We start from the raw sequence: 57671 nt of genomic DNA on the forward strand, positions 1-57671 counted from the left end.
CTGCCACCCGCATAGCTTGACGGACCGGCACCGAGCCGGCGATCACCAGGGCGGGCGCGTCACAACAGGGCGAAGGTTGTCTGATGCGGCACTAGGTCCGCGATCGTGGGCAGGCGGTGCGCTTCCCGCGTGAGGCTGGATTGGCCGACGGTCTACGGCCGCTTCCGGGAGTGGAGGGACGCTGCTGTCTTCACCGCACTGCTGGTAGGCGTGATCGCCGAGGCGCCCGCCAGGTGAAGACGGGCATGTCCCTGGTCAGCGTAGGCGCCACCACCACCCGCGCCACCACGACGCAGCCGGGATGCGTATGGGCAAGGCTCCTGTAGATGATCCCGTGACGCGCGTGTTCGTGCGGCTGGCACGGCGTCAGAATGCTCAGCAACAGGTCAGTGTGAGTCCTCAAACACCCGGCGACAGCTGACTGGACGTGCGAGTCCATGTAGTCTCCGGACAACGCCCTTGACCTGCACAGGCAGGCAGGGAGCAGACAAACCGGGAGTTTCTCCGTGTTTCGTACAGTATTCAAGTCCAAGATCCACCGAGCCACCGTCACCCAGGCCGACCTGCACTACGTGGGATCGGTGACCATCGACGCCGAGCTGCTCGACGCCGCCGATCTGCTGCCCGGTGAGCTCGTTCACATTGTCGACATCACCAACGGCGCCCGGCTGGAGACGTACGTCATCGAAGGCGAGCGCGGCTCCGGTGTCGTCGGGATCAACGGGGCCGCCGCCCATCTCGTCCACCCCGGCGACCTGGTGATCATCATCAGCTACGCTCAGGTGACCGACACCGAGGCGCGGACGCTGGAACCCAGGGTCGTGCACGTCGACCACGACAACCGGATCGTGGCCCTCGGCGCCGACCCGTCCGAGCCGGTGCCGGGCTCGGACCAGGAGCGCAGCCCGCAGGCCGTAACGGCCTGACCGACGGACGGATCACCAGGAGCGTGCCCATGACCGACATCGAGATCCGCGACGACCGGGCGGCGGGCCGCCTGGAGGCCGTCGCCGACGGCGAAGTCGTAGGTCACATCGAGTACTTCGTCCTCGAAGCCCCCGGGCGCGCTCTGGTCCCCGTCCACACGCTCGTGGAACCGGCCCACGAGGGGAAGGGCATCGCGGGCTCCCTGGCCCGTGAGCTGTACACCATCTCCGCACGCGAGGGCGTCCTGGTGGCCCCGCTGTGCTCCTACGTCGTGAAGTGGGCCGAACGCCATCCTGAAGAGGCCCCGGCCGCCGACCCCGAGCTGCTGGGCGCGGCGAAGAGGTGGCTGGCGGCGCATCCCGGGCGGTTCTGATGCTCGCCCTCCTCCACACCTCCCAGACGCACGTCCCCGTCTTCGACGCCCTCCGCGACGAGGACCATCCCGGTCTGGAACTACGGCACTTCGTCGACGAGGAGCTGCTGGAGCGCGCCGGCCGGGAGGGGCCGGAGGCGGTGACGGAGGATGTCCGGGCCATACTGGGCGAGGCCGTCGCCCAGGGCGCGCGGGCCGTGCTCTGCACCTGCTCGACCATCGGCGCGGTCGCCGAGTCGGCCGAGGTGGGAGTGCCGGTGCTGCGCGTCGACCGCCCGATGGCCGCCGCCGCGATCGCCGCGGGCCCGCGTGTCGTCGTCCTCGCCACGGTAGAGAGCACCTTCGGCCCGACGGTGGCCCTGGTGGAGGAGGAGGCCCGCCGTGCTGGGCGCGCGGTGATCGTCCGCACGGTGCTCGTCGAGGGCGCTTGGGAGCATTTCCAGGCGGGGGACGGCGAAGCCTACGCACGCCGGATCGCCGCCGCCGCCGACACGGTCACCGACGCCGACGCGATCATCCTGGCCCAGGCCTCGATGACCCCGGCCCAGCGACTGACGTCCACCACGGTGCCGGTGCTCTCCAGCCCGCGCCCCGGCCTGACCGCAGGGGCGGGGGCTGCGGACCAGGTCGGATGAGTCAGGTCAGGGGCGGTCCCGGCTCCGGGCTCGGAACCGGCTCAGGGCCAGGCGGGATCGGGGACGGGGCAGGCTCCGGGGGCGGCGGGCCCGGGTGGGGGAACGGGTCCGGCGGCGGAGTCGGGATGGGAGCCGGGGACGGTTCCGGAGGGGGGACCGGGTTCGGGTACGGCTCCGGGTGCTGAGGGTCCGGACCGGGCGTAGGCCCGGGCCGCATGGGGTCGGGAAGCGGATTCGTCATGACGTCCTCCGGCCAGTCGCGCGACATCGCCTCAGGACTATTACTACTCCACCACCTACCCGACACCGACGCGCCCCAAGGGGCACGGGGCCGTATCGACATGCGGCTCCGTCGTGTGGGCTCGACCAGCCACAGCCACAGCCACAGCCCACCCGCATCCGCCACACAACCGCACCACCCGAGCTATGAGGCGCGCCCCACCGGTCCCCGGAACACTACGCAGTTACCTCCGACCGGTCCCCACCCCACAACGTGTGGAACGCCCCGTCCCGGTCCACCCTCCGATACGTGTGCGCCCCGAAGAAGTCCCGCTGCCCCTGCGTGAGCGCCGCAGGCAACCGCTCCGCACGCAACGCGTCGTAGTACGCCAGCGCCGCCGCGAAGCCCGGCGTTGCCACGCCCTGACGCGTCGCCGCGACCAGCACCTCGCGCCAGTCGTCCTGCGCCGCCGCGATCTCCTGCGCGAACGTCTCGTCGGACAGCAGGCTCGGCAGGTCGGGCCGGGCGTCGTACGCGGCGCGGATCCGGTCCAGGAACGCCGCCCGGATGATGCAGCCCGCGCGCCAGATCGCGGCGATGGCGCCGTGGTCGATGTCCCAGCCGTACTCCTCGCCGCCCGCCGCGATCTCGTGGAAGCCCTGCGTGTACGACACGATCTTCGACGCGTACAGCGCCTGCTCCACCTTGTCCGCGAAGGCCGCCGCCTCCGCCTCGGACAGGGGAGTGGGCTTCGGGCCGACCAGCCCGCGGGATGCCTCCCGCAGTGCTGCGTGGCCGGACAGGGAACGGGCGAAGACCGCCTCCGCGATGCCCGACACCGGCACGCCCAGGTCGAGGGCGATCTGGACCGTCCAGCGGCCCGTGCCCTTCTGCTCCGCCTGGTCCACGACCACGTCCACGAACGGCTTGCCCGTCGCCGCGTCCACGTGGGACAGCACCTCGGCCGTGATCTCGATCAGGTAGGAGTCGAGACGGCCCGTGTTCCAGGTGCGGAAGATGTCGGCGATCTGCGTGGGGGAGTATCCGGCCACGTCCCGCAGCAGCTGGTACGCCTCGCCGATCAGCTGCATGTCGGCGTACTCGATGCCGTTGTGCACCATCTTCACGAAGTGCCCGGCACCGTCGGGACCGACGTGCGTCACGCACGGCGCCCCGTCCGTGGCCTTCGCGGAGATCTTCGCCAGCATGGGACCGAGGGAGTCGTACGACTCCTTCGAGCCGCCCGGCATGATGCTCGGCCCGTGCAGTGCGCCCTCCTCGCCGCCGGAGATGCCCGTGCCGACGAAGTGGATGCCCTGCTCACGCAGGTCCCGCTCGCGCCGCCGGGTGTCGGCGAAGTGCGCGTTGCCGCCGTCGATGATCATGTCGCCGGGCTCCAGGAGCGGGGCGAACTCCTGGATCACCGCGTCCGTCGGCTCACCGGCCTTGACCATGATGACCAGACGGCGAGGCCGTTCCAGCGCCGCCACGAACTCCTTGGCGGTCTCCGCCGGAATGAAGTCCCCCTCGTTCCCGAAGTCCTCCACCAGCGCGTGCGTCCGCGACGCCGTCCGGTTGTGCAGCGCGACCGTGTAGCCGTTGCGCGCGAAGTTCCGGGCGAGATTGCGGCCCATGACCGCGAGACCCGTGACGCCGATCTGGGCTGAAGTGCTCATTCGGTTGGCTCCTAAGGACTGAGGATCCTGAAATCAGTGGTGCCGGTCCTGCCCGCCAGTATTGCCCCCCGACCATCCTGACGTGCCGGTAGTCCGACCGCATGTCCGGGTTGTCCCCGGCCGCCGGAGGGCTCCGCAGGCACATACGCAAGGACAACCCCGTCCGCCTCAGCCGTAATCCAACTGGGGCGGAATCCGGGTCACTTGTCGGCCGACACGACCGATTGCCGTCTTGTCATGGCCAGTTCGCGGCACTTACTTTTGCCCCTCCTGACGCATGTCGAGGGGGCTTTCCATGGCCGTACGCGGCCGGCACCGCCGGTATCAGCCGAACAGGATCAACCGCGCCTCGCTCACCGTCACGGCGGGCGGCGCGGGCCTCGCGATCCCGCTGATCGGAGCCGGAACCGCCCACGCGGCCGACGCGGCCACCTGGAACAAGGTCGCCGCCTGCGAGTCGAGCGGCGACTGGAGCATCAACACCGGCAACGGCTATTACGGCGGGCTCCAGTTCACCCGGTCCACCTGGGAGGCCTACGGCGGCGCGAAGTACGCCCCGCGCGCGGATCTGGCCACCCGCGACCAGCAGATCGCGGTGGCGGAGAAAGTACTCGACGGCCAGGGGCCCGGCGCCTGGCCGGCGTGCTCGGTACAGGCGGGCCTCACCCGGGGCGGAGACGGCGGCGACAGTCCCGGCATCCGCACCGAGAGCACCGCGACCCGGCCCGCCAAGAGTTCTGTACGGGACGTACAGCCGCAGACCACGCCCCAGTCGCGGGCGGGCCGGGCGGAGATGTACACGGTCGTGCACGGCGACACGCTCTCCGGCATCGCCGAGGAGCGACACGTCCGGGGCGGCTGGCACCGGCTGTACTCGGCCAACCGCGCGACGATCGGCTCCGACCCCGACCTGATCCTGCCCGGCCAGCGGCTCGACCTGCGTGCCGGCTCCGCACCGGCGACCGACCGGCACACCACGTCCAAGCGGCCGACGAAGAAGGCGCCCTCAGAGAAGCGGGACACCAAGAAGGACACGAAGAAAGCCTCCTCCGCCGGCACCCACGCCTCCTCCGCCGGCGACCACACCCACTCCCTCGTCGCCCCCGTCAACGCATCCATGGGCACGCCGTACCACCAGGCGGGCGCCCACTGGTCGAAGGGTTACCACACGGGCGTCGACTTCCCCGTGCCCACCGGCACCTCCGTGAAGGCGGTCGGGGCCGGGCATGTCGTCGACGCCGGCTGGGGCGGCTCGTACGGCTACCAGGTCGTGATCCGGCACGCCGACGGCCGCTACACCCAGTACGCCCACCTCTCGGCGATCTCCGTGAAGGCCGGGCAGTCGGTCTCCACCGGTCAGCGGATCGGCCGCTCCGGGTCCACCGGAAACGCCACGGGCCCGCATCTGCACTTCGAGGTGCGGACGGGGCCCGGTTTCGGCACGGACGTCGACCCGGTCGCCTATCTCCGGGCCGGCGGGGTCAGGTTCTGACCCTCGAACGGTGCTGGTCGACGATCGGCAGCGGCACGTAGATTCCGGTGTAGAACGGCGAGTACGAGGCGGCGAGCGGGTACGTGTCCATGATCTCTCCTCCCCCTTCTCCTCCTTCTGCTCCGTCCTCCGATTCCACGGCGACCCGCTGCTGGGGGACGGAGACGAACGGGTCATCGGCGACAGCCGAGGCCGCCTCCAGCGCCGGGGCCGATCCGCTCTCGGGCAGCGGCTCCACGGTGGGCGCGGTGTGCTCGATCCGCTCCGTCGTCAGCAGAATCAGTCCGCCCGCCGCCACCACACCGCAGCTCAGGGCGAGCGCGGTACCGGTGCTGCCGTAGCGGAAGGTCTCGCCGAACATCGTGATGCCGACGGCTGCCGCCAGCACCGGGTTCACCACCGTCAGCGTGGCCAGCGGCGCGGCCAGACCGGCGCCGCGGTACGAGGCCTGCGACAGGAGCACACCGCCCACGGCGAAGACGCCGATCACGGCCAGGGACGGCAGGTCACCGGCGGAAACGCCGCCGGTCCAGTCGACGGCGACGGTCTTGGTGAACACCGACGACATGCCGAAGGCGATGCCGGACGCGGTGGCGAGCAGCATGCTGCGCACGGCCGGATGCCGGTGCGCCGCGCGGCCCGCGATCATCAGCGCCACGACGGCGCCACCGGTGACCAGCGCCACGCCCACGCGCTGGGCACCGGCGAGCGAGTGGCCGTCGGAGGCGCCGACCAGGGACAGCAGGCCCGCGAGGCCCACGGTCGCCATGATCGCGCCTCGCCAGGCCGTCGTGCCGGCCTTGCGGCCGACGAACAGGGCTGCCATGGGGAGTGCGAACACGATGGTCAGGGCACCCAGCGGCTGCACCAGACTGAGGGGGCCGTAGGCCAGCGCCGCCACGTGCAGCAGTCCGCCGAGACCGTTCAGAGCCACGGCCGCCCACCAGCTCGGCCGGCGCAGCGGCGCGTACTGCTCGTCGGGGGAGGTCACCGCGACCCGCTCCTGCACGATCGCCCCGCCCGCGTACGCGACGGCGGAGACGAACGACAGCACCACGGACAACGCGAGGGCATTCATGAGCTGCTCCTCTGCGTGAGGCGGGGGCGCTGGGCCCGTCGCGGCGTACGGTCGGCTTTCATAGCCAACACTCTGCCCTCCCGGGCTCTTCCCGTCGTCGTACCAGAGCAGGCAATGGGTCCTACTGCCGATGGAGTACGTCCATCGCCCCGTCATCCCCAGGGTGGGCGACACAGGGTGGAGTCCCGCTTGAGGGAGTCTCAAGAGTTTCTGGTACTACTCCCGATCGTGAACCTCGACCCGGATCTCGCCGCGCTCCGCCCGCTCGGTGGCTTCTTCGTCCTACGGACGACCGGAGCCCGGGGCGGACCGCCCGCCGGGCCGCTGCCGGCGTTCGCGGAAATCTACGAAAACCCCAAGTCGGATGTTTACCGAAAATCCATGACTTTCCGTATTGAGGTGGTTGGGGAGCGTCTCCGGGTGTCCGAGCCGCGGGTTGCCGCTTCCGTCGCCCAGCAGGCGCTCGCGGCCCGTCTGTGGTCGGTGGCCCTCGGCTGCGCCGCCCTCTATGGCCGCGTCCCCGACCTCGACCCCTGCCTGCTGCACTGGGACGCATCCGCCGTCGCCCCCGACGACCTGTGGCTGACGGAGGTCCGCCCGCGGCCCGGCGACGCGGCCACGCTCGCGGACACCGTCCTGCACACCCACCTCGAACCCCTGTGCGACACCTTGCACGCTCGATACGGCGTCGCGACCGGCCTGCTGTGGGGCAACGCGGGCTCGGCACTGGCCGGCGCCGCCCGCGAACTCGTCCGCTGGGCGCGCGGCAGCGGCCGTACCGACGTGGCGCACCGGGCCCGCTCCCTCACCGACGAGTTGTTCACCCACCCGCTGCTGAGCACCACCGGAACCTTCACCGGCACCGCCTTCCGGCGCCGCAGCTGCTGCCTCTACTACCGCGTCCCCGGCGGGGGAGTCTGCGGAGACTGTTGCTTCACACGGCTCCCACGCTCTTCCCCGCGCGCCCCGTGTGGGTGACCATGTGGGGACCGGCGCGAAGACCAGGGGGTAGCAGGTGCGAGTGGGACTGCTGAGCCGGGAGTACCCCCCGGACGTGTACGGCGGTGCGGGTGTCCATGTCGAGTTCCTCGCCCGGGAGTTGACGTCCCTCGTCGACCTCGAGGTGCACTGCTGGGGCGAGGGACGCGGGGTCGGCGTCGTGCGCCACCGCCCCTGGTCCGCTCTCGACTCCGCCAACGACGCGCTGCGCACCTTCTCCGTGGACCTCTCCATCGCCGCCGCCCTCGAAGGCCGCGAACTCGTCCACTCCCACACGTGGTACGCGGGCCTCGCCGGCCACCTCGCCAAGCTCCTGTACGGCGTCCCGCACGTGATGACCGCCCACTCGCTGGAGCCGCTGCGCCCCTGGAAGGCCGAGCAACTCGGCGGCGGATACGCCCTGTCCGGCTGGTCCGAGCGCACCGCGATCGAGGCCGCCGACGCGGTGATCGCCGTGTCCGGGGCCATGCGCGAGGACATCCTCGGCTGCTACCCGGCCCTCGACCCGGCCAGGGTCCACGTCGTGCACAACGGCATCGACACCACCCTCTACCGGCCGGACCCCGGCACCGACGTCCTCGACCGCCTCGGCGTGGACCCGGGCCGCCCCTACGTCCTGTTCGTCGGCCGCATCACCCGGCAGAAGGGCGTGCCCCATCTGCTGCGCGCCGTACGGGACATCGACCCGGCGGCCCAGGTCGTGCTGTGCGCCGGTGCCCCCGACACCGCCGAGATCGACCGGGAGTTTCGCGACCTGTTCCAGGAGCTCAGCCGGGTCCGCGAGGGCGTGCACTGGATCCCGCAGATGCTGCCGCGCCCGGACGTCATCCAACTCCTCACGCACGCCTCCGTGTTCGTCTGCCCGTCGGTGTACGAACCGCTCGGCATCGTCAACCTGGAGGCGATGGCCTGCGGCACGCCCGTGGTCGCCTCCCGCGTCGGCGGTATCCCCGAGGTCGTCGAGGACGGCGAGACGGGCCTGCTGGTCGCCCTGGACGACGACTTCGAGTCTTCCCTCGCGCGGGCGCTGGACTCCGTGCTGGGCGACCCGGCGGCGGCCCGGCTGATGGGCGAGGCCGGACGGGAGCGCGCGGTGGGCGAGTTCGGCTGGGACGCGGTCGGCCGTCGTACGGTCCGGCTGTACGAGGAGATCCTCAAGCAGGCTTAGCCCGTGCCGCACGGGGGCATCCATGGGGCACAACCAGGTTGAGGGGAGCGGCCATGCGTCGTGGTGGTCCTTCGGTTCTCGGCATCGTGCTGGCGGGCGGCGAGGGGAAGCGGCTGATGCCGCTGACCGCGGACCGGGCCAAGCCGGCGGTCACCTTCGGAGGCACGTACCGTCTCGTCGACTTCGTCCTCTCCAACCTCGTCAACGCCGACGTGCTGCGCATCTGCGTGCTGACGCAGTACAAGTCGCACTCGCTGGACCGGCACATCACCACCACCTGGCGGATGTCCAGCCTGCTCGGCAACTACATCACCCCGGTCCCGGCCCAGCAGCGGCTCGGCCCGCGCTGGTACCTGGGCAGCGCCGACGCGATCCTCCAGTCCCTCAATCTGATCTACGACGAACAGCCCGAGTACGTCGCGGTGTTCGGCGCCGACCACGTCTACCGCATGGACCCGCGGCAGATGCTCAACCAGCACATCGAGGGCGGCGCCGGCGTCACGGTCGCCGGGATACGCGTCCCGCGCACCGAGTCCTCCTCGTTCGGCGTCATCACCCCCGGCTCGGACGGGCAGACCGTCGAGCGCTTCCTGGAGAAGCCCGCGGACCCGCCGGGACTGGCGGACGCCCCGGAGTGCGTGTTCGCCTCCATGGGCAACTACATCTTCACCACCAAGGTCCTGATCGAGGCGCTCCAGCGGGACGCCGAGGACGAGTCCTCGGTGCACGACATGGGCGGCTCGATCCTGCCCCAGCTCACCGGCCGCGGCGAGGCCCAGCTGTACGACTTCAGCGACAACCACGTCCCTGGTGAGACCACCCGCGACCAGGGCTACTGGCGGGACGTGGGCACCCTCGACGCGTACTACGACGCCCATATGGACCTGATCGCCGAGCGGCCCGCGTTCAACCTCTACAACCGCAGCTGGCCCATCTACACGCACTCGTACCAGCTGTCGCCGGCCCGCTTCAACGCCGGCGGCATGGCGAGCGAGTCCATCATCAGCGCCGGCTGTCTGATCCGCGGCCAGGTCACGCGGTCCGTCCTGTCCCCGGGTGTCGTGGTCGATCCGGGAGCCGTCGTGCAGGGATCGGTGCTGCACGACAACGTCCACATCGGCCGGGGCGCGGTGGTGCGCGGCGCGGTCCTCGACAAGAACGTCGAGGTGCCGCCCGGCGCGACGATAGGCGTGAACCCGGAGCGGGACGCCGAGCTGTACACGGTCTCCAAGGGCGGGGTGATCGCGCTGGGGAAGGGCCAGTTGGTCTCCTGATCCGGCTGGTCTCCTGATCCCGCGCGCGACGCGAACCGCACGAACCCGCCGGTTACCGGGCTGCACGCCCTCCTGACCTCAGGATGCAGACACATACGTCGAGCTCCGGAGGTCATCCGAGATGAGATGGACCCGTCGTCCGCGGCTGTGCCTGGCCGGGGTACTCGCAGCAGCCACGCTGCTGGCCGCCCCGGCCGCACCGTCCGCCGAGCCGACCGACGGTCACCTCACCGACCTGGTCAACCCGTTCATCGGCACCCAGAACGAGGGCAACACCTTCCCCGGCGCGGCCGTGCCCTTCGGCATGGTGCAGTTCTCGCCGGACACCGGGCACAAGACCGGATACGACTACGCGCACAGCCGTATCCGCGGCTTCTCCCTGGTCCACCTCTCGGGCGTCGGCTGCCGGATCGGCGGCGACCTGCCCGTCCTGCCGACCACGGGCAAGGTCACGCAGACGGACAACGCACGGTACGCGGCCGCCTTCCGTCACGAGGACGAGCAGGCGAGCCCCGGCTACTACCGGGTGGGCCTGTCCTCCGGGATCGATGCCGAGCTGACGGCCACCGCGCGCACCGGCGTCCAGCGCTACACCTTTCCCGCCACCGACCGGGCCAACGTCCTGCTGAACGCGGCCCAGTCGCTGCACAAGGCGGTCAGCGGCAAGGCCGAGATCCTCGACGACCGGACCGTACGCACCGAGATCACCGGCCGCGGTTTCTGCCGCGACACACTGCCGTACACGGTGTACACGGTCACCCGCTTCGACCGGCCCTTCACCGCGTACGGCACCTGGGACGGCAAGACCGTCACCCCCGGTTCGCGGACCGGGCCCGGCGGCGCCTACGTCCGCTTCGACACCACCCACGATCGCACGGTCACCGCGACCACCGCCCTGTCGTACGTCGACGCGCGGGGCGCCGAGGTCAACCTGCGGGCGGAGGGCGGCCGTTCCTTCGACGCCGTCCGCGAGGCGGCCCGCCGGGCCTGGGAGGAGCGCCTCGACGACGTCCGCGTCCAAGGCGGAGACGCGAGCCTGCGCCGGACGTTCTACTCGTCGCTGTACCGCTCGTTCCTCGCGCCCAACGTCGGCAGCGACGCCGACGGCCGCTACACCGGCTGGGACCTGCGCGTCCATCACGCCGACGGCTTCACCTACTACCAGAACTGGTCCCTGTGGGACACCTACCGCACCCAGTGCCAGCTCCTCGCGCTGCTCGCGCCCCGCGAGGCCCGTGACATGGCGGTCTCGGTCGTCCGGGTCGGCGAGGAGGGCGGCTGGCTGCCCAAGTGGGGCTACGGCACGGTCGAGACGAACATCATGACCGGCGACCCGGTCACCCCGTTCCTCACCACCGCCTACCACAGCGGTCTGCTGAAGGGATACGAGGAGCGGGCGTACCGGGTGCTGCGCCAGAACGCCGACGGCGTCCCGCCGGCCGACGTGCCGATGGCGGGCCGGGAGGCCAACGCCGAGTACATCGCCCGGGGCTGGGCGCCCTACGTCAAGGGCCGCCGGCAGACCAAGCTCGGCGACTCCGACTACCACCAGGGCGGCTCGGTGACCCTGGAGTACGCCCTGTCCGACGCGATGCTCGCGCAGATGGCCCGCGCCCTCGGCCACACTGCGGACGCCGACCGGTACGCCGCCCGCTCCCGCAACTACCGCAACGTCTTCGACCGCTCGACCGGCTTCTTCCGCGCCCGGGACGCCGCCGGCGCCTTCACCGGACCGGCCGACCCCGCGCAGAGCGTGGGCTTCCACGAGGGCACGGCCTGGCAGTACCAGTGGCTCGTGCCGCAGGACCTGCCCGGCCTGGTCGACCTGATCGGCGGCGAACGGGCCGCCAACGACCGGCTCGACGCGTTCTTCGCCTACCACAAGCTGCTGGCCGACCCGGCAGGAACGGCGCGTCAGGCATGGATGCACGGCAACGCGTACGCGTACTACGACGCGGCCACGTACAACCCGCAGAACGAGCCCGACCTCATCGCCCCGTACACCTATCTGTCGACCGGTCAGCCCTGGAAGACCACCGACGTGGTGCACGCGGCGCTGACCCTGTTCACGGACTCGCCGACCGGCATGACCGGCAACGACGACATGGGCACGATGTCCGCCTGGAACGTCCTGTCGTCCATCGGGCTCTTCCCCGTCCAGCCCGGATACGGCACCTGGGGCCTGTCCACACCGGTCTTCGGCCGGGTCGACCTCACCCTGGACCCCGCTCACTGGCCGAGCGGCGGACTGACGGTCACTGCCCCGGGCACCTCGGCCGCCGACCGCTACGTCCAGTCGGCCCGCGCCGACGGAGTGCCGTACAACCGCACGTATCTGACGACCGGTGCGCTGCGCTCCCTGCGCTCGCTCGACTTCACGGTCGGCCCGCGCCCGTCGGAGTGGGGTACGTCACCCCAAGCGGCGCCACCGGTACTGAAGTGACCTCAGACGCCTCATGAGTCCCGCCCCTTGTCGGAGAGGCGGGACTTAATCTGGAGTTAACTGAGCGTAGCCTGATCGTACTTGACCGTAATCGCGTTGCACGGGTTGACTGTGCGCCTCACCCACCGCCGAAGCGAGGCAAGCCATTGACTTCTGACCTGCTCGCTCCCCTCGACCTGGCGTTCTGGCACATCGAGTCCGACCGGCACCCGATGCACCTAGGCGCGCTCGGTGTCTTCTCCGCGCACTCGCCCACCGCCGGTGCCCACGCCGCCGACCTCCTCGCCGCCCGCGCCGCCGCCGTACCGGGACTGCGCATGCGCATCCGCGACGTGTGGCAGCCGCTCGGCTCCCCGCTGTCGCTCCCGCTCGCCTTCGGCGGCGCCACCCGGGAACCCGACCCGGACTTCGACCCCATGAACCACGTACGGCTGCACGCGCCGACCGACGACTTCCAGGCCGTCGCCGGCCGGCTCATGGAGCGCCCCCTGGAGCGCGGCCGGCCGCCGTGGGAGGCGCATGTGCTGCCCGGCGAGGACGGCGTCTCCTTCGCCGTGCTGTTCAAGTTCCACCACGCGCTGGCAGACGGTCTGCGGGCCCTGAAGCTCGCCGCCGGCGTCCTGGACCCGGTAGACGTGCCCGAGCGCGGCCCGCGCCCCGTCGAACCGCCCCGCGGCCTCCTGCCCGACGTGCGCAAGCTGCCCGGACTGATCAGGGGCGCCCTGTCGGACGTCGGCCGGGCCCTCGACATCGGCGCCTCCGTCGCCCTGTCCACCCTGGGCGTCTCCTCCTCCTCGGCCCTGACCTCCGAGTCCAGCGGCACCCGCCGCACCGCCGGGGTCGTCCTCGACATCGACGACGTGCACAAGGTCCGCAAGGCCGTCGGCGGCACCGTCAACGACGTCCTCATCGCGGTCGTCGCGGGCGCCCTGCGCCGCTGGCTCGACGAGCGCGGCGACGGCAGCGAAGGCGTCGCACCCCGCGCCCTGATCCCCGTCTCCAGGCGCCGCCCGCGCACCGCCCACCCACAGGGCAACCGGCTCTCCGGCTACCTGATACGGCTTCCCGTCGGCGACCCCGACCCGCTGCGCCGCCTCGACGCGGTCCGTACGGCGATGGGCCGCAGAAAGGACGCCGGGCCCAACCGGGGCGCCGGTGCCGTCGCCCTGCTCGCGGACCATGTGCCCGCGCTCGGACACCGGCTCGGCGGACCGCTGGTGGGCCAGGCCGCCCGGCTCTGGTTCGACATCCTGGTCACCAGCGTGCCGCTGCCCGGCCTCGGGCTCAGGCTCGGCGGGCACCCGCTCGCCGAGGTCTACCCCTTCGCCCCGCTCGCGCCCGGTCAGTCCCTTGCGGTCGCCATCTCGACGTATCGCGGCAGGGTCCACTACGGCCTCGTCGCCGACGCACGGGCGGTGCCGGATCTCGACGTGCTCGCCCGCGCGGTGACCGACGAGGTGGAGACGTTGCTCACGGCCTGCGAGCCCTGAGCGCGTTCCTTGCACGGCCGTTCGCCTCCCGGGTGCCTCGGGGCCATCCGGGCGGTTTGGCGTGCGGCCCCGCGCTCCGTAAAATTCCCCGTTCGGACAGCGGGCGCGAGCGGCGCGCCCCGCGGGTGACCAGGGAAACGGCAGCGCGATGACGGTGACAGAGGACGGCCCCACGGCCATCGAAGAGGCGGTCGGCGAGTCGTACCGTCCCGGCATCGACCCCGAGCGCCTGGCCGTGTGCCTCGCCGTGCTCGAGGAACTGGACAAGATCGACGTGGACCACCCCGACGCGATCAAGGTGCGCCGGGCCACCTCGCACATCTACCGCACGGTCAAGCAGCGCCGCCGCCAGGAGCGCCGCGCCGCGAAGACCGCGCACGACAAGTCGGTCACCGAGGCCACCGCGACCGGCTCCGCGGAGCGCATCGACGACGAGACCGAGGGCATCCTGCCCTCCTCGGCGACCGACGAGGGCCAGATCGCGGGCATACTCCAGCGCCCGCGCTCCTGCTACATCTGCAAGCAGCGCTACGTCGAGGTCGACTACTTCTACCACCAGCTCTGCCAGAACTGCGCCGCCGAGAACCGGGCCCGCCGCGACGCCCGCGCCGACCTGACCGGCAAGCGCGCGCTGCTCACCGGCGGCCGCGCCAAGATCGGCATGTACATCGCGCTGCGGCTGCTGCGCGACGGCGCCCACACCACGATCACCACCCGCTTCCCGAACGACGCGATCCGCCGCTTCAAGGCCCAGCCCGACAGTGCCGACTGGATCCACCGGCTGAAGATCGTCGGCATCGACCTGCGCGACCCCGCCCAGGTCCTGGCCCTGGCCGACTCGGTCGCCGCCGAGGGCCCGCTCGACATCCTGATCAACAACGCGGCGCAGACCGTACGACGGTCTCCGCAGGCCTACAGCGAACTGGTCGCCGCCGAGTCGGCGCCCCTGCCCGCCGGTGAGCTGCCCGCCGCCGAGGTGATCGGCACCTTCGGCTCCGGCGCGGTCGCCGCGCTCCCGGTGGCCGGCGGCGGCGCGCTCACCGCGCAGGACGTCACCGACCTCGCGCTGGTCTCCGGCTCGGCGTCCCTGGAGCGGATCGCGGCCGGTACGGCGATCGACGCGGGCGGCCTCGTCCCCGACCTGCACGACACCAACAGCTGGATCCAGGCGGTGGAGGACGTCACGCCGGTCGAGCTGCTCGAGGTCCAGCTGTGCAACTCGACGGCGCCGTTCATCCTGATCAGCCGGCTGCGCACGGCGATGGCCGCTTCCCTGGCCCGCCGCACCTACATCGTCAACGTCTCCGCCATGGAGGGCGTCTTCAACCGGGGCTACAAGGGCGCAGGTCACCCGCACACCAATATGGCCAAGGCCGCCCTGAACATGCTCACGCGCACCAGCGCCCAGGAGATGTTCGAGAAGGACCGCATCCTGATGACGGCCGTCGACACCGGCTGGATCACCGACGAGCGCCCGCACCCCGACAAGGTCCGCCTCGCCGAGGCCGGCTTCCACGCCCCCCTCGACCTGGTCGACGGCGCCGCCCGCGTGTACGACCCGATCGTGCGCGGCGAGGAGGGCGAGGACCTGTACGGCGTGTTCATGAAGGACTACGCGCCCGGGAAGTGGTGACAGGGGCCGGCGGGCGGTAAATCGCTGGTCCGTCCGCCGGGCGCGCACCTACCGTGGGAGCCGAGCGCCGGTGCCCGGTGCGCAGGTCACGCGTTCTTCGTGGTTCGACTCCATACAGGTCCACCCTTGGGCCTGTCGCCCTCCGGGGGCATCCGCGTAGCCGACTCGACCTCGGGCACCCGGCGCAACCGCTCGTGCACCGCGTACGCCGCCGCGCCGGACGCGGCCCGCACCCGTGTCCCGCCGTCCACCAGCAGATCGGCGCCGGTCACCCACTCCGCCGCGTCGGAGGCCAGCCACAGCACGGCCCGTGCCACGTCCTCCGGCTCCCCGATCCGCCCGAGCGGCAGCCCTGCCGCCACTTCCTCCTCGTCCGGCTCCCAGACGAAGCGGGCCATCTCGGTGCGCACGAGTCCGGGGGAGACCGAGTTGACCCGCACCCCGGGCGCCAGTTCACCGGCGAGCTGCCGGGTGAGGTGGAGGAGGGCGGCCTTGCTGGTGCCGTACGCGCCGACGCCGGGCCCCACATGCGTGGCGCCCTCGGTGCAGACGTTGACCACCGAGCCGCCGTGCTCCCGCATCCAGGCCCGCCAGGCACACTGCACCAGCCGCAGCGGTGCCTCCACATTGACCGCGAACGCCTCCCGCCAGGCCTGCGGGTCGGCCTCCATCAGCGGTCCGTACGGCTGGTTCGTCGCCGCGTTGTTGACCACGACGTCGATCCGCCCGAACTCCCGGAGCACCAACTGGGTCACGTCGTGCGGATGACCGGGGTCGGCCACGCTCCCGGCCAGCCCGATGCCGCCGAGTTCCGCGGCCGTGCGCCGTACGTCGGCAGCGTCCCGCGCCGTGACGCACACCAGCGCTCCGGCCGCGGCGAGTGCCCGCGCGACGGCGAGCCCGATCCCGCGCGTGCCGCCCGTGACGACGGCTGCCCTGCCCGCGAGTGCATACGACGACGTCATCGCCGTACCGTCTCATGACGGACCGTCAGTCGACAGCCCCCAGGCGGGAGTTGCGTGCCGCCACCAGTTCCAGGACCGTGCGCCAGTCCTCCAGGACCCCGGCGTCGAAGCCGGTGAACCGGCCCTCCTCGGTCGCCTGGCGCAGCCGCAGGAGATCGTCGTCGGTCGCGGGTCCCCGGTGCCGTATCAGACGGTGGACGCGCTCGCCGAGCAGCGGCCGTACGGCCTCGGCCGCGTGCCGGGCGCGGTCGGCCTCGTCGCCGGGGCCCAGCAGCTCCCCGATGCCGCGCACCAGCCCGGCCACCTGGAGTTCCTTGTCGGCGGGACGGCTGCGGCGCAGCAGCGCGGCGGTGCGCAGCGCGTGCTCGTGGCCGCAGGTGTACAGCAGGTCCATCAGCTCCTCGACGCTGCGCAGCTCCATGCGTCAGTCCTCCCGCGAGACAGCCGTTGTCTTATGTCAGCAGATCATGGAGAGCTTGCGACTCGGCCAACGGGACTTGAATTGCGCAGCGCCGGGGCCCATGTGTTCGGCCATGTGGGCCAAATGGGTGCATCCAAACAGCGCATCAGGTAACAAACGGGTTCAGACTGGGGTTGATGAAGTACAGAGAGACTCGGGAAAGTTACCGCTTGTTTGCACTCCCGATCGAGCGGACCCCCGCTCATTTGGTTAATCTTGGGGGTGACGGACAGCTCTACGGGTCCCACCCACACCCACGGTCCGTCCCGGGGCTCGCCGGTGCACAACGGCTTGCTCTCGAGAGAACCGGCGCCACCGCGTCCGAACTGGCCTTCCATCCAGACCCGAGCGGGCGTCCGGCGCCGGACTGCAGGCTGTCCTGGTATGCCCCGTGGGTGACCCGACACATAAGGAGTGCGCGGTGACACCGGAGAAGACGAAGCGCGATCAGGCCCCCAAGGAACGCAAGGAGGGCGCGGGCCGCCGGCCCGGACAGCTCGGCAGCCTGGACGTGTGGGCCCGGTCCGCCCCGATCCGCCTAGCGGGCTACGAGGACGACCTCGCCGAACCCCATATCCTGCCCAGTGTGGACTGACCGGCCGGTCAGTCCCGTCGCGTTCGCCTGACGCATGGGCGTGCGAGACTCACGCCCATGCTGATCAGAGAAGCCGTGGCCGAGGACTGGACGCGGATCTGGCCTTTCTGGCATCGGATCGTCGCTGCCGCCGAGACCTACGCCTGGGACCCGGACACCTCCCGGGAAGCGGCCCGCGAGCTGTGGATGAGCCCGGCCAAGCGGGTCTACGTGGCCGAGGACGCCACCGGCGCGGTGGTCGGCTCCGCCTACCTCACCCCCAACTACGGGGGTCCCGCCGCGCACGTCGCGGGCGCGGGCTTCATGGTCGACCCCGACCAGAGCGGCCGCGGCATCGGCCGCGCCCTCGCCGAACACGTCCTCACCGAGGCGAGGGCCCAGGGCTACCGGGCGATGGTCTTCAACGCGGTGGTCGAGACCAATCCGGCGGTCACGCTCTGGCAATCGCTCGGCTTCACGATCCTCACGACGATCCCGGCCGCCTTCGACCATCCCCGGCACGGTCCGGTGGGGCTGCACGTCATGTACCGGGCGCTCGACCAGGGCTAGGGCCTGTTGCGAAAGTCCCGTCGTCCGTCCGAAGGGCGGGCCCGGCGGCGTCAGGTGCGTGCTCTCGGCGTGCCGGGTGCAGGCCTTCGTACTGGACGTACTTGGGTCTGTGCTCGGTGCGGCGAGAGTGCGTGCATGGCGTCGCCGGGCAGGCGGGACTTTCGCAACAGGCCCTAGCCGTCAGTCGAGCGGTGCCGCGCGCTGCCACGGGTGTAGCGACTCCAGCTGTTCCGCCAGGCTCAGCAGGGCCGATTCGGCACCCGGCCGAGCGGCGAGCTGTACGGCGCAGGGGGCGCCCGACGGGAGGGTGCCGAAGGGGACGGACATCGCCGGCCAGCCCGTGAGGTTCCAGGGCGGTGTCATGGGCGAGTAGTTCGTGTTCGCCAGGATGTTGCGCAGCCAGCCGCGCTCGTGCCAGGGGCCGGCCTTGGGAGAACGGCGGGCGAGGGCCGGGGTGAGCAGGATGTCGTGCTCGGTGAAGAAGAGGGTCAGGCGGGTCCGGAGCACGTCGCGCCGGCTTCCGGTGCGGACCGAGTGGAGGAATCGGCGGCCGATCGCCGCGTGCACCCGGGTCCGGCGGGTCAGCCGCGCCGAGTCCAGGCCCTCCGCGTCCATCGCCGTGCCCGCCGTCCAGTGCTTGAGCGAGGTGAGGCTCAGCGACAAGGGATACGGCGGTTCGGCGCGCCGCACCTCGTGACCGGCTCCGGCCAGCAGCCCGGCCGCCTCCCGGACCGCGGTCGTATACGGCTTGGTGACGGTGACCCCTGCGAGCGGACTGCGCAGCGACACCGCGATCCGCAGCGGGGCCGGCTCGTCCCGGCGGACGAGCTCCGTGTCCGCGAGGAGGGACAGCGCGAGCCGCAGATCCTCGACCGTGGTGGCCAGCACCCCGTTCTCGGCCATGCCGAACCAGTCGCCGTTGCCGATGCCCGCCGGCACCACCCCGTGGCCCGGCTTCAGCGTGACCAGCCCGCAGTTGGCGGCCGGAATGCGCAGCGAGCCCATGCCGTCGTTGCCGAGCGCGATCGGCACCAGGCCGGCCGCCACCGCCGCCGCGCTGCCGCCCGACGAACCGCCCGCCGTGCGCGAGGTGTCCCAGGGATTGCGGGCGGTGCCGTGGACGCCGTCCGTCGTACCGAAGACACACAGTTCGGGCACGTTCGTCAGCCCCACGACCACCGCGCCCGCCGCCCGCAGCCGGGCCACGGTGACATGGTCCTCGGTGGCGGGCGTGTCCGGCGTCGCGGCCGAGCCGCTCCGGTTCGCCTCACCGCGCACCGCCAGGTTGTCCTTGACGGCGAGGGGCACACCCGCGAGGGGGAGATCGGCCAGGTCCGCGCGCGCCGCCACCTCGTCGGCCTCCGCGAGCGCCGCCTCCGCGCGCACCGTGCGGAACGCGCCGATCCGGCCGTCGAGCCGCTCGATCCGGGCGAGGTGCTCGGCCACCACCTCCCGAGGTGTGGCCCGCTTCTCGCGTACGGCGGCGGCGATCTCGGCGGCGGTCCGACCGACCCAACTGGTCACGGGCGCTCCTAGGAGGGGACGGGGTGGTGCGGCGGGCGTGTACTCGCCGGTAGCTCAGGTGCGTAGGAGAACTGTGCCCCCTTCCACGCCCCGCGTCGAGAGGTCGCAGGCCGCTTGGACAATCGGTCCGCCGCTGTTGGACTTTTCACCGGGCGGCCGTCTCCGCCGCTCGCCCAACTGGCAGGTCATCCGACCTATGGCCCAACTCGCCTACTACAGAGCCATGTTGCCAGGCCCCGGCACGTCTGAGCGTCACCGACGACGGCCGGCTTGTCCAGTAACCGCCGGACCAGCGCACCCCGGCCGTCTGGCACCTCGCCGCCCAGTGACCCAGGGCGCCGCGGCTGAATTCAGCGGGGTCAGTCGGCCCGGGCCGCTCCCATGCTGTCCCGCTCGATCAGCCGCGGCACCGGCACCCGTACGGTCCGTGCGGGGCCGCCGTCCAGCAGGGCCAGGAGTTTGCGTGCCGCCGTCGAGCCGAACTCCAATCTGTCCCTCGACAGCGCCGACAGCCACGGTTTGACGATGCGGCACAGCGCCGAGTCCTCCCAGGCCACCACCGACAGGTCGGCCGGGACGGCGAGCCGAGTTCGGACGCGGCGGCCACGCCGGCCACGGCCATCACGTCGTTGTCATAGATCAGGGCGGTCGGGGGAGCGGCGCCCTGCAGCACCCGGCGCGTGACGGCCGCCGCCTCGCTGTGCGGGTACTCTTCGCCTGCCTCCAGCGGTACTTCTTCCGCGGCGTCGGCGAAGGCGCCGTCAAGGGCTGAATTCCCGGCACCCGCACGCGCACCCCACGTGCGCACTACAGAACCAGGAACTCCATGCCTTCTGCCGTGCGCTTCGGCGTCAACTACACCCCGAGCCACGGGTGGTTCCATCACTGGCTCGACTTCGACCTGGACTCCGTACGCGCCGACCTCGACTCGATCGCCGCACTGGGCCTCGACCACGTCCGGGTCTTCCCGCTGTGGCCGTACTTCCAGCCCAACCGCACCCTGATCCGCCCGCGTGCCGTCGAACAGCTCGTCGCACTCGCCGACGCGGCGGCAGAACGCGGTCTCGATGTCAACGTGGACGGCCTGCAGGGGCACTTGAGCAGCTTCGACTTCCTGCCCGCCTGGACGCAGACCTGGCACCGGCGCAACATCTTCGCCGACCCGGACGTCGTCGAGGGCGAGGCGACGTATCTGCGCACCCTCGCCGCCGCGCTCGCCGACCGGCCCAACTTCATCGGGATGACGGTCGGCAACGAGGTCAACCAGTTCGCCGCCGGACCCCACCCCGACCCCGACCGCATCACCCCCGACCAGGCCGAGGCGTGGCTCACCCGGCTGCTCGCCGCCTGCGCCGAGGGCGCCCCCGGACGGCTGCACCTGCACGCCTCGTACGACGCCGCCTGGTACCAGGACGACCAGCCCTTCACCCCCGAGCACTCGGCCCGCCTCGGTGACCTCACCGCCGTGCACTCCTGGGTCTTCAACGGCACCGCCCAGCGCCACGGCCGTAGCTCCGTGCCGAGCGAGCACCATGCCGCATACCTCGTCGAACTGAGCAAAGCCTGGGCCGGCGAACCCCACCGCCCGGTCTGGCTGCAAGAGGTCGGCGCCCCCGCACCCCTGATCCCGCCCGAGCACGCGGCCGCCTTCACCGAGGCGACCGTCACCCACGCCCTGGAGTGCCCCGACCTGTGGGGCATCACCTGGTGGTGCTCCCACGACGTCTCGCGCGACCTCGCTGACTTCCCCGAACTCGAATACGGTCTGGGCCTGTTGACCAACGACCGGCGCCCCAAGGATTTCGCGCGCGTGCTGGCGGACACCGCCCGCGCGCGCCATACGGCCCCCGCCACGCGCGGCACGGCCCTCGTCGTACCCGCCGACCCGGCCGTCCGCTTCCGCTGCGCCCCAGGCGGCCCCGTCTTCGACGCCTACTTCCGGCTCGTCGCCGACGGGGTCCGCCCTACGGCCGTCCTCGACACATGCGCGGACGATATGGAACACCTTGCCGCGCGCGGCATCACTGAAGTGGTCACTCCCGACCAGGTACTCCCCACCGTTCCTTTGGACTGAGCAGAGTGAAGCCTGATCAGCCGCACGCCCCGAACGACCCGGCTGCCGATCACGGCCGACACGGTTGTCGAGCTGACGCATCGGACCGACGCTGGGAGTGTGAACGTCGAGCTCGCTGTCGCCACCGCCGAGCCGAGCGGCGCCGGTGCGACACCGCCGTACACCTGTCTGCCCTTGAACTCGGTCAGCAGGAGGGGCCGTGCCGCTGTGAACGGCTGGCAGACCACGGCCGTACGGCTGACCGGGCTGTCCGGCACCGTCCACGCGATCGGCGTCCGGCTCACCGCCACCACCGGCCCCGTGCGCTGGGGGCTCGGCGGACCCGCCGTCCACGACGGCAGTACGACCACGGCCGCCCCCGGCAACGTACGGATCACCGCCGCCACCGGAGGCGACCTGCGCTTTGCTTGGGACGCCGCCGTCGGGGACGTGCGCCACCGCGAACTCCACCGCGTCCTGCCCGACGGAACCCGGCGCTTTTTGGGCGGCACCGCGCAGCGGGCGTACTTCGTCCCCGGTCTCCAGCCGGAGCAGGGCAAGCGGACCGCACGGTTCGAAGTGCGTGCCGTAGGGGAGCTCTACCTCGCGTCGGCCCCCATGACCGTCACGCACACCTGGTAACCACCCGCGACCCAGCAATGGAGCACCCCGCATGCATGACGACCGCAGCCTGGTCGAAGGCCGTCTCAAGCGAGTCCTCGACGAGCGGATCCGCCCCGCCGTTTACCCCGAGTCCGTGCCCCTGCAGGTCGCGGTGTGGCACGCGCCCGGCGAACCCGTTCCGGTCGAGGAGGGGCTCGCCGCCGAGCCCGAACCGATCGAGGTGGGAGCCCGATGGGGTGCTCCCTGGGGCACCAGCTGGTTCCGGGTCACCGGAACCGTCCCCGAGGCCTGGGCCGGGAAGACCGTCGAGGCGCTCCTCGACCTCGGCTTCGACGAGAACATGCCCGGCTTCCAGTGCGAGGGCCTGGTCTACCGGCCCGACGGCACCCCGGTGAAGGGCCTCAACCCGCGCAACCAATGGGTGCGGATCGGCGCACCCGTCGAGGGCGGCGAGGAGGTACGGCTGCACATCGAGGCCGCATCCAACCCCGTCATCCTCGGGTACCACCCCTTCGTGCCCACTCAGCTCGGTGACAAGGAGACCGCGGGCAGCGCACCCCAGTACACGCTGGCCCGCATGGACCTCGCCGTTCTCGACGAGACCGTGTGGCAGCTGGTGATCGACCTGGAGGTGCTCGGCGAGCTGATGGCCGAGCTGCCCGCGGACTCGCCGCGCCGCTGGGAGATCCTGCGCGCGGTGGACCGGGCGCTGGACGCGGTCGACCTGCAGGACGTCAACGGGACTGCGACGCGGGCCCGTTCTCAGCTCACCGAGGTCCTGGCCGCACCCGCCGTGCCCTCCGCGCATCGGATCAGCGCCGTCGGGCACGCGCACATCGACTCGGCGTGGCTGTGGCCGCTGCGCGAGACCGTGCGCAAGGTCGCCCGCACGACCTCCAACATGACCGCCCTCATCGAGGACGAGCCCGACTTCGTCTTCGCCATGTCCCAGGCCCAGCAGTGGGCGTGGGTGAAGGAGCACCGGCCCGAGGTGTGGGCGCGGGTGAAGAAGGCCGTGGCAGAGGGGCGGTTCGTGCCCGCCGGCGGCATGTGGGTCGAGTCGGACACCAACATGCCGGGCTCGGAGGCGATGGCCCGTCAGTTCGTGCACGGCAAGCGGTTCTTCCTCGACGAGTTCGGCATCGAGAACGAGGAGGCCTGGCTGCCGGACACCTTCGGCTTCGCTGCCGGACTCCCGCAGATCATCAAGGCGGCCGGCTCCAAGTGGCTGCTCACCCAGAAGATCTCCTGGTCCCGGACGAACAAGTTCCCGCACCACACCTTCCAGTGGGAAGGGATCGACGGCACCCGGATCTTCACGCACTTCCCGCCCGTCGACACCTACAACTGCTCCATGCGCGGCAGCGAACTGGCCCACGCCGCCCGCAACTTCAAGGACAAGGGCAACGCCCGCCGCTCCCTCGCCCCCTCCGGCTGGGGCGACGGGGGCGGTGGCACGACCAGGGAGATGATCGCCAAGGCGGCCCGGCTGCGAGACCTCGAAGGCTCCGCCACCGTCGTCTGGGAGACCCCGCAGAAGTTCTTCGAGAAGGCCGAGGCCGAATACACCCACCCGCCCGTCTGGGTGGGCGAGCTCTACCTCGAACTCCACCGCGCCACCCTCACCAGCCAGGCCAAGACCAAGCAGGGCAACCGCCGCAGCGAACACCTCCTGCGCGAGGCAGAACTGTGGGCGGCCACGGCTGCCGTGCGGACCGGATTCCCGTACCCCTACGAGGAGTTGGACCGCATCTGGAAGACGGTCCTGCTGCACCAGTTCCACGACATCCTGCCGGGCTCCTCCATCGCCTGGGTGCACCGCGAGGCACGGGCGACGTACGACCGGATCGCCGCCGAGCTGGAGGCGATCATCGACGCCGCCCAGCGGGCTCTGGCCGGCGAGGGCACGACCGAGCTGGTGTTCAACTCGGCCCCGCACGCCCGCGACGGCGTCGCCGCGGGCAGCGCCGGAACACCCGAGACGGTCGGCGAGACGTCACTCACGCCGCGCCCGGGTGGCGGACACGTCCTGGACAACGGCCTGCTGCGCATCCAGATCGACGCCGCCGGACTCGTCGTCTCGGCGTACGACATCGCCGCCGACCGCGAGACGATCGCCCCCGGCAAGGCCGCGAACCTGCTCCAACTCCACCCGGACTTCCCGAACATGTGGGACGCGTGGGACGTGGACGCCTTCTACCGCAACACGGTCATGGACCTCACCGACGCCGACGAGGTGACCCCCGGTGAGGACGGTGCGTCGGTGCGGATCGTACGGTCCTTCGGCGACTCCCGTGTCACCCAGGTGCTGTCGCTGACGCCGGGGGAGCGCCGGCTGGTCCTCGACACGGAGGTCGACTGGCACGAGACGGAGAAGTTCCTCAAGCTGGCCTTCCCACTCGACGTGCACGCCGAACGGTACGCGTCCGAGACCCAGTTCGGGCACTTCCACCGCCCCACGCACACCAACACCTCCTGGGAGGCCGCCAAGTTCGAGGCCTGCAACCACCGCTTCGTGCACGTGGCGGAGCCGGGCTTCGGCGTCGCCGTCGTCAACGACTCGACGTACGGGCACGACGTGACCCGTACCGTCCGCACCGACGGCGACCTCGGTACGACCACCACGGTTCGGGTGTCGCTGCTGCGCGCCCCGCGCTTCCCCGACCCCGAGACGGACCAGGGCATCCACCGCTTCCGGCACGCTCTCGTCCCCGGCGCGGACATCGGGGACGCGGTCCGGGAGGGCTGGCGGATCAACCTGCCGCCGCGTCGGCTGACCGGCGCCGACGAGGTCGCCCCGCTGGTGACGGTGGACCAGGACGCGGTCGTGGTCACAGCGGTGAAGCTGGCCGACGACGGCAGCGGTGACGTCGTCGTCCGCTTCCACGAAGCCCACGGCGGACGCACCCGCGCCACGCTGACGGCGGGCTTCGAGGTCGCGGACGTGACGGTGACCGACCTGCTGGAGCGCCCGCTGGAGCAGACGGCGGCGCCGGAGCGCGACGGCGGACGGATCAGGGTGCGGCTGCGGCCGTTCGAGCTCGTGACCTTGAGGCTGCGGAGGGCGTGATGCTGAGGCTGCGCCGGTGGGCGTAGCGACACACCGCGCCGAACGGTGGGTTCGGCAGCGAGGACGGGCCGCGGTTCCGGCAGGGACCGCGGCCCGCTTCGTCGCCGGCGTACGGTCGAGCGGTCGGCTATCCGCCGAGTTGCGCCCGCAGCCACTCCTCCACCTCGCCGACGTGCGCGGCTGCCGCCGCACGTGCCGCCTCCGGGTCGCGGGCAGCCAACGCGCGGTGGATGGCTGCGTGTTCGCGGCGGGTGCGGGTGAAGGCGCCCTCCTCCTGGTAGCCGCGCCAGACACGGGCGCGGAACGTGCGGGAGGACAGGCCCTCCAGGATGGCCGCCATGGTGTCGTTGCCCGCGGCTGCCGCGATCTCCCGGTGGAAGGCCAGATCGTGGGCGAGGATCTGCTCGGGGTCGTCCGTCGCGTTCATCGCCGTGAGGTGTTTCTCGACCTCGGCCAGCTGGTCCGGGGTGATCCGTGCGGCGGCCAGCGCGGTCGCCGTCGACTCCAGGACCCGGCGCACCTCGAGGAGTTCCACCAGGCGCGGGCCGCGTGACAGGTCGGCGACCACCCCGAAGGTCTCCAGCAGGTCGCCCGCCTCCAGTGCCGTGACGTAGATGCCGGATCCGTGCCGGGCCTCCAGCACCCCCATGACCGTCAGCGCGCGGATCGCCTCCCGCATCGAGCTGCGGGACATGCTCAGTTGGGCCGCGAGGTCGCGCTCGGTGGGCAGTCGCTGGCCCGGTTCGAGGCGGCCCTCGGCGATCATCGCCTTGATCCGCTCGATGGCGCGCTGCGTCACGGTGCCCTTCTGCGGGGCTGTCTCGTCCACGCCACTCCTCCTGTCACCGATGCGCCGCAGTCTAATCACCGATGTGGTCGGACCACTACGGCCGATTCTCCGGGAAATCCGCCTCACAGGGGTGTTGTGAGCGTCAAGTGGTCTGATAAATATGCGGCCATCTGCTCGCACACGCTCGACGAGGAGCTGCCAGATGCCCGGCGGAACACTGCGGACACCGAGGAACCCCAGGAAGCAGCAGAGGAACCGGCACAGGTCCCGGATCGTCGGCGCGGCGGCCCTGGCCGTCGGCGCCACTCTCGTGCTCGCCGCGTGCGGCAGCACCAAGGACGACGGCGCCGGGAGTGCATCAGGCGGCGGCACCGGGAAGGTCGGGGTGATCCTGCCCCTGCTGACCTCGCCGTTCTGGCAGTCGTACAACGACTACGTGCCGAAGATGGCCAAGTCCGAGGGCGTCGACGCGTTGAAGACCGTCAACTCCAACAGTGACCCCTCACAGCAGATCACCGACATCAACAACGAGCTCAACCAGGGCGTCAGGGGCCTGGTCGTCGCCCCGCTGGACAGCGCCGCCATCGAGGCAGGGCTCGACCAGGCGGAGCGCAAGGGCGTGCCCGTCGTCGCCGTGGACGTCGCCCCGGACAAGGGCAAGGTCGCCATGGTGGTGCGCGCCGACAACGTGGCGTACGGCGAGAAAGCCTGCGACTACCTCGGACAGCACGTCAGCAGCGGCAAGGTCGTGCAGATCATGGGCGACCTCGCTTCGGTCAACGGCCGTGACCGCTCCGAGGCCTTCCGCTCCTGCGTCAAGGAGAAGTACCCGAAGCTCAAGGTCCTGGAGATCCCCGCCAAGTGGGAGTCCGACACCGCGGCCTCCAAGCTCGACACCCTGCTGAACGCCAACCCCGACATCAAGGGCATCTACATGCAGGCCGGCGGCGTCTATCTCGCGCCCACGCTGCAGACCCTGAAGTCCAAGAACATGCTGAAGACGGCGGGCGGCAAGGGCCACATCGTCATCGTCTCCAACGACGGCATCCCGCAGGAGTACGACGCGATCCGCAAGGGCGAGATCGACGCCACCGTCTCCCAGCCCGCCGACTCCTACGCAAAGTACGGCATGTACTACATCAAGGCGGCGATGGAGGGGAAGACGTTCAAGCCCGGACCGACCGACCACGACTCGACGATCGTCAAGCTGCCCAGCGGCATCCTCGAGGACCAGCTGCCCGCACCCCTGGTCACCAAGGAGAACGTCGACGACCCGAAGCTGTGGGGCAACACGGTCAAATGACGACGCCACCTGTCACCCCGCTCGTCCAAGCAGAGGGCATCGTCAAGCGGTACGGTCCCACGGTCGCCCTGGCTGACGGCCAACTCGCGGTGCTGCCCGGCGAGTCCCACGCCCTGGTCGGCCGCAACGGCGCGGGCAAGTCCACCCTGGTCAACGTCCTCACCGGACTCCAGGCCCCGGACGCGGGCACCGTCCGCTTCGACGGACGGCCCGCGCCCCCGCTCACCGACCGCGACGCCTGGCGCGGCAAGGTCGCCTGTGTCTACCAGAAGCCCACGGTCGTACCGGAGTTGACGGTCGCCGAGAACCTCTTCATCAACCGGCAGCCGTTGCGGCGCGGATTCATCACCTGGCGCAGGTTGCGCAGCGAGGCCGCCGCACTCCTCGACACCTGGGACGTCCATGTCGACCCGGACGCCCGCACCGCCGACCTCAAGGTCGAGGACCGCCAAATGGTCGAGATCGCACGGGCGTTGAGCTTCGGCGCCCGGTTCATCGTCCTCGACGAGCCGACCGCCCAGCTCGACAACCGGGAGATCGAGCGGCTGTTCGGCCGGATGCGGGCACTCCAGGACTCCGGCGTCACCTTCCTGTTCATCTCGCATCACCTCCAGGAGGTGTACGAGGTCTGCCAGACCGTCACCGTCCTGCGCGACGCCCGCTGGATCACCACCGCTCCCGTGGCCGAACTGCCCAGGGCGGCCCTGGTCGAGGCCATGGCGGGGGAGTCGGTCGAGGACGACGGGCCGGCCGGCGCCGCGGTGGCCGCCGACGCCCCGGTCGTGCTCGACGTACACGGGCTCACCTCCGCCGCGTACCGGGACGTCGACCTCACCGTCCGCCGCGGCGAGGTCCTCGGCCTCGCCGGAACCAGCGGCAGCGGCAAGACCGAGCTGGCCGAGACCCTCGCCGGGCTGCACACCCCCACCGGGGGAACAGTCCAACTGGACGGTGAGAAGCTCCCGTTCGGCGATGTGCACGCCGCGCTGGAGGCGGGCGTCGGCTGGGTGCCCCGCGATCGGCACGAGCAGGGCCTGGTCCCCGGCATGACCATCGGCGACAACTCCACCCTGAGCGTCCTGGACCGGCTCGGCCGCTACGGCTTCGTCGGCACCGAACGCAGGCGCCGCTTCGCCGCCGAGCTGATCGAGCGCCTCGACATCCACACCGAGGGCCCGGAACAGCCCGTATCCGACCTGTCCGGCGGCAACGCGCAGAAGGTCGTCATGGCCCGCGCCCTCGCCTCCGACCCCCGGCTGCTCGTCCTGATCAACCCCACCGCGGGCGTCGACGTGAAGTCCAAGGAGTCACTGCTGGCCCGCATGGACAGCGCCCGCGAGGACGGCACCGCCGTCCTCGCCGTCTCCGACGAACTGGACGACCTGCGCCGCTGCGACCGCGTCCTCGTCCTCTTCCACGGCCGCGTCGTCGCCGAGCACCCGGCGGGCTGGCGCGACCACGAGCTGATCGCCTCCATCGAAGGAGTGGACCATGGCTGACACCAAGGCTCCGCCGGTGACGCCGGTGAGCGTGACCGACGGTCGGTCGGCGAGGGCCGTGCTGCTGCGTCGGGCGCGGGAACTCGCCCTGGTCCCCGCGTTGTTGCTGTTGCTCGTACTCGGCGCCCTGCTCAACGACTCCTTCTTCACCGAGGCAACCCTCATCTCCATTCTGGCCTCGTCAGCCGCGCTTGCGATGGTGGTGCTCGCCGAGTCGCTGGTGCTCATCACCGGCAAGTTCGACCTGTCCCTCGAGTCGGTGGTCGGCATCGCACCGGCGGTGGCAGCGCTCCTGGTGCTGCCTGCCGCCCAGTCCGGCTGGGGCACGGAGTTCCCCCCTGCGCTCGCCCTGCTGGCCATCCCCCTGGTGGGCGCGGTCATCGGCGCCTTCAACGGCATCCTTGTGGTGAAGGTGAAGCTCAACGCGTTCATCGTCACGCTCGCCATGCTGATCATCCTGCGCGGACTCCTCGTCGGGGCCACGAAGGGCAAGACGTTGTTCGGAATGCCGGACGCCTTCTTCTCGATGGCCACCACCACGTTCCTGCGCATCCCGCTGTCGGTCTGGCTCGCAGCCGGTGCCTTCGCCGTCGCCGGGGTGGTGCTCAAGTACCACCGTGTCGGCCGGTCGTTGTACGCGATCGGCGGCAATCTGGAAGCGGCCCGCGCGGCCGGCATCCGCGTCGACCGCGTCCGACTGGGCGTCTACGTCGTCGCCGGTGTCATCGCCTCGATCGGTGGCCTCATGTACACCGGCTACGTCGGCGCGATCGGCGCCAATCAGGGCCAGAACATGATCTTCACGGTGTTTGCCGCTGCCGTCATCGGAGGCATCAGCCTCGACGGAGGCCGGGGCACCATGTTCGGGGCCCTCACGGGCGTTCTCCTGCTGGGTGTGGTCAAGACCATGCTCACCATGGCCCAAGTGCCGTCGTTCTGGATCGACGCCATCTACGGCGGAATCATCCTGCTCGCCCTCATGATCGCCCGAGCGACGACAGGCCGCGCCCAGGACTGACCACGCCCCGCCACCGACCGAAAGGCACTCTGTGTCCCCTACCCCCGTCCGGATCACCGCGGTCGACACCTACGACATCCGCTTCCCCACCTCCCGCGAGCTCGACGGCTCCGACGCGATGAACCCGGACCCTGACTACTCGGCCGCCTACGTCGTGCTGCGCACCGACGCACCGGACGGACCCGAGGGGCACGGCTTCACCTTCACCATCGGGCGGGGAAACGAGGTCCAGGTCGCCGCGCTCCACGCCCTGCGGCACCATGTGGTCGGACGGTCCGTCGACGAGCTGTGCGCGGACCCGGGCACCCTGAACCGCGCCCTGATCGGCGACAGCCAACTGCGCTGGCTCGGGCCCGAGAAGGGCGTGATGCACATGGCGATCGGCGCCCTGGTCAACGCCGTGTGGGACCTCGCCGCCAAACACGCCGGGAAACCGCTGTGGCAGCTGCTCGCCGACGCCGAACCGGATTGGCTGGTACGGCAGATCGACTTCCGCTATATCACGGACGCGCTCACCCCTGTGGAGGCGCTGCAGATCCTGACCCGCGGCCGGGCGGGTACCGCGGAGCGCCGGGCCCGGCTCCTCGAACGCGGCTACCCCGCCTACACCACGTCCGCCGGCTGGCTCGGCTACGACGACGAGAAACTCACCCGTCTCGCCGCCGAAGCGGTGGCCGACGGCTTCCGGCAGATCAAGCTGAAGGTCGGCGCCGACCTGGCGGACGACGTACGGCGCTGCCGCGTCGCCCGCTCCGTGGTCGGACCTGACGTGCGCCTCGCGATCGACGCCAACCAGCGCTGGAACGTGGACGAGGCGATCAGCTGGACCAAGGCCCTCGCCGAGTTCGACCCGTACTGGATCGAGGAACCCACCAGCCCCGACGACATCCTCGGCCACGCGGCGATCCGCCGGGCCGTGGCGCCGGTCAAGGTCGCCACCGGCGAACACGTCCAGAACCGCATCGTGTTCAAGCAGCTGCTCCAGGCCGGCGCGATCGACGTGGTGCAGATCGACGCGGCCCGGGTCGGCGGCGTCAACGAGAACCTCGCCATCCTGCTGCTGGCGGCCAAGTTCGGCGTCCCCGTCTGCCCGCACGCGGGCGGAGTGGGCCTGTGCGAACTCGTCCAGCACCTCTCGATGTTCGACTACCTGGCCGTCTCCGGCACCACCGACGAGCGGGTCATCGAGTACGTCGACCATCTGCACGAGCACTTCCTCGACCCGGTGGTGATCCGTCAAGGTCACTACACGGCACCCACCGCGCCGGGCTTCTCGGCCACCATGCGCCCCGAGTCCATCGCGCAGTACACGTTCCCCGGCGGCGCCTTCTGGGCCGCCGACCCCGACACCCGGAAGGGACAGGAGGCATGAACGACTTCGAGGGCCTGAGGGCCCTGGTGACCGGCGGCGCGTCCGGGATCGGCCGGGCCACCGCCGAACTTCTCGTCGAGCGCGGCGCCCAGGTCGCCGTCCTCGACCTTGACCCCTCCTCGGTCGACAAGCCGCTCCTCGGGCACCGCGCCGACGTCACCGACGACACCTCGGTACGGGGGGCCGTCGCCGCCGCCGTGGCCGAACTCGGCGGATTCGACGTCCTGGTCAACAATGCGGGGATCGGCGCACAGGGCACCGTGGAGGACAACGACGACGACGAATGGCACCGCGCCTTCGACGTCAACGTGCTCGGCATGGTCCGCGTCGCCCGCGCCGCCCTCCCGCACCTGCGCGCGTCGGACCACGCGGCCATCGTCAACACCTGCTCCATCGCGGCCACCGCGGGCCTTCCGCAACGAGCCCTGTACAGCGCGACCAAGGGCGCCGTGTACTCCCTGACCCTGGCCATGGCCGCCGACCACGTCCGCGAGGGCATCCGCGTCAACTGCGTCAACCCCGGTACGGTGGACACCCCGTGGGTCGGCCGCCTCCTTGACGCGGCCCACGACCCGGTCGCCGAACGCGCTGCCCTCGAGGCCCGTCAGCCCACCGGACGCCTCGTCTCCGCCGCCGAAGTCGCCGGAGCCATCGCCTACTTGGCCAGTCCGCTGTCCGGCGCCACCACCGGCATCGCGCTCGCCGTGGACGGCGGCATGCAGGGCCTCCGGCTCCGTCCGGCGGGCCGATGAGCACGCTGGGCCGCAGTGGCGTCGAGGTCAGCCCCCTCGCCTTCGGCGCCGCCGGAATCGGCAACCTGTACACCGAGGTCGGTGACGACGCCGCGCACGAGGCGGTGAGCGCCGCCTGGGAGGCGGGCGTCCGCTATTTCGACACCGCCCCGCACTACGGCCTCGGCCTCTCCGAGCGCCGACTCGGAGCCGCCCTACGCGAGTTCCCGCGGTCCGCGTACACGGTCTCCACCAAGGTGGGCCGCCGCCTGGAGTCGTCCGACGCGGACGGCGACGACCTCGCCAACGGCTTCGCCGTACCCGCCCGGCACCGCCGCGTATGGGACTTCAGTGCCGACGGCATCCGCCGAACCCTCGACGCCAGTCTGGAACGCCTCGGTCTCGACCGGGTGGACGTCGTCTACCTCCACGACCCCGACGACCACGCCGAACAGGTCTTCCGCGAGGGCTATCCCGCCCTGGAGAAACTCCGCGCGGAGGGCGTGGTGGGCGCGATCGGCGCGGGCATGAACCAGGCCGGAATGCTCACCCGGTTCGTGCGCGACACCGACGTGGACGTGGTGCTCTGCGCCGGCCGCTACACCCTGCTCGACCAGAGCGCCGGCGTCGATCTGTTGCCCGCCGCCGTCGAGCGGGGCGTGTCCGTCGTCATCGGCGGTGCGTTCAACTCCGGTCTGCTGGCAGATCCGAAGCCCGGAGCGACGTACAACTACGCCGAAGCGCCCACCGATCTGCTCGACCGGGCCCTGCGCATGCGGGCGGTCGCCGACCGCCACGGCATCAGCCTGCGCGCCGCCGCCCTCGCCTTCTGCTCCGCACACCCGGCCGTCGCCACCGTCCTGGTCGGCGCCCGCACGGCGGCCGAAGTACGAGACTGCGCCGAGCAGTTCGGGACCCCTGTCCCGGCCGCCTTCTGGCAGGAACTGCGCGACACCGGCCTGCTGCCCACCGAGGAGCCGTCATGAGAGTCGCCCTGCACACCAAGGTCCGCGCGAACCGCGTCGCCGAGTACGAGGGCGCCCACCGTGAGGTGCCGAAGGAACTGACGGCGGCCATACGCGCCGCCGACGCCACCTCCTGGACCATATGGCGCAGCGGCACCGACCTCTTCCATCTGTTGGAGTGCGAGGACTACGCCCGGCTTCTCGCCGAGCTGAAGGAACTGCCCGTCAACGTCGCCTGGCAGGCCCGGATGGCCGAACTCCTCGACGTCGTGCACGACTACTCCGACGAGGGCGCGGAAGCCGGGCTGCCCGTCGTATGGGAGCTGCCATGACGGTCGACGCCCACCACCACGTCTGGGACCTGCCGGTCCGGGACCAGGACTGGCTCACCGGACCCGGACTCCGGCCCCTCAGACGGAACTTCACGATCGCCGACCTCGAACCCGAGGCCCGGGCGGCCGGTGTGGACCGTACCGTGCTCGTCCAGACGGTCACCGTCCCTGAGGAGACCCCGGAGTTCCTCGCCCTCGCGGCCGCACACGACCTGATCGCGGGCGTGGTCGGCTGGACCGACCTCACCCGCCCCGACATCGCCGACGAACTCGCCCGACTGTGCGAACTCCCCGGCGGCCACAACTTGAAGGGCATCCGCCACCAGGTACAGGGCGAACCGGATCCGGAGTGGCTGCTGCGCCCGGACGTACACCGCGGCCTGGCCGCCGTCGCCGACGCGGGCCTGGTGTACGACCTCGTCGTGCTGCCCCACCAGCTCCCGGCGTGCGCCAAGGCCGCCGCGGAATTGCCTCAACTCACCTTCGTACTCGACCACTTGGGCAAACCACCGGTCGCCGCGCACGCACGCGAGCCCTGGGAGACGTCCCTCCGAGCCCTCGCCGCCCTCCCCAACACGGCCGCCAAGCTCTCCGGCCTGGTCACCGAGGCCGACTTCGCCGCCTGGACGACCGACGACCTGCGCCCGTACGCCGAGGTGGCCCTGGACGCCTTCGGTCCCGGCCGCCTGATGTTCGGCTCCGACTGGCCGGTGTGCACCCTGGCGGCCACCTACGGCGAAGTGCTGGACGCGGCCCAGGAGGTGACGGCCGGCCTCAGCCGCAGCGAACGCACCCAGGTGTTCGAGGGCACCGCCACCCGCGTCTACGACCTCTGACTCACCGCCGCCAGCCGGGTCGGCGGCAGATACTCCCGTACGTACGTCCGCTCCCAGCACGCCCCAGTCTCCCGCAGCTCCCGCCAGCTCGTGTACTGGTAGCGGAACAGGCCGGCACGGACGTAGCGCGGCGGCTGATCCGGTGGGAAGGGCGAGCGGCGCAGCAGCCTCAGCGTGTCCCGGTCGTTCTCGAGGAGCCGCTCCACCAGACCCCCGAACCACTCCCCGGCGTACGCCGGCGACAGACCCGCGAACCACATCAGCCAGTCCAGCCGCAGATGGTAGGGAGCGAACTGGCGCGGCCAGTGCCGTGGATCGCCGGGCTTGCCCTTGAACTCGTACTCCCGCCAGTCCGAGTCCTCGTGTGGTAGGTCGTCCAGCGTGCCCTCGATCACCACCTCGTAGCGGAACCGGCTGACGCTGCCGAACGCGCCGTAGGTGTTGACGAGGTGGAGCGGATCGAAGGAGCGGTTCATGACCTGGCGGCGGGAGATCATGTTCACCACCGGGTGGTAGCTGAGGCAGGCCAGGAGCGCGGCCACGGCCAGGACCAGTACCTCGTACCAGAGCGGGGCCGCGGGCACCGACGGCGCGCCAGCGGGGATGCGGAGCGCCGACAGGGCCAGCACGATGGTGATCCAGTTCAGCCAGGAGAAGTTGCCGGACAGCACCAGCCACAGCTGGGTGACGATCATCAGGGACGCGGCGGCCGTGGCGATCGGCTGCGGGGTGAACAGCAGCACGGGCACCACAAGTTGGGTGAAGTGGTTCGCCGCCACCTCCACCCGGTGCGCCGGTTTCGGCAGATGGTGGAAGAACCAGCTCAGCGGGCCCGGCATCGGCTGGGTCTCGTGGTGGTAGTACAGGCAGGTCAGCTTCCGCCAGCACGCGTCGCCGCGCATCTTGATCAGACCGGCGCCGAACTCGACCCGGAACAGGATCCAGCGCAGCAGGAACAGCACCAGGACGGGCGGCGCGACCTTGCCGTTGCCCAGGAACGCGGCGAGGAAGCCGACCTCGAGCAGCAGCGACTCCCAGCCGAACGCGTACCAGGTCTGGCCGACGTTGACGATCGACAGATACAGCGCCCAGGGCACCAGCCACAGCGGGATCGCGCCCCACAGCGGGAGTTGTGAGTCCAGACCCGCGAGCAGGGCAATGGAGACGGCACAGCCCGCCCAGGAGCAGGCCGCGAAGAAGCGGTCCGAGTAGTGCAGTTGGAACACGCTCGGCGCGTGCCGGAAGGCCACCCGGCGCACGAACCGGGGGATCGGCAGCATGCCGCGCTCGCCCAGCAGGGCACGGAACTGCAGCGCCGCCGCCAGGAACGCGACGACGTACACACCGGCGAGAGCCCGCTGGAAGACCAGTCGGCTCCACCAGTACTCGGGTGCGGTGAACCAGTCCACGGCCGTGCGCTCCTGACTCCATTGTGACGCCGCACGCGATTGTCACTCTCCGTGGCGTGCTGCTCCGCTTGTGTGACCCAAGCGAGTGAAGCAGACAATAGTGGCGAACTGTCCGACATGACGTGGGAGAACGCGGTGCGGATACCCACCGGAAGCATCGTCACGGCCTGTGCGCTCGTGGCGGTGCTGCTCGTCGCCGGACACGTCGGACGTATGGCCGGCGCCGACGGCGGCAGCGCCACTGCGCCCCCGCTCACCCGGACGGCCCCACCGGCCGTGCCCGCGGCGACCACCGGCAATGCCTTCGCGTCGCGGTCCCTCTCCACTCCCCGCACAGCGCCTACCCGGGCCCCACCGGGTCGAAGAATCAGACGAATCCTGGCAAGGTGGCTCCATGGCTGATCGGGGAGCGAGCGCCCAGTCAGTCCCGGACGACTGGCCCGCCCACTCGGATCCGATCCTGGCGCTCAACCGCATGGGCACCTTCGACTGGGACCTGGACGCGGGTCTGTTCCACATGGACGCCCAGGCTTACGAGGTGTTCGACATCCTCCCGGAGGAATTCGACGGGCGCCCCGACAGCCTCGCGATCCGCGTGCCCCGGCCGGAGGGCAGCCGACTCGACACCGTGGTCTCCCGGGCCATCAAGGACGGCAGCGAGAACTACGGGGCCTACTTCCGCATCCGCCGCCGCGACGGCACCCCGCGCTGGACCCACACTCAGGGCTACATCCGGCGCGACGAGACGGGCCGGCCGCGCCGGATCATCGGGATCGTCCGCGACGCCACCCAGGAACTGGAGGAGAGCGAGGCACGCAGCCTGCGCGCCGCCCAGGACGCCGCCTTCCGCCAGCAGACCAACGTCGTGCAGATCATCACGGCGGCCCTCTCCCACGCCCGCAGCGTCCAGGACGTCATCGACGTCCTCAAGGACACCCACGGCGTACGGAACATCGGCGCCGCCAGCCTGGTGATGGGCCTCGTCGAGGCGGGCCGTATCCGCCTGGTCGCCGAGGGACCCGAGGGCAGCTTCGTGCCGGGCACCCGGATCACCCGGATCGACGAGCCGTACCCCATGGGCGAGGTCGTGCGCACCCTCAGCCCGCGCTTCATCGAGTCGCCGGAGGAGTTCGCCGACGGCTACCCGATCCTCTGGCCGCACATCACCGACCTGAACATCATCTCCGCCGCCTATCTGCCCCTGATCGCGCAGGCCCGCCCGATCGGCGCCATGGGCCTCCTCTACAACGACCGGTGCGGATTCTCGACGGAGGAGCGGGCCGTCCTCGTCGCCCTCGGCAGCAGCATCGCGCAGAGCCTGCAGCGCGCCATGCTCTACGAGCAGGAGAAGGACCTCGCCCAGGGACTCCAGCAGGCGATGCTGCCGCGCACCATCCCCAGCGTCCGCGGCGCCGACGTCGCCGTCCGCTACCGCGCCGGATCCGCCGCCGGCTCCCTCGGCCGGGACATCGGCGGCGACTGGTACGACCTCATCCCGCTGCCGGGCGGCCGCGTCGGCGCCGTGATCGGCGACGTCCAGGGCCACGACACGCACGCGGCTGCCGTCATGGGCCAGCTGCGCATCGTGCTGCGGGCGTACGCCGCCGAGGGCCACACCCCGGCCACGGTGATGGCCCGCGCCTCCGTCTTCCTGCACGAACTCGACACCGACCGGTTCGCGACCTGCCTGTACGCGGAGGCCGACCTGACCACCGGCGTCGTCCAGGTGGTCCGGGCCGGCCACATCGACCCGCTGATCCGGCACCAGGACGGCGGCTGCCGCCGAGTCACCGTCCATGGCGGACTGCCGCTCGGCCTGTCCGCAGAGTTCGGGCGGCTCGAATACCCGGTCACCGCCATCGAACTCGAACCTGCCCAGACCCTGCTGCTGTGCACCGACGGACTCGTCGAGCAACCCGGCGCCGATCTTGACGACGGCATGGACCTGCTCACCACCCTCATCGCCTCGGGCCCGGACGACGTACGCGAACTCGCCGACCGGCTGATCGAGATGGCCGAGGCACGCGGCGGCGACGACGATGTGGCCCTGCTCCTGCTGCGCCGCCGCGGCCCGGACTCGGTGCAGACCGGCGGCCGGCTCCAGCAGCATGTGGCGCCCGGCGATCCCGAGGCGCTCACCCTGGCCCGGCACATGATCCGCGCCGCGGTCTGCGCCTGGGGCGCCCGGGCCCGCGCCGACGAGATCGAGCTGGTCGCCGACGAACTGATCACCAACGCCCTGATGCACACCGAGGGCTCGGCGATCGTCACGCTCAGGGTGCTCAGCGGCAGCGAGCGCAGACTGCGCGTCGAGATCGAGGACTCCTCCAGCGCCCTGCCGCGCCGCCGCGAGGCTGGGGAGAACGGGGTCTCGGGGCGTGGCCTGCTCCTCGTCGACCGGCTCACCGACGTGTGGGGCGTCGAGGCGCGCGGCGGTGGCAAGTGCGTGTGGTGCGAGTTCCTGATGCCGAACGCGCCTGACTCACCGGACCGCACCGGGCCTGGATGGCACTCTTGACGTATGCCGGAACTCCCCGAGGTGGAAGCCCTCAAGGACTTCCTGACCGAGAACCTGGTCGGCCACGAGATCGTGCGGGTGCTGCCCGTCGCGATCAGCGTCCTGAAGACGTACGACCCGCCGCCCACCGCCGTCGAGGGCCACGAGATCACCGCCGTGCACCGGTACGGCAAGTTCCTGGACCTGGAGACGGACGGCGGTCCGCACTTCGTGACCCATCTGGCCCGCGCGGGCTGGCTCCAGTGGAAGGACCGGCTCCCCGACGGCCCGCCCCGCCCCGGCAAGGGCCCCCTCGCCCTGCGCGTCGCCCTGGAGACCGGCGCGGGCTTCGACCTCACCGAGGCCGGGACGCAGAAACGCCTAGCGGTGTACGTCGTCCACGACCCGCACGACGTGCCCGGCATCGCCCGTCTCGGCCCGGACCCGCTCGCCGCCGACTTCGACGAGTCCCGCTTCGCCGCCCTCCTGAAGGACGAACGCCGGCAGCTCAAGGGCGCCCTGCGCGACCAGAGCCTGATCGCCGGTGTGGGGAACGCGTACAGCGACGAGATCCTGCACGCCGCGAAGATGTCCCCGTTCAAGCTGGCCGCTTCACTCACCCCGGAGGAGACCGGGCGGCTCTACGAGGCGCTGCGCACCACCCTCACCGAGGCGGTCGAACGCTCCCGGGGAGTTGCCGCCGGGCGCCTCAAGGCGGAGAAGAAGAGCGGCCTGCGCGTCCACGGTCGTACGGGCGAGCCCTGTCCGGTCTGCGGCGACACCATCCGCGAGGTCTCCTTCAGCGACTCCTCGCTGCAGTACTGCCCGACCTGCCAGACGGGCGGCAAGCCCCTGGCGGACCGCCGGATGTCCCGGCTGCTGAAGTAGCTGCCTAGGGGGCGTCGAGCGTCACCAGGCGGGCGCCGTCGGCGGTGCGCACCTCGTAGCGGTCGATCTCGTCCGGATGCAGCGCCGAGTCGCCCTCCACGGTGTCCGTCCCCGTGCTGTGGTCGCCCACGGTCCAGCTGGTCACGACCTGCTCCGTGCCGTCTCGGCCGATGGCGACGAGGCGGCACGAGCGCGGTCCCGCCACGTCCTTGACCCGCAGCTCCACATCGCTGCCCCAGTACTTGTCCTCGGCCTTCACCTGCGCCCACACCCCCGTTCGTGCGTCGGTCGCCGCGGTGACCCGGGCGCCGGAGCTCCCGTGACCGGCGTACACGGCGACGCCGGGGCCGGCCACGGCGATCACCACCGAGGCGGCCAGACCGTACAGCAGGCGCCGGCGGCGGGCCCGGTGCCGGACGGCCACCTCGCCGAGGAGGCGGTCCAGGAGTCGGGAGCCGGGCTGGGCCAGGGGGTGCACAAAGCGCGGAGTGGCCCGCCGGTAGAGCAGCAACTGGCGTGCCGTAGGACCGAATTCGGTCACGAGGGCCGTGCAGCGGGGGCACACCATGAGGTGGTCCTCGAAGCGGAAGGCCTCCGCCTCGTCCAGCACGCCGAGCGCGTACGCGCCGACGTCGCGATGCCGATCCTGGGACCTCATGCCGAATCCTCGTGCCGTTGGGTGCGGGTGGGGTTACTCCTTGCTCCCACCGGTACGCACCAGACCGCCGAATCACTCAAGCCACCCGGCAAGTCGGAACCCAGGTGTTCGGAGCCGTACGGCCCGCGGATTGGTCCCGGACCAGAAATCTAGAAAAGATGGATCGCAAGGTGTCCCAGGGGCAGTCCGAGCCGCCAGGCGGGCGTCCACACCTTCGGTCCGTCGTCCTCGCCGACCACCGCCCCGCCGCCCGGAACGGCGTCCAGGTCGGGGGCGAGCAGCTCTGTCTCCTGGAGCCAGCGCCAGGCGTCCGCCGCCAGGTCCAGGTCCGGCGAGGGGCTCGCCGACCGGACCGCCTCGGCGGCGACCTGGGCCATCCGCTCGCGCACCCAGTCCTGCCACGGCTGGTCGTACGCCGTCAGCGAGAGCCAGGTCTCCAGCTGGGAGACGACCCGGATGCCGGACAGTTCGCCGTCGATGTCGGACAGGAAGATGGTCAGTGCCAGCGCGTCACGGCCGGCCCGGAACTCGAAGGAGGTGGGCGGCATCAGGTCGCCGGTCCGCAGCAGTTCGTCCGCGATGTACTCGGCGTACAGCCAGGCCATGGGGACGGTGAGTTCTCCCCCGCCGGTGCCGTCCGTACTCTCTTGACCTCTGTGCAGCATCCCTTCCTGCCTTCCTCCGGTGCCTGCGCGTCGCCCGAACCCGAGCCTCCGGTCCGGAACACGGATGAAGACAGCTGATTGCTCAAACATGGTCCTCAGCAAGGCGCTTTGCGAAGGCTTGACCCGGCCTCCGGTTTCACCGCAGGTCGGCTGCGTAACCCGGAAGCACCCGGCGCAGGGCGCGCAGCGCGTAGTACGCGCGCGACTTCACGGTACCGGGCGGAATCCCCAGCGTCCGAGCGGCCTCCGCAACACTCGCCCCTTGGAAATACACGAGCACCAGGACTTCACGGTGCTCCGGAGTGAGAGTCTTCACAGCCTCGCGGACGTCGAGCGTCGCGGCCGACCGCTCGGCGTGGTCGGCGCACACCCGCGCGTTCTCCAGGATCGCGTCGCCGACCTCCGGCGGCCGCGCCTGCCGGGCCCGCCGCGCGTCGATCGCGAGCCGCCGGCCCACGGTCAGCAGCCAGGGCCGTACGGAGTCGAAGTGGTCGGCGCGCAGCGCCTCGGGATGCTGCCAGGCGCGTACGAGGGTCTCCTGCACGAGGTCCTCGGCGCGCTGCCGGTCCCCGTCGCACAGCCGCAGCAGCAGCGCGAAGAGCGGGCGGCCGTGCTCGCGCTGCAGCGCGGCGAGCTCGTGCTCGGCGGTCGTCGTCCCGTGGGCGAGGGTGGTTCCGGCCGTCATGGCCGTATGGCACCGCAGGGTGCGCCGAGGGGACAGAGTGCGCACAGCGGTCTGCGACGGACGGTCGATCGCGTCGACGAACGGTTCGACGAACGGTCCGTCAGGTCCCGTACGCGACACCGGACGGGCTAATGAGGACGCCGAGACTGTTTGCACCGCGAGCCAGATTCGTACCCATGTGGTCGTACATGAGACATTCCGTACATACGACAAACCTGGGGTGAGCTGATGATCGCACGCAGACGACAGGTGGCCCTGGCCCTGACCGTCCTCCTCGCGGCGGGCGCTGCCTGCCAGGCCGAGAACCGCCCGGAGCGCGCCCCCGGACGCCCGGCCCCCACTTCCGCCGCCCGCGGCTTCACCCTCGTAGCCTCCGGCGACGTCCTGCCGTCCGCCTCGGTCATCGAGCGGGCGAAGTTCGACGCCGGCGGCAACGGTTACGACTTCCGCCCGATGCTGGCCGGGATCGAACCCGTGGTCAGCCGGGCCGATCTGGCGCTGTGCCACATGGAGACGGCGTACGGCGCGAACGGCGCCTACACCGGCTCCCCCCTCTTCAAGTCCCCGCCGGAAGTGGCCGGCGCCCTCGTCGCGACCGGCTACGACGGCTGCTCCACCGCCTCCGAGCACGCCCTCGACGACGGCCCCGCCGGCATCGTGCAAACCCTGGACGCCATGGACCGGGCGGGCCTCAGACACGCAGGCACCGCGCGCACCGCGGACGAGGCGCGCACCGTCACGATCCTCCAGGCCGGCCCGGCCCGGGTCGCGCACATCGCCTACACCGACAACACGAACGCGGGCGCGGTCCCGGCCGATCAGCCCGCGGTCGTGAACCCGCTCGACGTGCAGCGCATCGTCGCCGACGCCCACGCCGCCCGGCAGGCCGGAGCCGACGTGGTGGTCGTGTCCGTGCACTGGGGCACCGCCTGGCAGGACGCCCCCGACCAGCGGCAGCTCACGCTCGCCAAGCAACTGACCGCCGCGCGCACCGGCAGCCGCCCCGACATCGACCTCGTCCTCGGCACCCACGGCCAGGCACCGCAGGCGTTCGAGAAGGTCAACGGCACCTGGGTCGTCTACGGCCTGGGCGCCCAGATCTCCGGCGAGACGACGGGCGGCCAGGGCGCCCAGGACCCGCGCGGCAACCAGTCCACCCTCGGCCGCTTCACCTTCGCCCCGCCCGCCAAGGCCGGCGGCCGCTGGGAGGTGACCCGGGCCGAGTTCGTCCCGCAGATGTACGACCTCGACGCCGGCCGGGTGGTCGACCTCGGCGCGGCGATCGCCAGCGGTGCCGAACTGGTCCCGGTCCGCGACCGCATCCGGGACATCGTGTTCGGCCGGGGCGCGGCCAAGGACGGGCTGATCATGGGGAGTTGAGACGTTGAGACCGGGCGCCGTCAACGCCGGGCCAGCGCGGAGCGCCTGTACGAGTACCCGAAGTAGAAACGCCCGCTTCCAATCCACCACCTGGACCGCCACCGTCCTCGGACCACCCCTCGGCGGCGCCGCGATCGGGCTGTTCGGTCCGGTCGCGACGGTCACGGCCGACGCCGTCAGCCATCTGCTCTCCGCACTCGGCATCCGGGCCGTCGGCGGCGGCGAACCGAGCCCGGCCCGCGCGGACACCCCACGCCTCAAGGCGGGCGACCTCCTCGAAGGCTGGCGCTACCTCCTCACCAGCCCGGCCCTGCGCCCCCTGTGCCTCAACACCGTGCTGGTCAACGGCCTGATCATGGCGGCCGCACCATTGCTCGCCGTCTTCATGCTCGGCCGCCTCGGATTCCCGCCCTGGCAGTACGGCCTCGTCTTCGCCGTCCCCTGTCTCGGCGGCCTGGCCGGCTCACGGCTGGCCCGCCCGCTCGTCGCACGGTTCGGGCGGCGCCGGATTCTGCTGACCACGGGGACGCTGTGGGCGTGCCGACCGGTCGGGCTCGCCTTCGTACGGCCGGGCATCCCCGGCCTGCTCCTCGTCATGGCCGTCGAACCGGAGCTCATCACATGCGCGGGCGTCTTCGACCCGGTCTTCGCCACCCAGCGCCTCGATCCGACCCCGGCCGACCGGGTCACCCGTACGCTCTCCGCCTGGTCCGTCACCAGCAAGGCCACCATCGCCGCCCTGACCGCACTGTGGGGCGTCCTGGCCGGGCTCACCGGCCCGCGCACCGCGCTCGGCCTCGCCGGGGTCCTGCTCCTCGCGACCCCGCTCCTGCTGCGGGAGGGCGGCGCGTCCGCTACGGCACGACCGTCACCGGCCACCGCCCCGCCTTCACCAGCCGGATCGCCACCGAGCCGATGATCCGGTGCCCGGCCTGCTCCGAGGCGCCCACCACGACCGCGTCCGCCTTCAACTCGTCCGCCGCCTTCACCAGACCGTTGTACGGGTCCCCGCGGAAGGTGTGGAACTCCCAGCGCACATCGAATATCCCCTTGACCCGCTCGGCCGCGGCCCGGATCTCACCGATCAGCTCCTCCGCGATCTCGTCGGTCGTCTCCGCCACCGGCGCCCCGAGCGCCGCCCCCGCGGCCAGCACCGGCTGCACATACACGACGGCCAGCAGCGCGCGCTGCCGCCGCGCCAGGCCACCGGCGTAGGACGTGGCGCGCAGTGAGGAGTCGGAGCCGTCCAGGCCGACCACGATGACCTTGGGCCCGTCCGTGCCCCGCTCGAACTGGTGCGAGTGCTGTTCCGTCACGCTCGTCAGGCTATCGGAAACCGCAGGTCCCGCCCCCGGCCGGGACCGCTCGACGGGCGAGCGGCCCGCGGCCTTCCTACAGTCGGAACATGGGTGCTGCCGTGGAGTCCGCCAGGGGGAAGGACGCCACGGGTCCGATACGACCGCACGCGGGCCACCGGCTCGCCCGGGTGCCCGAGGTCTTCGCCACGTTCTTCGGCGCCCTCGGTGTGCTCTGCGCCCTGCTCGCCTTCATCGCCCCCCTGCGGGCCCCGCTCCGCCCACTGGTCCGCGCGCTCGACCTGCTCATCGTCCCCGTCAGCGCCAACCTCGCCTACGCCGTCTTCCTGTTCCTGCTGGCCGCCGCGACCGCAGCACGCAAGAAGGTCGCCTGGTGGCTGGTCGTCGTCTATCTCGGCCTGGTGGTCCTCAGCGACGTCCTCGGCCTCGCACTCGGCCTGTACGCCGCGTCGCTCCCGTCGCTGATCGTCTGCGGTCTCGCCCTGGTCGTCCTGGTCGTGGCCCGGGGGGAGTTCTACGCCGCCTCCCGCCGCGGCGCCGTCCTACGGGCCCTCGCCGTCCTGCTCGCCGGACTCGTGGTGGCGATCCTGGCCGGCTGGGGACTGGTCGCGCTGTTCCCCGGCACGCTCCCCGAGGGCCAGCATCTGGCCTGGGCCGCCGACCGGGTCTGCGGCGGACTGGTCTCCAGCAGCTCCTTCGACGGCCGCCCGCCGCACCAGATCACCTTCCTGCTCGGCCTGTTCGGCGCCCTCGCGCTGCTCAACGCCGCCGCCGCCCTGTTCCGCTCACAGCGACTGGAGGCGGCCCTGCACGGCGACGAGGAGGCCCGCATCCGCGCCCTCCTCACGGCGTACGGCGAGGACGACTCCCTCGGCTACTTCGCCACCCGGCGCGACAAGGCCGTCGTCTTCTCGCCCAGCGGCAAGGCCGCCGTCACCTATCGCGTCGAGGCCGGAGTGTGCCTCGCCAGCGGCGACCCCGTCGGCGACCGCGAAGCCTGGCCGCACGCCATCGCCGCCTGGCTGGACGTGGCCCGACGGCACGCCTGGGCCCCTGCCGTGATGGGCGCCTCGGAGGACGGCGCCCGTGCCTGGGCCCGCGCCGGGCTCGGCGCGCTCCAGCTCGGCGACGAGGCGATCGTGCACGTGGCCGACTTCGACCTGAGCGGCCGTGACATGCGCGTCACCCGCCAGGCCGTGCACCGCGTGAGGCGCACCGGTGCCGGCTGCCGCGTGCGCCGCCACGAGAGCCTCACCGATGCGGAGATGGAGGAGGTCGTCGAGAGAGCCGACGCCTGGCGTGACACCGAGACCGAGCGCGGCTTCTCCATGGCCCTGGACCGGCTCGGCGACCCTGCCGACGGCGCCTGTCTGCTCGTCGAGGCCCTCGGTGAGGACGGCCGGCTCCTCGCCCTGCTCTCCTTCGTGCCCTGGGGCACCGATGGCGTCTCCCTCGACCTGATGCGCCGCGACCGCACCGCCCCCAACGGCGTCATGGAGTTCATGGTCGCCGAGCTGTGCGCCGCCGCCCCGAAGCTCGGCGTCCGCCGGATCTCCCTCAACTTCGCCGTGTTCCGCTCCGTGTTCGAGGAGGGCGCCCGCATCGGCGCCGGACCGGTCCTCAGACTCTGGCGCCGCCTGCTGCTGTTCCTGTCCCGGTGGTGGCAGCTGGAGGCCCTCTACCGCTCCAACGCCAAGTACCACCCCGAGTGGTACCCGCGCTTCCTCTGCTACGGCGAGGCCGCCTCCCTGGCCCGCATCGGCCTCGCCTCGGGAATCGCCGAGGGCTTCGTCGCCGTACCGTCGCTGCGCACCCTGTGGGGCCGGGGACATCCGAAGACCGGGCAGCGGCCCGCGATCACCGTGGGCCTGCCGCTCACGGCGGCGCCCGGTCCCGACGGAGGGGGCGGGACCGGGCCCGCCGCACCGGACGTGGGCCTGCCCGACCAGGTCCGCGTACGGCACCACAAGCTCGACCGGCTGCGTGCGTCCGGCACCGACCCCTACCCCGTGGGCCTGCCACCGCCCACCCACACCCTCGCCGAGGTCCGCGAGGGAGATCAGGTCACGGTCGCCGGCCGGATCATGCTGGTCCGCGACTTCGGCGGCATCGTCTTCGCCGTCCTGCGCGACTGGTCCGGTGACCGCCAACTCGCCCTGACCCGTGCCGAGTCGGGCCCCGCCCTGGACCGCTTCACCGCCGACACCGACATCGGCGACCAGATCACCGCCACCGGCCGCGCAGGCCACAGCGACAAAGGCGAGCCGACCGTCTTCGTCACCTCCTGGCAGCTCACCGGCAAGTGCCTGCGCCCCCTGCCCGACAAGCACCGCGGCCTCGCGGACCCCGAGGCCAGGGTCCGCATGCGCTCCCTCGACCTGGTCACCAGACCCGCCGCCCGCGAGGTGGTCCGGGCCCGCTCCACCGCCGTACAGGCCCTGCGCCAGGGCCTCCTGGACCGCGGCTTCCTCGAGGTCGAGACCCCGATCCTGCAGCAGATCCACGGCGGCGCCAACGCCCGCCCCTTCACCACCCACATCAACGCCTACGACCTCGACCTCTATCTGCGCATCGCCCCCGAGCTGTATCTCAAGCGGCTGTGCGTGGGCGGCCTGGAGAAGGTCTTCGAACTGGGACGCACCTTCCGCAACGAGGGCGTCTCCTACAAGCACAACCCCGAGTTCACGATGCTGGAGGCCTATCAGGCCCACGCCGACTACGACGTGATGCTCGACCTCGCCCGCGAGCTGATCCAGGGCGCCGCCACCGCTGCCTTCGGCCGCCCGGTCGCCCGCAAGGACGACGAGGAGCACGACATCTCCGGGCGCTGGCCGGTCAGGACGGTGTACGGCGCGCTCTCCGAGACGCTCGGGGAGGAGATCGGCCCCGGCACCGGCCTCGCCCTACTGCACCGGCACTGCGAGCGGGCCGGCGTGCCTTACACCCCGGACGACGGACCCGGCGACGTCGTCCTCGAGATGTACGAACGTCTCGTCGAGGAACGGACCGGACCGCCCACCTTCTACAAGGACTTCCCGACCGACGTCTCCCCGCTCACCCGGCAGCACCGCACCGACCCGCGCCTGGCCGAGCGCTGGGACCTCGTCGCCTTCGGCACCGAGCTGGGTACCGCCTACTCCGAACTGACCGACCCCGTCGAACAGCGCCGCCGCCTCACCGCCCAGTCGCTGCTCGCCGCCGGGGGAGACCCCGAGGCCATGGAGCTGGACGAGGACTTCCTCGACGCCCTGGAGTACGCGATGCCGCCCACCGGCGGACTCGGCATCGGAGTCGACCGGACGGTCATGTTCCTCACCGGTCTGACGATCCGCGAGACGCTGCCCTTCCCGCTGGTCCGACGCCGCTGACCGGACACGGTACTGCTCCGACCGGGTGTTTTCCTGCCGCCGACCGGTGTCCGGGTGGTGCACCGGTGCCCTGGGAGGCGACTGATGAGTCATGCAGAAGGATCAGTTGTTCACGCGGCGCCAGGCCTTGCTCGCCGGCGCCGCCGCCGTGGGGGCGGCGGGCACCGCCGGCCTTCTCCTGTCCGGTTCCGGCGACACCGCTCCCGCACGGCCGAGCGGACCCGCCGCAGGTCCGCCGGCTCGTCCCCCGCTCAGCTCCTCCGCCTTCCGGCTCAGTCCCGCGGCCGGTGACGTACCCCTGCGTGCCACCCCCGGACGCACACCCGTGCGGCGCGAGCCGATCCTGCGCATGTCCGGGCGCGGCCGTCACATGCTGCTCACGTTCGACGACGGCCCCAACCCCGACTACACCCCGCACATCCTGGACACCCTCACGGAGTACGACGTCCGCGCCACCTTCTTCGTCTGCGGTGGGATGGCCGACCGGAACCGTGACCTGCTGGCCCGCATGGCCGACGAGGGCCATATCGTCGGCAACCACACCTGGACCCACCCGCAGCTCAACCTGCTCAAGCGCTCCCGGATCCGGGACGAGATCGAACGCACCAGCGACCTCATCGAGAAGGCCTACGGGGACCGTCCTCAGTGGTTCCGCGCGCCCTACGGGGCCTGGAACCGGAATGTCTTCGAACTGGGCGCCGAGATGGGCATGGAGCCGGTTGGCTGGACGGTCGACAGCCTCGACTGGACCGTGCCCGGCACCCGCACCATCATCGACCGGATCGAGAACGGCGCCGCCCCCGGTGTCGTGGTGCTCTCCCACGACGCCGGGGGCGACCGCTCCGAGACCGTCAGCGCACTGCGGCAGTACCTGCCCCGACTGCTGGACGACGGCTACCACCTGACCGTCCCCAGGCGGCGGCTCAGCTGACCGCCCACCGCCCACCCGGCCGGGGCACGCTTCAGCGGACCTCGACCAGGCGGGCGAAGACGACGACGTTGCCGTCGTAGCCGTTCTGCTGGGAGAAACCTCCACCGCACGTGATGATCCGCAGCTCCGGCGTGCCCTTGGAGGCGTAGACACGGTCGCCGGGGAAGTTGTTCTTCCCGAAGACCTCGATGCCGTAGGCCTCGAACACGGCGGTCTTCCCGTCCTTGCGCCGGATCTCGACGCGACTTCCCTTCCTGAGAGCCCCGAGCCCGTAGAACACGGCGGGGCCCGACTTGTTGTCGACGTGGCCGACGACCACCGCGGTGCCCTTCTCACCGGGCGAGACCGCGCCGGTGAACCAGCCGGCCAGGTTCGGGTTCTCGGGCGGCGGCGCGGCGACCCAGCCGTCCGTGTCCAGGCCGACGGGCACTATGGGCGCGTCGACCTGGATCGAGGGGATCCTGACCCGGTCGACGGCCGAGAACGGCAGCGGCTGCGGGGTCTTGGCGAAGTCGGCGCCCGGAACGGCGCTGTCGGCCGCGGCGGCCTGCGCGGGCTGCGGCGGTCCGACGTCGAACTCCCCGGAACCGTTCCGAATGAGCGCGAGCCCGGTCAGCAGAACAAGCGCTATCACGCCCCACGGGGCACGCTTCCGCCGCCGCTCCTCCTCTTCCGCAAGCTCGGGCAGCCCGGACGCAAACATTCGACATCCCCTCTCGACACGGCCGTCGCCGCGTCAGTTCGCGCATACGAGAACGCTAAGTCCCGTTCGGTCCGGCGGCGACGGGGGCGGGAGCGAACGGGTGGCTCCCGGGCCTTTTGGTGCGCCATCCGAGTTGCCGCCGACAGGAAATTTTCTGACGGTGTGTGACCTGCGACAATATCCGATTGTGCGGTTGTCCGACGGCGTGTCAGCTCACCAGGACGGACCATTCTCGAAATGCGGGCGTGTTCCCGGCATCTGAGGGTCTAGTCGGGAGGTGCTTTCTCGCCGATAGACCGGGGACGGGACCCGGGGCGCCTCCTGCGGAGGATGACATGGGACACACACGCGCCGTGGCGGCCGCGGCCCTCGCGGTCGCCGCCATCGGCCTCACCACCCCGGCGGCCGTCGCGGACGGCATGGGCAACGGGGGCGGACCCAGCAGCACCGACTTGGGCGGCACCGCCGTCATTCCCGGCGGCACCGGCGTCATCCCCGGGGGGAGCAACGTCGGCGGCGTCGCCGTCATTCCCGGGGGGAACAACGGGTTCAACAACGGGTTCGGGTTCAACAACGGGTTCGGGTTCAACAACGGCTTCAACAACGGGTTCGGGAACAACTACGGCTTCAACAACGGGTTCGGGAAAAACAACGGCTTCAACAACGGGTTCGGGTTCAACAACGGCTTCAACAACGGGTTCGGGAACAACAACGGCTTCAACAACGGGTTCGGGAACAACAACGGCTTCAACAACGGGTTCGGGAACAACAACAACGGTTTCCGGCCCGGCAACAACAATGGGTTCGGCAACAACAACGGGTTCGGGCCCGGCAACTTCGGGTTCGGCAACAACAACGGGTTCGGGCTGGGCAACAACAACGGGTTCGGCAACAACAACGGGTTCGGGCCCGGCAACAACTTCGGGAACTTCCCCCGGAACATCGTCGCCCAACCCAGAGTGATCGCGAGCGGTGGCCGGCTCGCCATCACCGTGGAAGGCTGCCGGGGCGGCGGCACCGCGTCCTCTCGCGCCTTCCGCAGCACGTTCCTGTCGCCCTTCAACGGCAACAACGACATCGCGAGGGGCTTCGCTACCATCAACAACGGTGCCAGGCCGGGCTCGTACGACATCAGGGTCGACTGCAACGGGCGCACCCTGACCCGCCCGGACGCCTTCACCGTGCTTGGCGGTGTCCACGGCGGCCTGGGTGGCGCGTCCTCCTCCGGGGCGACCCCGACCGACGTGGCCATCGGCGGCGGCCTGGTCTCGTCGGCCGTGCTCGGCGGCGGTGTGTTCTGGCTGCGCCGCCGGCACGAGAAGCGGATCTGACCCTTCGACCCTGCGGGGAACGAGTCGCACGGTGACAGGCCGTCGCCCCGATTCCGTCAGGAACCGGGCCGGCGGCCTGTGCGGCGCCGGCCGTGCGGATGTCCGCCGGTGGCTATGCATCGCCCTCACCGCCGCGTCCGCATGCGAAGCGGTACGCCGCGCCGACCGAGCCGGCCACGAGCGCGGCCCCCAGACCTATCTCCCGGAGGTCGAACCCGGCGAGACTGCCGCCCTCACCGGCTTGGACGGCCCGCGGCACCTGCTGGATCGGTGCAGGGTCCTGTTGGACCGATTCGGGCACCTGTTGGACCGGTTCGGGCACCTGCGGAACAGGTGCGGGGGCCTGCCCAACAGGTGCGGGTGCCAGCGGAACAGGTGCGGGCTGCCGGTCACCGCTCGCCTCCCGGCCGAGGTTGGACCGGCCGTCCGCGATGGTGAGGTTCGTCGAGCCGCTCACGCCGTCGCAGTTGAACGTCACCGGGTACGCCGCCCCCGCGCGGACGTCCGCGTCAACGGTGGCCGTGACCGACGACCGCCCCTGGGGGATGCGGATCGTGTCGAAGATGCCGGAGGAGACCGTCGCGATGTCCTTGCAGCCGTCGGCACGGTTCAGGAGCAGCGTGACCTTGCCGCCCGCCACGATGGTGGTCGGATCGACGTGGAAGCCGTACGGCGTGACGTCGTGGCTGCTGCCGCCGCCGTCGTCCGCGACGGCGACCGTTGCGGACAGGGCGAGGGCACCGGCGCCCAGCAGCGCGGCCGGGGCGACGCGTATCGCGCGCATGCTGTGCCCTCCTGTCCCCGAGGAGCAGCCGCGGACTTGGTTCCGCTCGTGCCGGAATGCACCTCGATGACCGGAACGCTAGGAAGTCGCGCGTGTCGGCGCGATCGGGGTAGCGCGAATGGGGCACATATGTGGGCCGGACGGGCGAATTCAGGACCCGCGGACGGGGGACACACCGGCGTGGCGGTGTCGTCCCCCGGGCCTTTGGTGCGTCGGCGCCGTCAGACCTTGATGTGCGGGAAGAGATGCAGGAACGGCTGGGCCGTCGCCCTGATGCCTCGGCTGTAGGGGGCGTCGAAGTCCCAGATCAGGAACAGCATGAATGTGATCGTCGCCGTGAACAGCCCGGCGAGGACCAACTCCCGTTTCGTACGCCGGATCTGCAGCGCGAAGACCATGCCGACGGTGATCGCGGCACCGGCGATCAGCCCGATCCACACCACCCCTGGCATCGTCGCCCCGGTCGAGTCGGCCCGGGCACTGCGCGCCTGGTCCACCGCGGCCACCTGGTCGAGGAGCGGCTGATAGGCCTGTGCCTCGAAGTCCGACTTCGGTTGGTAGTCGGTGACGTCCCGGCGGATGCGGCCGAGCAGTTCGGTGCCGGTCTGCGTGAGATGGCCGCGCTCCGTCATCGTCGTCCACTCCGTGTGTACGACGTGTCCGACATAGGCGTTGACATCGGCCCGAATGCCGTCACGGACACCGGGTGGATAGACCCGGACCCGCTCCGAGATCTCGTGCAGCGCCTGGGCCTCCGCCTGGACGTGGTCCTGGGCGGCGCTGCGCGCCTCCCATACCCCCGCGACGGCCAGACCGAGGACGATGGCGTACACGACGCCGATCCACATCGTCATGTACTCGATCACGTCCGGGGTCTCGCTGGGGTCGTCGTCGTCCGAGGCCGTGCGGTGCCGTACGAGGGTGATGACGACCACCACGGCGCAGGCGGCCAGCATCGCGAGGACGAGAACAAGCCAATCCGACAACTGATGCCTCCAGGAATGAACGGTCGACGGCTCAGCGTGGCCGCAGTGCGGCGACGGCGGCGATCGCGGGGACGGTGATGAGCAGGACGTAGGTGACCGGGGACGTCCGGTCGTGTGCCGGGCTTGCGGCGGGTTCGGGCTTGTACCGCGGGTAGCTCACGGGGGCCGCAGTGGGGCGGGGGACGGGTCTGGGCGGCGGTGGCGGCGGCTTGCGTGCCGGGATCGGCGTCGGCGTCGGCGGCGGGGTGGGCGCAGGGGCCGGCGGCAGCGCGCGGGGCGGCGGCGGGGTCGGCTTCGGCGGGGACTTGGGCGTGGGTCTCGGCGTCGGCGTGAGCTTCGGGGCCGGCGGCGGGGTCGGTGGAGGCGTCGGTGTGGGTGTCGGACGCGGCGGAGGCGTCGGCGGCGGACAGGCCGGCGACGCCTGCCAGGAGTCACCGGCGACGGCCACCGCCGTGATGCCGTCCGGGCCCGTCGAGGCATACGCGCACGCGTCGGCCCTCACCGTGCCGACCGGGCAGCCCACGAGGATCCACGTCAGCGTCACGAGGGCCAACACCCTTGTGACCGGCGGAAATCGGGTCGTTTCTGGTCCATGCACGACCGAGATCATGGAGCGCGCGGAGGCACCTCATGCCGCTGAGCCGGGGGGTTGACCCGAAGGGGGGACGGCCGGTGAACGGCGCCTTGACGGGCGAGGGCGGGGCGGGAGTGTCACAGGAGCCGGAAAGAAATTCGTGCGCCCGTTGAACACACCGCCCCGTCACGTCCGTACCCAGTGTCGTGCGGCAGCGCAGTGGTCGCCGCAACATCCAGGCGATAATGGGGAGTTGACGATGAAGACCTCCTGGCGGACCGCCTCATTGGTGGCGACGGCCGCTTCGGTGCTGGCCCTGACCACGGCCTGCGGTCAGGACAATGCCACCACTCCGTCGTCGGCGGCCCAGAACGTCGGTGCCACGGCCGCGGCGGGCGATTACGGCAGCGTCGGCACCGGAACCGGTGTGGGCAACGGTTACGGCGCCGACGGCAGTCAGAGTTCGAGCTCCCCGACCCCGGCGAGCCCCGCGGGCCAACTGTCCGTGGCCACCAACCCCGAGCTGGGCAAGGTGCTGTCCGACGAGTCCGGTCTCACCCTCTACCGTTTCGACGCGGACACCGCAAAACCGCCCAAGTCGAATTGCGACGGCGACTGTGCCACCACCTGGCCGCCGGTCCCCGCGGACGACGCCACGGCCGGCGCCGGCATCGACAAGGCGCTCCTCGGCGAGGTCACCCGAGCCGACGGCACCAAGCAGCTGACCGTCGGCGGCTGGCCCGCCTACCGTTACGCGAAGGACCTCAACGCCGGTGACGTGGGCGGTCAGGGCGTGGGCGGCAAGTGGTTCGCGCTCGCCCCCGACGGCAAGAAGGCGAAACTGTCCGACCTGCCCGGCCTGTCCACCCGCAAGGACCCCGAGCTCGGCGAGATCGTCGTCGACAAGAACGGGATGACGGTCTACCGCTTCCTCAAGGACAAGGCCTGGCCCGAGTCCGTCTCGAACTGCACCGGAGCCTGCCTCGAGAAGTGGCCCGCCGTCGCCCCGGTGAACGCGAACGACACCAAGGGCGTGCAGAAGAAGGGCCTGATGGGCTTCACCCGCCCCGACGGCACCAAGCAGATGACCGTGAACTGCTGGCCCATCTACACCTTCTCCGGGGACTCGGCCCCCGGTGACACCAACGGTCAGGGCGTCGGCGGCACGTGGTACGCCGTGGCGCCCGACGGCAAGCCGGTCGGCGCGCCCAAGTAGAGATCACCTCCCCAGGGTTAGTTCACTCAAGGCGCCCGTCCCCAGGTCCGCCCCCTCCGCACCGCGGGGAGGGGGCGGACCGTTGGCATGGACCCGGAGCGTCCAGGCGAAACCGTCGGCGACAAGGCATGACCGGGAACGGATGGTCAATTTCCGTTTCGGGTCGCTCCGTTGGCGGGCGATCAGTAGCCTCAGCTCGAACACCGGATCGCCTGTCCCTGTCGCCTACGCCTTGGAGCGATACATGGAACGTCCCGCCTGGGCCCCACGGAGCATCGACATCTCGGTGCCGAGCGTTTCGCGTATCTATGACTTCTACCTGGGCGGTTCGCACAATTTCGAGGTCGACCGCGAGGCGGCCCGCAAGGCCATGGAATTCCTGCCGGGGCTTCCGAAGATCATGCAGGCGAACCGGGCGTTCATGCGCCGCGCGGTGCGTTTCGCCGTCGACGAAGGCATCGACCAGTTCCTCGACATCGGCTCCGGCATCCCCACGTTCGGCAACGTCCACGAGGTCGCCCAGGCCCAACTGGCCGGCTCCCGCGTCGTGTACGTCGACCATGACCCGGTGGCCGTGGCGCACAGCCAGGCGGTCCTGGAGGGCAACGACGACGTCGACGTGGTGGCCGCCGACCTCCGCAAGCCCCACGAGATCCTGTCGAGCCCCCAGGTCGAGCGCCTAATCGACCTGAATCGGCCAGTGGCGCTGCTTCTCGTTGCCATACTGCACTTCGTGGAAGACGCGGACGACCCCTACGCTGCGGTGGCGGAGCTGAGCCAGGCACTGGCGCCCGGCAGCCTCCTGATCCTCACGCATGCCTCGTACGAGGGAATCCCGTTGCCGGCGGAGCGGGCCGAGGGCGCGGTGGACGTGTACAAGGACATTCGCAACCCGCTGATCATGCGCTCGCGCGACGAGATCGCGCGGTTCTTCAAGGGGTACGACATGGTGGAACCCGGACTGGTGCCGATGCCGCACTGGCGGCCGCAGACGGCGCCGGAGGACGAGGACCCGTATGCCTTCTCCGGGTTCGGCGGCGTGGGGCGTACGGCGTGAGCGCGGAGCCGGACGGGCCGGAGGACAGACTGCGCCGGTTCGCGACGATCTGGAGCCGGGCCGTCTTCCCGGTGACCTCGACGTCGCTGACCCGGCCGGAGCTCGAGGAGCAACTCCTGCCGCTCGCCCGCCGGTTGAGCACGTCGCTGCGGCGGCGCGGCTTCGAGGCCGACGAGGCGAAGGCGGTCGGTGCCGCGCTGATCGACGCGCACTGCACCGACCCCGAGGCGCTCAGCCGCACCCTGGACTGCGTCGACGCCTACCTGGTGCTCTACTGCGGCGAAGACGGACCCCAGGACGAGCTGCGGATGCGCTCCTCGCGGCTGCAGCACGCCATGGCCGCCGGGTTCGCCGAGGCGCTGCGCGACCGCACGCTGGCCGAGCAGGAGGCCATCGCCCAGGCCGCGTTGCGCGCGCAGGGCGTCGTCGCGCAGGCGCTGCACGCCAGCGAGGCCCGCTTCCGCGCGTTGTTCGAGGGGGCGGCGATAGGGATCGGCATCGCCGACCTGGAGGGCAACGTGCTCCAGGTCAACGAGGCGCTGCTGCGCATGTTCGGGCTCACCGAGCAGTCGCTGCGCGGCCGCCGGGTGCCGGCCTGGTCGCACCCCGATGACGCCCCACAGACCTGGCGGCTGTACGACGAGCTGGTGCGCGGCGAGCGCGAGCACTACCACGTGGAGAAGGCATTCAACCGCCCTGACGGAACGGTCCTGTGGACCAATCTGACCGTCTCCCTGCTGCGCGACGCCGACGGCAACCCGGAGTACCAGCTGGCCCTCATGGAGGACACCACCGAGCGGCGGCTGCTCAATCTGCGGCTGCGCTACGAGGCCACGCACGACGCGCTCACCGGACTGCCCAACCGCACCCTGTTCTTCGAGCGCCTGGAGAAGGCGCTGGGCGCCGGCGAGGGCCAGCGCTTCGGGCTGTGCTATCTAGACCTGGACGGCTTCAAGACTATCAACGACAGCCTCGGTCACGCGGCGGGCGACCGGCTGCTCGTCGAGGTCGCCGACCGGCTGCAGGCCTGCGCCACCGCGCCCGGTGAGATGGTCGCCCGGCTCGGCGGCGACGAGTTCGTGGCGCTGACCACCGGGCCCGCTACCGAGCGCGAGGTCGACGAGCTGGCCGAGCGCATCATGCACGCGCTCGTCACTCCGGTCAGCATCGACGGTCGCGACCTGCTCGTGCGCGGCAGCATCGGCGTCGTCGAGGGCCCGGCGGGCGAGCGCACTCCGGCCGAGGTGCTGCGCAGCGCCGACATCACCATGTACCGGGCCAAGTCGGCGGGCGGCAACCGCTTCGAGCTGGCCGACCCCGAGGCGGACGCCCGCGCCATCACCCGGCACGGGCTGACCACGGCGCTGCCCGCGGCCCTGGACCGGGGCGAGTTCTTCATCGAGTACCAGCCGCTGGTCCACCTCGGCGACGGCAGTGTCCGCGGCGCCGAGGCGCTCGTGCGCTGGCTGCATCCGCAGCACGGCGTCCTCGGCCCCGACCGGTTCATCCCGCTCGCCGAACACACCGGTCTCATCGTGCCGCTCGGCCGCTGGGTCCTGGAGGAGTCGGTGCGTCAGGCCCGCGAGTGGCGGGAGCGGTACGTCACGGCCGACGGCCCGCTGCGCATCAACGTCAACCTGTCCCCGTGCCAGCTCAGCCACCCCGGTCTGGTCCAGGACACGGTGGAGATCCTCGAGCGCACGGGCGTCCAGCCGGACTCGCTGTGCCTCGAGGTCACGGAGTCGGCCCTCATCGGTGCCGACGACGACCTCCTCAAGCCGCTGCGCCGGCTCGCGGAGATGGGCGTGGACATCGCCCTGGACGACTTCGGCACGGGCTATTCGAACCTCGCCAACCTGCGCCGCCTGCCGGTGCGCGTCCTCAAGCTGGACCGGTCCTTCACCGAGAGCATGCAGCGCTTCCCGGTGGACCCGGTCGACCTCAAGATCGTGGAGGGGATCGTTTCTCTCGCCCACAGCCTCGATCTGGCGGTCACCGTGGAGGGCGTGGAAACGGGCGCCCAGGCCGAGCAACTCCGCATACTCGGCTGCGACACGGCCCAGGGCTGGTACTACGCCCGCCCGGGCCCGCCGGAGCGGCTGCACGACCTGGCGCTGGTGGACGCGACGGGCTGAATGGCTTGTCCTGTGTAGCCGTCGCGGGCCTGGCAGTGTGGCTGCCGGGCCCGTTCCGTGCGCGGTCGTACCCCGATCCCTACCGAAGGAGCCGACGACATGGGCAACGAACTCCAGGGCAGGACCGCCGTCGTGACCGGCGCGAGCAAGGGCATCGGACTCGCGGTGACCGAGGCGCTGGTCGGCGCGGGAGCGAGTGTGGTCGCCGGGTCCCGTACGTCGTCGAAGGACCTGGACGTGCTGGTGGATCAGGGCTCGGTGACCTGGGTGCCCGTCGACCTGAGCGAGCCCGCCGCGGCCGAGCAACTGGTCGCGGCCGCCCGGGGTCGCGTGGACATCCTGGTCAACAACGTCGGCACGGCCCCGCCCCGCACCGGTGGCTTCTTGACGGTCACCGACGAGGAGTGGCAGCGGACGCTCGATCTGAACTTCCTCGCGGCCGTGCGGGTCACCCGCGCCGCCCTGCCGCCGATGCTCGAAGCGGGCCGGGGCTCGATCGTCACGATCGCCTCCGTCAACGCCACGCTGCCCGACCCGCTGGTGATCGACTACAGCGCCGGCAAGGCCGCCCTGGTCGCCTTCTGCAAGGCCCTGTCCAAGGAGGTCGGCCCCAAGGGCATCCGCCTCAACACGGTGAGCCCGGGTCCGGTCGAGACGGATCTGTGGCTCGGCGGGGGCGGGGTGGCCCACACCGTGTCGGCCGCGGCGGGCAGCTCACCCGAGGACGTCGTGGCCGGGGCGAAGTCGTCCATGGTCACCGGCCGCTTCACCAAGCCACAAGAGGTGGCGGAGCTGGTCGTGTTCCTGGCAGGGGACCGTGCAGCCAACATCACCGGCAGCGATTTCGTGATCGACGGTGGCCTCATCCCGACCTGGTGATCACCGCTCGAGCAGCATCCGCTGAAGCTCACGCGCCGCCCGCGGCGGAGCCACGTCGCTGCGGTGCGCCAGACCGATCGCCCGGTGCAGCCCGGGTCGGGCCAGCGGAGTGACC

General features: G+C 71.2%; 50 protein-coding genes and 3 pseudogenes (1 of these 53 running past the window's edge). 36 read left to right on the forward strand and 17 right to left on the reverse strand.

The annotated features are described in order from the left end of the window. Positions 1-98: 98 nt before the first annotated feature. From ACFYXB_RS14280 to ACFYXB_RS14295, 4 genes and pseudogenes are all read left to right on the forward strand, one after another. Positions 99-328 (forward strand): annotated as a pseudogene (locus ACFYXB_RS14280) (hypothetical protein); the annotation flags it as partial. A gap of 178 nt (positions 329-506) precedes the next feature. Continuing rightward, entirely contained in the window at positions 507-926 is a 420-nt protein-coding gene (gene panD, locus ACFYXB_RS14285; RefSeq protein WP_389581552.1) for an aspartate 1-decarboxylase, read from the forward strand. Between the two features lie 29 nt (positions 927-955). Then, entirely contained in the window at positions 956-1300 is a 345-nt protein-coding gene (locus tag ACFYXB_RS14290; RefSeq protein WP_389581555.1) for a GNAT family N-acetyltransferase, read from the forward strand. Further along, a complete protein-coding gene (locus tag ACFYXB_RS14295) occupies positions 1300-1935 on the forward strand; it encodes an aspartate/glutamate racemase family protein (protein WP_389581557.1) in 636 nt (211 codons plus the stop codon). Before ACFYXB_RS14290 ends, ACFYXB_RS14295 begins: the two co-directional genes overlap by 1 nt. A gap of 456 nt (positions 1936-2391) precedes the next feature. Here the strand turns inward: ACFYXB_RS14295 and gndA are convergent, their stop codons facing one another. Beyond that, a complete protein-coding gene (gene gndA, locus ACFYXB_RS14300) occupies positions 2392-3831 on the reverse strand; it encodes an NADP-dependent phosphogluconate dehydrogenase (RefSeq protein ID WP_389581560.1) in 1440 nt (479 codons plus the stop codon). Between the two features lie 295 nt (positions 3832-4126). Between gndA and ACFYXB_RS14305 the strand changes: the two genes are divergently transcribed. Next, on the forward strand, positions 4127-5323 hold the full coding sequence (locus tag ACFYXB_RS14305; RefSeq protein WP_389581562.1) for a transglycosylase family protein: 1197 nt from the start codon (positions 4127-4129) through the stop codon (positions 5321-5323). Here the strand turns inward: ACFYXB_RS14305 and ACFYXB_RS14310 are convergent. Next, a complete protein-coding gene (locus ACFYXB_RS14310; RefSeq protein WP_389581564.1) occupies positions 5313-6401 on the reverse strand; it encodes a DMT family transporter in 1089 nt (362 codons plus the stop codon). The two genes, ACFYXB_RS14305 and ACFYXB_RS14310, sit on opposite strands and share 11 nt — an antisense overlap. Positions 6402-6611: 210 nt before the next feature. Between ACFYXB_RS14310 and ACFYXB_RS14315 the strand changes: the two genes are divergently transcribed. The 6 genes from ACFYXB_RS14315 to ACFYXB_RS14340 all read left to right on the forward strand — a co-directional run bounded on the left by ACFYXB_RS14315 (position 6612) and on the right by ACFYXB_RS14340 (position 15408). After that, positions 6612-7379: a (2Fe-2S)-binding protein gene (locus tag ACFYXB_RS14315; RefSeq protein WP_389582089.1), complete on the forward strand. Its 768-nt coding sequence runs from the start codon at positions 6612-6614 to the stop codon at positions 7377-7379. Positions 7380-7416: 37 nt separating this feature from the next. Further along, positions 7417-8568, forward strand: coding sequence for a glycogen synthase (glgA, locus tag ACFYXB_RS14320; RefSeq protein ID WP_389581567.1), 1152 nt, complete (start codon positions 7417-7419; stop codon positions 8566-8568). 53 nt (positions 8569-8621) lie between these two features. After that, positions 8622-9842, forward strand: a complete 1221-nt coding sequence (glgC, locus tag ACFYXB_RS14325; RefSeq protein ID WP_351358542.1) for a glucose-1-phosphate adenylyltransferase — start codon at positions 8622-8624, stop codon at positions 9840-9842. A 121-nt stretch (positions 9843-9963) separates the two neighbouring features. Continuing rightward, the gene (locus ACFYXB_RS14330) at positions 9964-12285 is read left to right on the forward strand and encodes a GH92 family glycosyl hydrolase (protein WP_389581570.1); all 2322 of its coding nucleotides are present in this window, start codon (positions 9964-9966) and stop codon (positions 12283-12285) included. Between the two features lie 146 nt (positions 12286-12431). Beyond that, a complete protein-coding gene (locus ACFYXB_RS14335; protein ID WP_389581573.1) occupies positions 12432-13775 on the forward strand; it encodes a wax ester/triacylglycerol synthase family O-acyltransferase in 1344 nt (447 codons plus the stop codon). 148 nt (positions 13776-13923) lie between these two features. Then, positions 13924-15408 (forward strand): SDR family NAD(P)-dependent oxidoreductase, encoded by a 1485-nt coding sequence (locus tag ACFYXB_RS14340; RefSeq protein WP_389581576.1) that lies wholly within the window; start codon positions 13924-13926, stop codon positions 15406-15408. A gap of 86 nt (positions 15409-15494) precedes the next feature. On the opposite strand, the gene ACFYXB_RS14345 is transcribed toward ACFYXB_RS14340, so the two are convergent. Both ACFYXB_RS14345 and ACFYXB_RS14350 read right to left on the reverse strand, forming a co-directional pair. After that, positions 15495-16373 carry an SDR family oxidoreductase gene (locus tag ACFYXB_RS14345; protein ID WP_389581578.1) on the reverse strand — a complete coding sequence of 293 codons (879 nt, stop codon included), beginning with the start codon at positions 16371-16373 and terminating at the stop codon, positions 15495-15497. Between the two features lie 25 nt (positions 16374-16398). Then, on the reverse strand, positions 16399-16794 hold the full coding sequence (locus ACFYXB_RS14350; protein ID WP_389581581.1) for a hypothetical protein: 396 nt from the start codon (positions 16792-16794) through the stop codon (positions 16399-16401). Positions 16795-17254: 460 nt separating this feature from the next. Here ACFYXB_RS14350 and ACFYXB_RS14355 point away from each other — a divergent pair, with 460 nt between their 5' ends. Together ACFYXB_RS14355 and ACFYXB_RS14360 are read left to right on the forward strand one after the other, a co-directional pair. Further along, on the forward strand, positions 17255-17428 hold the full coding sequence (locus ACFYXB_RS14355; protein WP_351358526.1) for a hypothetical protein: 174 nt from the start codon (positions 17255-17257) through the stop codon (positions 17426-17428). A gap of 57 nt (positions 17429-17485) precedes the next feature. Further along, positions 17486-17977, forward strand: a complete 492-nt coding sequence (locus ACFYXB_RS14360) for a GNAT family N-acetyltransferase (protein WP_389581584.1) — start codon at positions 17486-17488, stop codon at positions 17975-17977. Positions 17978-18157: 180 nt separating this feature from the next. Here the strand turns inward: ACFYXB_RS14360 and ACFYXB_RS14365 are convergent, their stop codons facing one another. Then, positions 18158-19501: an amidase gene (locus tag ACFYXB_RS14365; protein WP_389581587.1), complete on the reverse strand. Its 1344-nt coding sequence runs from the start codon at positions 19499-19501 to the stop codon at positions 18158-18160. 359 nt (positions 19502-19860) lie between these two features. Next, a pseudogene (locus ACFYXB_RS14370) lies at positions 19861-20201 on the reverse strand (substrate-binding domain-containing protein); the annotation flags it as partial. 126 nt (positions 20202-20327) lie between these two features. Here ACFYXB_RS14370 and ACFYXB_RS14375 point away from each other — a divergent pair. The 3 genes from ACFYXB_RS14375 to ACFYXB_RS14385 all read left to right on the forward strand — a co-directional run bounded on the left by ACFYXB_RS14375 (position 20328) and on the right by ACFYXB_RS14385 (position 25248). Further along, positions 20328-21575, forward strand: coding sequence for a glycosyl hydrolase (locus ACFYXB_RS14375; protein WP_389581590.1), 1248 nt, complete (start codon positions 20328-20330; stop codon positions 21573-21575). A 99-nt stretch (positions 21576-21674) separates the two neighbouring features. Then, the gene (locus ACFYXB_RS14380) at positions 21675-22196 is read left to right on the forward strand and encodes a hypothetical protein (protein WP_389581592.1); all 522 of its coding nucleotides are present in this window, start codon (positions 21675-21677) and stop codon (positions 22194-22196) included. 31 nt (positions 22197-22227) lie between these two features. Next, a complete protein-coding gene (locus ACFYXB_RS14385) occupies positions 22228-25248 on the forward strand; it encodes an alpha-mannosidase (RefSeq protein WP_389581594.1) in 3021 nt (1006 codons plus the stop codon). Between the two features lie 127 nt (positions 25249-25375). On the opposite strand, the gene ACFYXB_RS14390 is transcribed toward ACFYXB_RS14385, so the two are convergent. Next, positions 25376-26077, reverse strand: a complete 702-nt coding sequence (locus ACFYXB_RS14390; RefSeq protein WP_351358511.1) for an FCD domain-containing protein — start codon at positions 26075-26077, stop codon at positions 25376-25378. Between the two features lie 163 nt (positions 26078-26240). Here ACFYXB_RS14390 and ACFYXB_RS14395 point away from each other — a divergent pair, with 163 nt between their 5' ends. Genes ACFYXB_RS14395 through ACFYXB_RS14430 form a run of 8 tightly spaced genes read left to right on the forward strand, consistent with a single transcriptional unit; the run spans position 26241 to position 34094 of the window. Beyond that, entirely contained in the window at positions 26241-27341 is a 1101-nt protein-coding gene (locus tag ACFYXB_RS14395; protein ID WP_389581597.1) for a sugar ABC transporter substrate-binding protein, read from the forward strand. Next, positions 27338-28840 carry a sugar ABC transporter ATP-binding protein gene (locus ACFYXB_RS14400; RefSeq protein WP_389581599.1) on the forward strand — a complete coding sequence of 501 codons (1503 nt, stop codon included), beginning with the start codon at positions 27338-27340 and terminating at the stop codon, positions 28838-28840. The genes ACFYXB_RS14395 and ACFYXB_RS14400 overlap by 4 nt, the downstream gene beginning before the upstream one ends. Further along, positions 28833-29858, forward strand: coding sequence for an ABC transporter permease (locus ACFYXB_RS14405; protein ID WP_351358502.1), 1026 nt, complete (start codon positions 28833-28835; stop codon positions 29856-29858). Before ACFYXB_RS14400 ends, ACFYXB_RS14405 begins: the two co-directional genes overlap by 8 nt. A gap of 31 nt (positions 29859-29889) precedes the next feature. Next, positions 29890-31230 (forward strand): L-fuconate dehydratase, encoded by a 1341-nt coding sequence (locus ACFYXB_RS14410; RefSeq protein ID WP_389581602.1) that lies wholly within the window; start codon positions 29890-29892, stop codon positions 31228-31230. After that, a complete protein-coding gene (locus ACFYXB_RS14415) occupies positions 31227-31982 on the forward strand; it encodes an SDR family NAD(P)-dependent oxidoreductase (protein WP_389581605.1) in 756 nt (251 codons plus the stop codon). The genes ACFYXB_RS14410 and ACFYXB_RS14415 overlap by 4 nt, the downstream gene beginning before the upstream one ends. Then, positions 31979-32947, forward strand: a complete 969-nt coding sequence (locus tag ACFYXB_RS14420; RefSeq protein ID WP_389581608.1) for an aldo/keto reductase — start codon at positions 31979-31981, stop codon at positions 32945-32947. Before ACFYXB_RS14415 ends, ACFYXB_RS14420 begins: the two co-directional genes overlap by 4 nt. After that, a complete protein-coding gene (locus ACFYXB_RS14425) occupies positions 32944-33258 on the forward strand; it encodes an L-rhamnose mutarotase (protein ID WP_389581610.1) in 315 nt (104 codons plus the stop codon). The genes ACFYXB_RS14420 and ACFYXB_RS14425 overlap by 4 nt, the downstream gene beginning before the upstream one ends. Next, on the forward strand, positions 33255-34094 hold the full coding sequence (locus ACFYXB_RS14430; RefSeq protein WP_389581613.1) for an amidohydrolase family protein: 840 nt from the start codon (positions 33255-33257) through the stop codon (positions 34092-34094). The genes ACFYXB_RS14425 and ACFYXB_RS14430 overlap by 4 nt, the downstream gene beginning before the upstream one ends. Here the strand turns inward: ACFYXB_RS14430 and ACFYXB_RS14435 are convergent. Then, on the reverse strand, positions 34082-35503 hold the full coding sequence (locus tag ACFYXB_RS14435) for a lipase maturation factor family protein (RefSeq protein WP_389581614.1): 1422 nt from the start codon (positions 35501-35503) through the stop codon (positions 34082-34084). The genes ACFYXB_RS14430 and ACFYXB_RS14435 overlap by 13 nt on opposite strands. A 394-nt stretch (positions 35504-35897) precedes the next feature. Between ACFYXB_RS14435 and ACFYXB_RS14440 the strand changes: the two genes are divergently transcribed. Continuing rightward, positions 35898-38021: a SpoIIE family protein phosphatase gene (locus ACFYXB_RS14440; RefSeq protein WP_389581617.1), complete on the forward strand. Its 2124-nt coding sequence runs from the start codon at positions 35898-35900 to the stop codon at positions 38019-38021. 3 nt (positions 38022-38024) lie between these two features. Next, complete coding sequence (locus tag ACFYXB_RS14445) at positions 38025-38888, forward strand: DNA-formamidopyrimidine glycosylase family protein (RefSeq protein ID WP_351358479.1); 864 nt, start codon at positions 38025-38027, stop codon at positions 38886-38888. A gap of 4 nt (positions 38889-38892) precedes the next feature. Here ACFYXB_RS14445 and ACFYXB_RS14450 read toward each other — a convergent pair whose 3' ends face one another. From ACFYXB_RS14450 to ACFYXB_RS14460, 3 genes are all read right to left on the reverse strand, one after another. Further along, a complete protein-coding gene (locus ACFYXB_RS14450) occupies positions 38893-39546 on the reverse strand; it encodes a zf-HC2 domain-containing protein (protein ID WP_389581620.1) in 654 nt (217 codons plus the stop codon). A gap of 149 nt (positions 39547-39695) precedes the next feature. After that, positions 39696-40211, reverse strand: coding sequence for a hypothetical protein (locus ACFYXB_RS14455; RefSeq protein ID WP_388510505.1), 516 nt, complete (start codon positions 40209-40211; stop codon positions 39696-39698). 136 nt (positions 40212-40347) lie between these two features. After that, positions 40348-40896 carry a sigma-70 family RNA polymerase sigma factor gene (locus ACFYXB_RS14460; RefSeq protein WP_389581623.1) on the reverse strand — a complete coding sequence of 183 codons (549 nt, stop codon included), beginning with the start codon at positions 40894-40896 and terminating at the stop codon, positions 40348-40350. 228 nt (positions 40897-41124) lie between these two features. Between ACFYXB_RS14460 and ACFYXB_RS14465 the strand changes: the two genes are divergently transcribed. Then, the gene (locus ACFYXB_RS14465) at positions 41125-42276 is read left to right on the forward strand and encodes a CapA family protein (RefSeq protein WP_389581626.1); all 1152 of its coding nucleotides are present in this window, start codon (positions 41125-41127) and stop codon (positions 42274-42276) included. A gap of 67 nt (positions 42277-42343) precedes the next feature. Then, positions 42344-43195, forward strand: a pseudogene (locus tag ACFYXB_RS14470) (MFS transporter); the annotation flags it as partial. Here the strand turns inward: ACFYXB_RS14470 and ACFYXB_RS14475 are convergent. After that, positions 43131-43592 carry a universal stress protein gene (locus ACFYXB_RS14475; protein WP_351359957.1) on the reverse strand — a complete coding sequence of 154 codons (462 nt, stop codon included), beginning with the start codon at positions 43590-43592 and terminating at the stop codon, positions 43131-43133. The pseudogene ACFYXB_RS14470 and the gene ACFYXB_RS14475 overlap by 65 nt on opposite strands. Positions 43593-43681: 89 nt before the next feature. Here ACFYXB_RS14475 and lysX point away from each other — a divergent pair, with 89 nt between their 5' ends. Further along, positions 43682-46960: a bifunctional lysylphosphatidylglycerol synthetase/lysine--tRNA ligase LysX gene (lysX, locus tag ACFYXB_RS14480; protein ID WP_389581630.1), complete on the forward strand. Its 3279-nt coding sequence runs from the start codon at positions 43682-43684 to the stop codon at positions 46958-46960. A 91-nt stretch (positions 46961-47051) separates the two neighbouring features. Continuing rightward, positions 47052-47891 (forward strand): polysaccharide deacetylase family protein, encoded by an 840-nt coding sequence (locus tag ACFYXB_RS14485; RefSeq protein ID WP_389581633.1) that lies wholly within the window; start codon positions 47052-47054, stop codon positions 47889-47891. A gap of 31 nt (positions 47892-47922) precedes the next feature. Here ACFYXB_RS14485 and ACFYXB_RS14490 read toward each other — a convergent pair whose 3' ends face one another. Then, positions 47923-48594: a class F sortase gene (locus ACFYXB_RS14490; RefSeq protein WP_389581636.1), complete on the reverse strand. Its 672-nt coding sequence runs from the start codon at positions 48592-48594 to the stop codon at positions 47923-47925. 866 nt (positions 48595-49460) lie between these two features. On the opposite strand from ACFYXB_RS14490, the gene ACFYXB_RS14495 reads away from it, so the two are divergent. Next, positions 49461-49925: a hypothetical protein gene (locus tag ACFYXB_RS14495; protein WP_389582091.1), complete on the forward strand. Its 465-nt coding sequence runs from the start codon at positions 49461-49463 to the stop codon at positions 49923-49925. Between the two features lie 112 nt (positions 49926-50037). On the opposite strand, the gene ACFYXB_RS14500 is transcribed toward ACFYXB_RS14495, so the two are convergent. The 3 genes from ACFYXB_RS14500 to ACFYXB_RS14510 form a co-directional block, all read right to left on the reverse strand. After that, positions 50038-50709, reverse strand: a complete 672-nt coding sequence (locus ACFYXB_RS14500; RefSeq protein WP_389581639.1) for a hypothetical protein — start codon at positions 50707-50709, stop codon at positions 50038-50040. Positions 50710-50930: 221 nt separating this feature from the next. Then, a complete protein-coding gene (locus ACFYXB_RS14505) occupies positions 50931-51695 on the reverse strand; it encodes a DUF4239 domain-containing protein (RefSeq protein ID WP_389581641.1) in 765 nt (254 codons plus the stop codon). Between the two features lie 31 nt (positions 51696-51726). Beyond that, entirely contained in the window at positions 51727-51855 is a 129-nt protein-coding gene (locus tag ACFYXB_RS14510) for a hypothetical protein (protein ID WP_389581643.1), read from the reverse strand. Positions 51856-51904: 49 nt separating this feature from the next. On the opposite strand from ACFYXB_RS14510, the gene ACFYXB_RS14515 reads away from it, so the two are divergent. The 5 genes from ACFYXB_RS14515 to ACFYXB_RS14535 all read left to right on the forward strand — a co-directional run bounded on the left by ACFYXB_RS14515 (position 51905) and on the right by ACFYXB_RS14535 (position 57556). Continuing rightward, entirely contained in the window at positions 51905-52348 is a 444-nt protein-coding gene (locus tag ACFYXB_RS14515) for a hypothetical protein (protein WP_389581646.1), read from the forward strand. 180 nt (positions 52349-52528) lie between these two features. Then, a complete protein-coding gene (locus ACFYXB_RS14520; protein ID WP_389581649.1) occupies positions 52529-53485 on the forward strand; it encodes an SCO0930 family lipoprotein in 957 nt (318 codons plus the stop codon). A gap of 244 nt (positions 53486-53729) precedes the next feature. Further along, positions 53730-54542 (forward strand): SAM-dependent methyltransferase, encoded by an 813-nt coding sequence (locus tag ACFYXB_RS14525; RefSeq protein WP_389581651.1) that lies wholly within the window; start codon positions 53730-53732, stop codon positions 54540-54542. Further along, a complete protein-coding gene (locus tag ACFYXB_RS14530) occupies positions 54539-56677 on the forward strand; it encodes a putative bifunctional diguanylate cyclase/phosphodiesterase (RefSeq protein WP_389581653.1) in 2139 nt (712 codons plus the stop codon). Before ACFYXB_RS14525 ends, ACFYXB_RS14530 begins: the two co-directional genes overlap by 4 nt. Before the next feature lie 99 nt (positions 56678-56776). Beyond that, positions 56777-57556, forward strand: a complete 780-nt coding sequence (locus ACFYXB_RS14535; protein WP_389581655.1) for an oxidoreductase — start codon at positions 56777-56779, stop codon at positions 57554-57556. On the opposite strand, the gene ACFYXB_RS14540 is transcribed toward ACFYXB_RS14535, so the two are convergent. Then, positions 57557-57671: the 3' end of a LysR substrate-binding domain-containing protein gene (locus ACFYXB_RS14540; protein ID WP_351359923.1), read on the reverse strand. 770 nt of this gene lie beyond the right edge of the window; 115 of the gene's 885 nt are visible here — the last part of the coding sequence; its start codon lies beyond the right edge, outside the window; its stop codon occupies positions 57557-57559.

This window comes from Streptomyces sp. NPDC002619, from assembly GCF_042889305.1.
Taxonomy (GTDB): Bacteria; Actinomycetota; Actinomycetes; order Streptomycetales; family Streptomycetaceae; genus Streptomyces.

What these genes read in the sequence shown, in the direction of transcription:
- ACFYXB_RS14490 (WP_389581636.1), bottom strand. Translation starts at nt 48,594, where the DNA reads ATGTTTGCGTCCGGGCTGCCCGAGCTTGCGGAAGAGGAGGAGCGGCGG.
- ACFYXB_RS14340 (WP_389581576.1), top strand. Translation starts at nt 13,924, where the DNA reads ATGACGGTGACAGAGGACGGCCCCACGGCCATCGAAGAGGCGGTCGGC.
- ACFYXB_RS14350 (WP_389581581.1), bottom strand. Translation starts at nt 16,794, where the DNA reads ATGGAGCTGCGCAGCGTCGAGGAGCTGATGGACCTGCTGTACACCTGC.
- ACFYXB_RS14415 (WP_389581605.1), top strand. Translation starts at nt 31,227, where the DNA reads ATGAACGACTTCGAGGGCCTGAGGGCCCTGGTGACCGGCGGCGCGTCC.
- ACFYXB_RS14330 (WP_389581570.1), top strand. Translation starts at nt 9,964, where the DNA reads ATGAGATGGACCCGTCGTCCGCGGCTGTGCCTGGCCGGGGTACTCGCA.
- ACFYXB_RS14455 (WP_388510505.1), bottom strand. Translation starts at nt 40,211, where the DNA reads ATGCTGCACAGAGGTCAAGAGAGTACGGACGGCACCGGCGGGGGAGAA.
- ACFYXB_RS14310 (WP_389581564.1), bottom strand. Translation starts at nt 6,401, where the DNA reads ATGAATGCCCTCGCGTTGTCCGTGGTGCTGTCGTTCGTCTCCGCCGTC.
- ACFYXB_RS14440 (WP_389581617.1), top strand. Translation starts at nt 35,898, where the DNA reads ATGGCTGATCGGGGAGCGAGCGCCCAGTCAGTCCCGGACGACTGGCCC.
- ACFYXB_RS14345 (WP_389581578.1), bottom strand. Translation starts at nt 16,373, where the DNA reads ATGACGTCGTCGTATGCACTCGCGGGCAGGGCAGCCGTCGTCACGGGC.
- ACFYXB_RS14400 (WP_389581599.1), top strand. Translation starts at nt 27,338, where the DNA reads ATGACGACGCCACCTGTCACCCCGCTCGTCCAAGCAGAGGGCATCGTC.
- ACFYXB_RS14485 (WP_389581633.1), top strand. Translation starts at nt 47,052, where the DNA reads ATGCAGAAGGATCAGTTGTTCACGCGGCGCCAGGCCTTGCTCGCCGGC.
- glgC (WP_351358542.1), top strand. Translation starts at nt 8,622, where the DNA reads ATGCGTCGTGGTGGTCCTTCGGTTCTCGGCATCGTGCTGGCGGGCGGC.
- ACFYXB_RS14465 (WP_389581626.1), top strand. Translation starts at nt 41,125, where the DNA reads ATGATCGCACGCAGACGACAGGTGGCCCTGGCCCTGACCGTCCTCCTC.
- lysX (WP_389581630.1), top strand. Translation starts at nt 43,682, where the DNA reads ATGGGTGCTGCCGTGGAGTCCGCCAGGGGGAAGGACGCCACGGGTCCG.
- ACFYXB_RS14500 (WP_389581639.1), bottom strand. Translation starts at nt 50,709, where the DNA reads ATGCGCGCGATACGCGTCGCCCCGGCCGCGCTGCTGGGCGCCGGTGCC.
- ACFYXB_RS14420 (WP_389581608.1), top strand. Translation starts at nt 31,979, where the DNA reads ATGAGCACGCTGGGCCGCAGTGGCGTCGAGGTCAGCCCCCTCGCCTTC.
- ACFYXB_RS14405 (WP_351358502.1), top strand. Translation starts at nt 28,833, where the DNA reads ATGGCTGACACCAAGGCTCCGCCGGTGACGCCGGTGAGCGTGACCGAC.
- ACFYXB_RS14395 (WP_389581597.1), top strand. Translation starts at nt 26,241, where the DNA reads ATGCCCGGCGGAACACTGCGGACACCGAGGAACCCCAGGAAGCAGCAG.
- ACFYXB_RS14385 (WP_389581594.1), top strand. Translation starts at nt 22,228, where the DNA reads ATGCATGACGACCGCAGCCTGGTCGAAGGCCGTCTCAAGCGAGTCCTC.
- ACFYXB_RS14520 (WP_389581649.1), top strand. Translation starts at nt 52,529, where the DNA reads ATGAAGACCTCCTGGCGGACCGCCTCATTGGTGGCGACGGCCGCTTCG.
- ACFYXB_RS14430 (WP_389581613.1), top strand. Translation starts at nt 33,255, where the DNA reads ATGACGGTCGACGCCCACCACCACGTCTGGGACCTGCCGGTCCGGGAC.
- ACFYXB_RS14445 (WP_351358479.1), top strand. Translation starts at nt 38,025, where the DNA reads ATGCCGGAACTCCCCGAGGTGGAAGCCCTCAAGGACTTCCTGACCGAG.
- ACFYXB_RS14460 (WP_389581623.1), bottom strand. Translation starts at nt 40,896, where the DNA reads ATGACGGCCGGAACCACCCTCGCCCACGGGACGACGACCGCCGAGCAC.
- ACFYXB_RS14535 (WP_389581655.1), top strand. Translation starts at nt 56,777, where the DNA reads ATGGGCAACGAACTCCAGGGCAGGACCGCCGTCGTGACCGGCGCGAGC.
- gndA (WP_389581560.1), bottom strand. Translation starts at nt 3,831, where the DNA reads ATGAGCACTTCAGCCCAGATCGGCGTCACGGGTCTCGCGGTCATGGGC.
- ACFYXB_RS14290 (WP_389581555.1), top strand. Translation starts at nt 956, where the DNA reads ATGACCGACATCGAGATCCGCGACGACCGGGCGGCGGGCCGCCTGGAG.
- ACFYXB_RS14525 (WP_389581651.1), top strand. Translation starts at nt 53,730, where the DNA reads ATGGAACGTCCCGCCTGGGCCCCACGGAGCATCGACATCTCGGTGCCG.
- ACFYXB_RS14450 (WP_389581620.1), bottom strand. Translation starts at nt 39,546, where the DNA reads ATGAGGTCCCAGGATCGGCATCGCGACGTCGGCGCGTACGCGCTCGGC.
- ACFYXB_RS14425 (WP_389581610.1), top strand. Translation starts at nt 32,944, where the DNA reads ATGAGAGTCGCCCTGCACACCAAGGTCCGCGCGAACCGCGTCGCCGAG.
- ACFYXB_RS14375 (WP_389581590.1), top strand. Translation starts at nt 20,328, where the DNA reads ATGCCTTCTGCCGTGCGCTTCGGCGTCAACTACACCCCGAGCCACGGG.
- ACFYXB_RS14305 (WP_389581562.1), top strand. Translation starts at nt 4,127, where the DNA reads ATGGCCGTACGCGGCCGGCACCGCCGGTATCAGCCGAACAGGATCAAC.
- ACFYXB_RS14360 (WP_389581584.1), top strand. Translation starts at nt 17,486, where the DNA reads ATGCTGATCAGAGAAGCCGTGGCCGAGGACTGGACGCGGATCTGGCCT.
- ACFYXB_RS14295 (WP_389581557.1), top strand. Translation starts at nt 1,300, where the DNA reads ATGCTCGCCCTCCTCCACACCTCCCAGACGCACGTCCCCGTCTTCGAC.